The sequence below is a fragment of the Nonomuraea sp. NPDC005692 genome (genome assembly GCF_040631115.1).
In the GTDB taxonomy this organism is placed as follows: Bacteria; Actinomycetota; Actinomycetes; order Streptosporangiales; family Streptosporangiaceae; genus Nonomuraea.
In genome coordinates this window covers 1-54454 of sequence record NZ_JBEXYU010000040.1, presented here as the reverse complement: position 1 = coordinate 54454, position 54454 = coordinate 1, and the positions used below count along the sequence as shown (strand labels likewise).

Annotated in this window: 57 protein-coding genes and 1 pseudogene (1 of these 58 cut by a window edge); 40 read left to right on the top strand and 18 right to left on the bottom strand. The window is 74.3% G+C overall.

The features are described 5' to 3' along the window. Nucleotides 1-566 carry the final stretch of an FAD-dependent monooxygenase gene (locus tag ABZ459_RS46095; protein WP_357985505.1) on the top strand. The gene continues 604 nt to the left of window position 1, outside the view, so only the last 566 of its 1170 coding nucleotides appear in the window; the start codon falls outside the window, past its left edge; it ends in the stop codon at nt 564-566. Nucleotides 567-591: 25 nt separating this feature from the next. On the opposite strand, the gene ABZ459_RS46090 is transcribed toward ABZ459_RS46095, so the two are convergent. Continuing rightward, nucleotides 592-1581 (bottom strand): lytic murein transglycosylase, encoded by a 990-nt coding sequence (locus ABZ459_RS46090; protein WP_357985502.1) that lies wholly within the window; start codon nt 1579-1581, stop codon nt 592-594. 152 nt (nt 1582-1733) lie between these two features. Here ABZ459_RS46090 and ABZ459_RS46085 point away from each other — a divergent pair, with 152 nt between their 5' ends. After that, the gene (locus tag ABZ459_RS46085; RefSeq protein WP_357985499.1) at nt 1734-2204 is read left to right on the top strand and encodes an STAS domain-containing protein; all 471 of its coding nucleotides are present in this window, start codon (nt 1734-1736) and stop codon (nt 2202-2204) included. A 23-nt stretch (nt 2205-2227) separates the two neighbouring features. Here ABZ459_RS46085 and ABZ459_RS46080 read toward each other — a convergent pair whose 3' ends face one another. Genes ABZ459_RS46080 through ABZ459_RS46070 form a run of 3 tightly spaced genes read right to left on the bottom strand, consistent with a single transcriptional unit; the run spans nt 2228 to nt 5306 of the window. Next, nucleotides 2228-2596, bottom strand: a complete 369-nt coding sequence (locus ABZ459_RS46080; protein WP_357985496.1) for an STAS domain-containing protein — start codon at nt 2594-2596, stop codon at nt 2228-2230. Beyond that, nucleotides 2593-3696 (bottom strand): cobalamin B12-binding domain-containing protein, encoded by a 1104-nt coding sequence (locus ABZ459_RS46075; protein WP_357985494.1) that lies wholly within the window; start codon nt 3694-3696, stop codon nt 2593-2595. Before ABZ459_RS46075 ends, ABZ459_RS46080 begins: the two co-directional genes overlap by 4 nt. Next, nucleotides 3693-5306 (bottom strand): PP2C family protein-serine/threonine phosphatase, encoded by a 1614-nt coding sequence (locus ABZ459_RS46070; RefSeq protein WP_357985491.1) that lies wholly within the window; start codon nt 5304-5306, stop codon nt 3693-3695. The genes ABZ459_RS46075 and ABZ459_RS46070 overlap by 4 nt, the downstream gene beginning before the upstream one ends. Before the next feature lie 293 nt (nt 5307-5599). On the opposite strand from ABZ459_RS46070, the gene ABZ459_RS46065 reads away from it, so the two are divergent. The 3 genes from ABZ459_RS46065 to ABZ459_RS46055 all read left to right on the top strand — a co-directional run bounded on the left by ABZ459_RS46065 (nt 5600) and on the right by ABZ459_RS46055 (nt 8102). After that, nucleotides 5600-6385, top strand: a complete 786-nt coding sequence (locus ABZ459_RS46065) for a hypothetical protein (protein WP_357985487.1) — start codon at nt 5600-5602, stop codon at nt 6383-6385. A 147-nt stretch (nt 6386-6532) separates the two neighbouring features. Continuing rightward, on the top strand, nt 6533-6784 hold the full coding sequence (locus ABZ459_RS46060; RefSeq protein WP_357985484.1) for a hypothetical protein: 252 nt from the start codon (nt 6533-6535) through the stop codon (nt 6782-6784). A 46-nt stretch (nt 6785-6830) separates the two neighbouring features. Then, a complete protein-coding gene (locus ABZ459_RS46055; RefSeq protein WP_357985481.1) occupies nt 6831-8102 on the top strand; it encodes a hypothetical protein in 1272 nt (423 codons plus the stop codon). Between the two features lie 38 nt (nt 8103-8140). Here the strand turns inward: ABZ459_RS46055 and ABZ459_RS46050 are convergent, their stop codons facing one another. The 4 genes from ABZ459_RS46050 to ABZ459_RS46035 are packed head-to-tail and all read right to left on the bottom strand — an operon-like array spanning nt 8141 to nt 12361. Then, a complete protein-coding gene (locus ABZ459_RS46050; protein WP_357985597.1) occupies nt 8141-8884 on the bottom strand; it encodes an amino acid ABC transporter ATP-binding protein in 744 nt (247 codons plus the stop codon). A gap of 29 nt (nt 8885-8913) precedes the next feature. Beyond that, nucleotides 8914-9822, bottom strand: coding sequence for an amino acid ABC transporter permease (locus ABZ459_RS46045; RefSeq protein WP_352322116.1), 909 nt, complete (start codon nt 9820-9822; stop codon nt 8914-8916). A 2-nt stretch (nt 9823-9824) separates the two neighbouring features. After that, nucleotides 9825-10784 (bottom strand): ABC transporter substrate-binding protein, encoded by a 960-nt coding sequence (locus ABZ459_RS46040; protein ID WP_357985477.1) that lies wholly within the window; start codon nt 10782-10784, stop codon nt 9825-9827. Nucleotides 10785-10798: 14 nt separating this feature from the next. Beyond that, nucleotides 10799-12361, bottom strand: coding sequence for an amidohydrolase (locus ABZ459_RS46035; RefSeq protein ID WP_357985474.1), 1563 nt, complete (start codon nt 12359-12361; stop codon nt 10799-10801). A 117-nt stretch (nt 12362-12478) separates the two neighbouring features. On the opposite strand from ABZ459_RS46035, the gene ABZ459_RS46030 reads away from it, so the two are divergent. Continuing rightward, a complete protein-coding gene (locus tag ABZ459_RS46030; RefSeq protein WP_357985471.1) occupies nt 12479-13354 on the top strand; it encodes a LysR family transcriptional regulator in 876 nt (291 codons plus the stop codon). 112 nt (nt 13355-13466) lie between these two features. Further along, nucleotides 13467-14642, top strand: coding sequence for an amidase (locus tag ABZ459_RS46025; RefSeq protein WP_357985468.1), 1176 nt, complete (start codon nt 13467-13469; stop codon nt 14640-14642). Between the two features lie 18 nt (nt 14643-14660). Here ABZ459_RS46025 and ABZ459_RS46020 read toward each other — a convergent pair whose 3' ends face one another. Beyond that, complete coding sequence (locus ABZ459_RS46020) at nt 14661-15701, bottom strand: AsnC family transcriptional regulator (RefSeq protein ID WP_352353095.1); 1041 nt, start codon at nt 15699-15701, stop codon at nt 14661-14663. A gap of 110 nt (nt 15702-15811) precedes the next feature. Between ABZ459_RS46020 and ABZ459_RS46015 the strand changes: the two genes are divergently transcribed. The 7 genes from ABZ459_RS46015 to ABZ459_RS45985 all read left to right on the top strand — a co-directional run bounded on the left by ABZ459_RS46015 (nt 15812) and on the right by ABZ459_RS45985 (nt 20885). Further along, entirely contained in the window at nt 15812-16531 is a 720-nt protein-coding gene (locus tag ABZ459_RS46015; protein ID WP_357985465.1) for an amino acid racemase, read from the top strand. 146 nt (nt 16532-16677) lie between these two features. Beyond that, nucleotides 16678-16830: a hypothetical protein gene (locus ABZ459_RS46010; RefSeq protein WP_357985462.1), complete on the top strand. Its 153-nt coding sequence runs from the start codon at nt 16678-16680 to the stop codon at nt 16828-16830. Between the two features lie 63 nt (nt 16831-16893). Next, complete coding sequence (locus tag ABZ459_RS46005) at nt 16894-17871, top strand: MvdC/MvdD family ATP grasp protein (protein ID WP_357985459.1); 978 nt, start codon at nt 16894-16896, stop codon at nt 17869-17871. Then, nucleotides 17868-18836 carry a TIGR04500 family putative peptide maturation system protein gene (locus ABZ459_RS46000; protein ID WP_357985456.1) on the top strand — a complete coding sequence of 323 codons (969 nt, stop codon included), beginning with the start codon at nt 17868-17870 and terminating at the stop codon, nt 18834-18836. The genes ABZ459_RS46005 and ABZ459_RS46000 overlap by 4 nt, the downstream gene beginning before the upstream one ends. An 88-nt stretch (nt 18837-18924) precedes the next feature. Further along, nucleotides 18925-20106: an SMI1/KNR4 family protein gene (locus ABZ459_RS45995; protein WP_357985453.1), complete on the top strand. Its 1182-nt coding sequence runs from the start codon at nt 18925-18927 to the stop codon at nt 20104-20106. A gap of 43 nt (nt 20107-20149) precedes the next feature. After that, on the top strand, nt 20150-20644 hold the full coding sequence (locus tag ABZ459_RS45990) for a hypothetical protein (protein ID WP_357985450.1): 495 nt from the start codon (nt 20150-20152) through the stop codon (nt 20642-20644). Nucleotides 20645-20753: 109 nt separating this feature from the next. After that, a complete protein-coding gene (locus ABZ459_RS45985) occupies nt 20754-20885 on the top strand; it encodes a bacteriocin (protein WP_352353089.1) in 132 nt (43 codons plus the stop codon). Between the two features lie 59 nt (nt 20886-20944). On the opposite strand, the gene ABZ459_RS45980 is transcribed toward ABZ459_RS45985, so the two are convergent. Both ABZ459_RS45980 and ABZ459_RS45975 read right to left on the bottom strand, forming a co-directional pair. Beyond that, nucleotides 20945-21388 (bottom strand): PaaI family thioesterase, encoded by a 444-nt coding sequence (locus ABZ459_RS45980; protein WP_357985447.1) that lies wholly within the window; start codon nt 21386-21388, stop codon nt 20945-20947. Nucleotides 21389-21433: 45 nt separating this feature from the next. Further along, entirely contained in the window at nt 21434-23377 is a 1944-nt protein-coding gene (locus ABZ459_RS45975; RefSeq protein WP_357985445.1) for a BTAD domain-containing putative transcriptional regulator, read from the bottom strand. Nucleotides 23378-23455: 78 nt separating this feature from the next. On the opposite strand from ABZ459_RS45975, the gene ABZ459_RS45970 reads away from it, so the two are divergent. The 18 genes from ABZ459_RS45970 to ABZ459_RS45885 all read left to right on the top strand — a co-directional run bounded on the left by ABZ459_RS45970 (nt 23456) and on the right by ABZ459_RS45885 (nt 43037). Then, complete coding sequence (locus ABZ459_RS45970; protein WP_357985442.1) at nt 23456-24328, top strand: alpha/beta hydrolase; 873 nt, start codon at nt 23456-23458, stop codon at nt 24326-24328. Between the two features lie 157 nt (nt 24329-24485). Further along, entirely contained in the window at nt 24486-25508 is a 1023-nt protein-coding gene (locus ABZ459_RS45965) for an oxidoreductase (protein WP_357985439.1), read from the top strand. Further along, nucleotides 25489-26337: a sugar phosphate isomerase/epimerase family protein gene (locus ABZ459_RS45960; RefSeq protein WP_357985436.1), complete on the top strand. Its 849-nt coding sequence runs from the start codon at nt 25489-25491 to the stop codon at nt 26335-26337. The genes ABZ459_RS45965 and ABZ459_RS45960 overlap by 20 nt, the downstream gene beginning before the upstream one ends. Beyond that, nucleotides 26327-27613: a M20/M25/M40 family metallo-hydrolase gene (locus ABZ459_RS45955; protein WP_357985433.1), complete on the top strand. Its 1287-nt coding sequence runs from the start codon at nt 26327-26329 to the stop codon at nt 27611-27613. The genes ABZ459_RS45960 and ABZ459_RS45955 overlap by 11 nt, the downstream gene beginning before the upstream one ends. Then, entirely contained in the window at nt 27610-28788 is a 1179-nt protein-coding gene (locus ABZ459_RS45950) for an Ldh family oxidoreductase (protein WP_357985430.1), read from the top strand. Before ABZ459_RS45955 ends, ABZ459_RS45950 begins: the two co-directional genes overlap by 4 nt. After that, nucleotides 28785-29705: a Gfo/Idh/MocA family oxidoreductase gene (locus ABZ459_RS45945; protein WP_357985427.1), complete on the top strand. Its 921-nt coding sequence runs from the start codon at nt 28785-28787 to the stop codon at nt 29703-29705. The genes ABZ459_RS45950 and ABZ459_RS45945 overlap by 4 nt, the downstream gene beginning before the upstream one ends. After that, on the top strand, nt 29702-30160 hold the full coding sequence (locus ABZ459_RS45940) for a hypothetical protein (RefSeq protein ID WP_357985424.1): 459 nt from the start codon (nt 29702-29704) through the stop codon (nt 30158-30160). Before ABZ459_RS45945 ends, ABZ459_RS45940 begins: the two co-directional genes overlap by 4 nt. Before the next feature lie 183 nt (nt 30161-30343). Then, complete coding sequence (locus ABZ459_RS45935; protein WP_357985421.1) at nt 30344-30871, top strand: EF-hand domain-containing protein; 528 nt, start codon at nt 30344-30346, stop codon at nt 30869-30871. Between the two features lie 170 nt (nt 30872-31041). Next, the gene (locus ABZ459_RS45930) at nt 31042-32244 is read left to right on the top strand and encodes a DegT/DnrJ/EryC1/StrS family aminotransferase (RefSeq protein ID WP_357985417.1); all 1203 of its coding nucleotides are present in this window, start codon (nt 31042-31044) and stop codon (nt 32242-32244) included. After that, the gene (locus ABZ459_RS45925; RefSeq protein ID WP_357985414.1) at nt 32241-33380 is read left to right on the top strand and encodes a DegT/DnrJ/EryC1/StrS family aminotransferase; all 1140 of its coding nucleotides are present in this window, start codon (nt 32241-32243) and stop codon (nt 33378-33380) included. Before ABZ459_RS45930 ends, ABZ459_RS45925 begins: the two co-directional genes overlap by 4 nt. After that, complete coding sequence (locus ABZ459_RS45920; RefSeq protein WP_357985411.1) at nt 33377-34303, top strand: UbiA family prenyltransferase; 927 nt, start codon at nt 33377-33379, stop codon at nt 34301-34303. The genes ABZ459_RS45925 and ABZ459_RS45920 overlap by 4 nt, the downstream gene beginning before the upstream one ends. Beyond that, entirely contained in the window at nt 34300-35577 is a 1278-nt protein-coding gene (locus tag ABZ459_RS45915) for an FAD-dependent oxidoreductase (protein ID WP_357985409.1), read from the top strand. Before ABZ459_RS45920 ends, ABZ459_RS45915 begins: the two co-directional genes overlap by 4 nt. Before the next feature lie 31 nt (nt 35578-35608). After that, nucleotides 35609-37216 (top strand): class I adenylate-forming enzyme family protein, encoded by a 1608-nt coding sequence (locus ABZ459_RS45910; protein WP_357985406.1) that lies wholly within the window; start codon nt 35609-35611, stop codon nt 37214-37216. Beyond that, the gene (locus tag ABZ459_RS45905; protein ID WP_357985403.1) at nt 37207-38949 is read left to right on the top strand and encodes a CoA transferase; all 1743 of its coding nucleotides are present in this window, start codon (nt 37207-37209) and stop codon (nt 38947-38949) included. The genes ABZ459_RS45910 and ABZ459_RS45905 overlap by 10 nt, the downstream gene beginning before the upstream one ends. Beyond that, a complete protein-coding gene (locus ABZ459_RS45900; RefSeq protein ID WP_357985400.1) occupies nt 38950-40611 on the top strand; it encodes a fatty acid--CoA ligase family protein in 1662 nt (553 codons plus the stop codon). Then, nucleotides 40608-41405, top strand: a complete 798-nt coding sequence (locus ABZ459_RS45895) for a class I SAM-dependent methyltransferase (protein WP_357985397.1) — start codon at nt 40608-40610, stop codon at nt 41403-41405. Before ABZ459_RS45900 ends, ABZ459_RS45895 begins: the two co-directional genes overlap by 4 nt. Beyond that, nucleotides 41405-41833 (top strand): carboxymuconolactone decarboxylase family protein, encoded by a 429-nt coding sequence (locus ABZ459_RS45890; RefSeq protein ID WP_357985394.1) that lies wholly within the window; start codon nt 41405-41407, stop codon nt 41831-41833. Before ABZ459_RS45895 ends, ABZ459_RS45890 begins: the two co-directional genes overlap by 1 nt. A 25-nt stretch (nt 41834-41858) precedes the next feature. Continuing rightward, entirely contained in the window at nt 41859-43037 is a 1179-nt protein-coding gene (locus tag ABZ459_RS45885; RefSeq protein WP_357985391.1) for a hypothetical protein, read from the top strand. A 4-nt stretch (nt 43038-43041) separates the two neighbouring features. On the opposite strand, the gene ABZ459_RS45880 is transcribed toward ABZ459_RS45885, so the two are convergent. Then, the gene (locus ABZ459_RS45880) at nt 43042-43683 is read right to left on the bottom strand and encodes an SDR family NAD(P)-dependent oxidoreductase (protein WP_357985388.1); all 642 of its coding nucleotides are present in this window, start codon (nt 43681-43683) and stop codon (nt 43042-43044) included. Nucleotides 43684-43772: 89 nt separating this feature from the next. On the opposite strand from ABZ459_RS45880, the gene ABZ459_RS45875 reads away from it, so the two are divergent. Together ABZ459_RS45875 and ABZ459_RS45870 are read left to right on the top strand one after the other, a co-directional pair. Further along, nucleotides 43773-44156, top strand: coding sequence for a MerR family transcriptional regulator (locus ABZ459_RS45875; protein ID WP_357985385.1), 384 nt, complete (start codon nt 43773-43775; stop codon nt 44154-44156). 13 nt (nt 44157-44169) lie between these two features. After that, on the top strand, nt 44170-44616 hold the full coding sequence (locus tag ABZ459_RS45870) for a pyridoxamine 5'-phosphate oxidase family protein (RefSeq protein WP_357985382.1): 447 nt from the start codon (nt 44170-44172) through the stop codon (nt 44614-44616). A gap of 14 nt (nt 44617-44630) precedes the next feature. On the opposite strand, the gene ABZ459_RS45865 is transcribed toward ABZ459_RS45870, so the two are convergent. Further along, a complete protein-coding gene (locus tag ABZ459_RS45865; protein ID WP_357985379.1) occupies nt 44631-45422 on the bottom strand; it encodes a maleylpyruvate isomerase N-terminal domain-containing protein in 792 nt (263 codons plus the stop codon). 110 nt (nt 45423-45532) lie between these two features. Here ABZ459_RS45865 and ABZ459_RS45860 point away from each other — a divergent pair, with 110 nt between their 5' ends. Both ABZ459_RS45860 and ABZ459_RS45855 read left to right on the top strand, forming a co-directional pair. Further along, entirely contained in the window at nt 45533-46081 is a 549-nt protein-coding gene (locus ABZ459_RS45860; RefSeq protein WP_357985376.1) for a TetR/AcrR family transcriptional regulator, read from the top strand. After that, nucleotides 46065-46484: a DUF5360 family protein gene (locus tag ABZ459_RS45855; RefSeq protein ID WP_357985373.1), complete on the top strand. Its 420-nt coding sequence runs from the start codon at nt 46065-46067 to the stop codon at nt 46482-46484. Before ABZ459_RS45860 ends, ABZ459_RS45855 begins: the two co-directional genes overlap by 17 nt. Here the strand turns inward: ABZ459_RS45855 and ABZ459_RS45850 are convergent. Continuing rightward, nucleotides 46435-46917 carry a VOC family protein gene (locus tag ABZ459_RS45850; RefSeq protein ID WP_357985370.1) on the bottom strand — a complete coding sequence of 161 codons (483 nt, stop codon included), beginning with the start codon at nt 46915-46917 and terminating at the stop codon, nt 46435-46437. The genes ABZ459_RS45855 and ABZ459_RS45850 overlap by 50 nt on opposite strands. Before the next feature lie 87 nt (nt 46918-47004). Between ABZ459_RS45850 and ABZ459_RS45845 the strand changes: the two genes are divergently transcribed. Beyond that, the gene (locus ABZ459_RS45845; protein WP_357985367.1) at nt 47005-48012 is read left to right on the top strand and encodes a WYL domain-containing protein; all 1008 of its coding nucleotides are present in this window, start codon (nt 47005-47007) and stop codon (nt 48010-48012) included. On the opposite strand, the gene ABZ459_RS45840 is transcribed toward ABZ459_RS45845, so the two are convergent. Further along, nucleotides 47921-48706, bottom strand: a complete 786-nt coding sequence (locus tag ABZ459_RS45840; protein ID WP_357985364.1) for an alpha/beta fold hydrolase — start codon at nt 48704-48706, stop codon at nt 47921-47923. The genes ABZ459_RS45845 and ABZ459_RS45840 overlap by 92 nt on opposite strands. A gap of 69 nt (nt 48707-48775) precedes the next feature. Here ABZ459_RS45840 and ABZ459_RS45835 point away from each other — a divergent pair, with 69 nt between their 5' ends. Both ABZ459_RS45835 and ABZ459_RS45830 read left to right on the top strand, forming a co-directional pair. After that, on the top strand, nt 48776-49408 hold the full coding sequence (locus ABZ459_RS45835; RefSeq protein ID WP_357985361.1) for a TetR/AcrR family transcriptional regulator: 633 nt from the start codon (nt 48776-48778) through the stop codon (nt 49406-49408). Then, a complete protein-coding gene (locus tag ABZ459_RS45830; protein ID WP_357985358.1) occupies nt 49405-50823 on the top strand; it encodes an MFS transporter in 1419 nt (472 codons plus the stop codon). The genes ABZ459_RS45835 and ABZ459_RS45830 overlap by 4 nt, the downstream gene beginning before the upstream one ends. A 214-nt stretch (nt 50824-51037) precedes the next feature. Here the strand turns inward: ABZ459_RS45830 and ABZ459_RS45825 are convergent, their stop codons facing one another. After that, nucleotides 51038-51979, bottom strand: coding sequence for a DUF5996 family protein (locus ABZ459_RS45825; protein WP_357985355.1), 942 nt, complete (start codon nt 51977-51979; stop codon nt 51038-51040). A 91-nt stretch (nt 51980-52070) separates the two neighbouring features. On the opposite strand from ABZ459_RS45825, the gene ABZ459_RS45820 reads away from it, so the two are divergent. Then, nucleotides 52071-52469, top strand: a complete 399-nt coding sequence (locus ABZ459_RS45820) for a MerR family transcriptional regulator (protein WP_357985352.1) — start codon at nt 52071-52073, stop codon at nt 52467-52469. Here ABZ459_RS45820 and ABZ459_RS45815 read toward each other — a convergent pair. After that, nucleotides 52456-53655: a hypothetical protein gene (locus tag ABZ459_RS45815; RefSeq protein ID WP_357985349.1), complete on the bottom strand. Its 1200-nt coding sequence runs from the start codon at nt 53653-53655 to the stop codon at nt 52456-52458. The genes ABZ459_RS45820 and ABZ459_RS45815 overlap by 14 nt on opposite strands. 112 nt (nt 53656-53767) lie before the next feature. Then, nucleotides 53768-54454: pseudogene (locus ABZ459_RS45810) on the bottom strand (phospholipid carrier-dependent glycosyltransferase); the annotation flags it as partial.

The following is a 54454-nucleotide window of genomic DNA, read 5'->3' as shown; positions in this document are numbered from 1 at the left end:
GGTCGGGCAACCACGCCCAGGCCAAGGCGTACTTCATCTTCCGCTCCGCGCCGCTGGACTACGACCACCGGGACGTCGCCGAGCACAAGCGGCTGGTGAGCCGGACGTTCGGGGACGAGACGTCCTGGCGTACCCGGGAGCTGCTCGACTCGGCCCTGGCCGATCCCGACTTCTACTTCGACGCGCTGGGCCAGGTGCACATGGACTCCTGGTCCGAGGGCCGCGTCGTGCTCCTCGGCGACGCCGCCTGGTGCGCCTCGCCGGCTTCGGGGGCGGGCGCCGAGCTGGCCCTGGTGGGGGCGTACCGGCTGGCGGGGGAGCTCGCCGCCGCCGGTGGTGATCATCGTGTCGCCTTCGCGCGGTACGAGGCCGTCCATCGTCCGCTGGTGGGCAGGAAGCAGCAGATCGGCCCGAACGTCCGGCTCATGGTGCCGAGAACCGAGGGCGGGCGATGCGTCCGGGACGCCCTGATCCGGCTCCCGCTGATGAAGGCCGTGGGGGCGGTGGAACGCCGCGTCCAGAGCAGGAACGCCCGCCCCCTGCCGGAGTACAGCCCGGTCCGGTGACGCGACCGGGACCCGGCGGCCGGGGTTACTTCGGGCCGGTCAGGCGGCGTTCGCCTGCTGTGGTGAGCACGAAGACCTGCCAGTTGTAGTACGCGTAGTACGCGCGCGGGTCGCGGCGCATCTGGCGGGCGTGCAGGAGGACGGCGTCCACGTACGCCTGGGACGGGTTGTAGGCGTGCAGGGCCCGCCGGTAGTCGCGGGGCGCGCCGCTGGCGTGCAGGTAGTTGGCCGCGGCCATGACGGCGTCCCGGGGGTTCTGGACGTCGCCGCCCATCCCGTACGCCCGCCAGGTCGCCGGCATGAACTGCATGGGGCCCTGGGCTCCGGCGTGGCTGTCGGCGCGTACCCGTCCGAACTTGGTCTCGACGAACATCACCGACGCCAGCACCTCCCATTCCACCCCGAAGCGGCGCTCGGCCCGCTTGAAGTGGCCGAGCAGCTCGGCGGCCGGGCGGGCCGGCTGGACCTTGAACACGGCGGACGGCTTGATGGGCCGGGTCAGGGCGAGCAGTTCCCGCAGGGCGCTGACGTTGTCCTTGGCCTGGGCGGCGAGGGCGGCGGGCAGGCGGGCGAAGGCGCGGTCGGCCAGGGCGCGGTGGCGGGCGGCGTGGCGGTAGAGACGCTGCTGGTAGAGGGCCAGGAGCTCGACGTCCCGCGGCGGGGTGCCCGTCGAGGGGCGCCAGCGGTCGATGGCCGCGTTCAGGGCGGTGGTCGTGTCGCGGAGGGCCGTCGCCAGGCGGGCGGGGTCGGCGGGGAGCGGCGCGCCGGGGGCGGGGAGCGCCTGGCCGGCGGAGGCGCCGGCGCTCGCCGTCGCCGACGGGGAGGCGTCCGTCGCCTTCGCGGAGGCCGAGGAGGGGACGGAGGGCGAGGAGGGGGCGGCGGTCGTGGCCGTGCCGCCGCATCCGCCCGTCCCGGCGACTGCCGCGCTCACCAGCAGGAGGCAGGCGAGCGTACGGCCCCGGCCGGTGCGGGGCTTCGGCGGGCGGGCGCGGAACGGGCGTCGGAGATCGTCCATGGTCGGCCAACCTACCTGTCGCACGGCTTCATACCGGACATCTCGCCTCGTATCGCTCCGGCGGGCGGCACTCGACACCTGGGATGCGTACGCTTCTCACAAGGCGGCGGCGTGGCCGGTGATCGGCCGGGTAGGAGAGGAACCACCGGGAGGTGAGCGGCATCGACGGCGGAGAAGACGAGACGAGCTGGCGAGGGCCCCGGTTGCGGGCGGAGACGAGACAGGCGGACGGGTGCCTGGTCATGGGGTTGAGCGGGGAGCTCGACTTCATGCAGAAACCCGAGTTCCGGCAATGGGCGCTCGGCGTCGTGGCCGGCGGCGCCAACGACGGGAACAGCGCCAACGGCGGGAGCACGGCGCCGATGGTCGTGCTCGACCTTCGGGGCATCGAGTTCTTCGACTCCACCGGGCTGTCCGTCGTCATCGCGCTGTGGAAGCAGGCGCGTGACGCCGGCGGCGATCTGGCGGTGGCCGGTCCGCCGCCGATCTGCACCAACATGATGCGGCGTACGGGGCTGGCCGACCACATCGCCATGGGCGACACGGTGGCCGCCGCGATCGCCGGGGCGGCGATCCTGCGCCGCACGAGGGCCGACACGGCCGACCAGGCCGCGGCCGGCTGAATCCCGCGGGCGGACGTGCCCGGTCAGTCGTGGGTGAAGGAGTGCTGGGTGACGCCGGCCGGGGCGCCGGTGAGGTGCTCGTACGTGCCGCTGACGTCCAGCAGCCGCTCCAGCACCCGCGGGCGCTGCTCCAGATGCAGCCGGGTGCCGGCCGTCACGGCGTGCTGGTGGATCATCAGCAGCGCCGACAGGCCGCTGGAGTCGCAGAAGTGCAGGCCGTCGAAGTCGAGGTGCAGGTCGGTCAGGCCGCCGTCGGCGAGCGCGGCGAGCGCGGTGGTCAGGAGCTCTCGCGCCGTGTTGTAGTCCAGGTCGCCGATGACGGCGACGTGCAGCACCCCCGGGCGGGGCGTGGCCTGGACGAGGGTCAGCGGGTCGGGGGCGAAGGCGGTCATGCGATCTTTCCGTGGACGGGGAGCGGGGTGTGGTCGGTCGGGGAGGCCGCGGCGCTCAGGGCGTCGCGCCCGTGCGCGATCAGGGCCGAGGCGCGCGGGAAGTCCTCCAGCCGCCTGCCCAGCAGGTCGAGAGCCGGCAGTAGCGTGCCCGCCGGGACGCCGCGAGCGGTCAGGACGCCGGCCGTCCAGGTGAGGAATCGGGTGAACAGCCCGGGGTCGTCCACGTAGAGCGCGGTGGCCAGGAAGTCGACGATGTGCAGGATGTCCTCGGCGGTGTGCCTGCGCTGCTGCGGCGTGTAGTGCGCCATCGCCGGGATGCGTTCCTCCAGGCCGCCCATGACGTCCCTGACCAGGCTCCGGGCCGACCGGCTGACCATGGTGTACTCCTGGTCGTCCAGGTGCGGCAGGTCGTCCACGGCCTGGCGGGGGGCGACGGGGCGGGGCAGCGGACCGGCGGCGAGCCGGTCGGCGGCGGTGGCGCCGTCGGCGGCCCAGGCGTCGGCGCCGAGGAGGCGGGCGTAGCGGCCGTCCGGTCCGAACGCGGCGCCGCCGGCCATCACCGGCGTGCCGGTCGCCTGGCAGGCGGTGATGGCGGCGTGGGCGCCGGGCAGCCGGGTGGGGATGGAGCTGGACAGCGCCACCACGTCGCAGGCCGTGCGGTGGAGGTGGGTGATGAGGTGGGGTGTCGGCACCTGCGCGCCCAGGTAGTCGACCCGCCAGCCGCGCAGCCGCAGCACCTCGGCCAGGATGCGGGCGGGCATGGCGTGCCACTCGCCGTCGATGCAGGCGACGGCGATGCGCCCGAGTGCGGGGCCGTTCGCGGCGGCGGCGCGGGCGGCGGGGTGGTGGGCGAGCGCGGCCAGCACCCGCTCGTTGACGGCGGTGGCGGTGTGCTCCTGCGCCACGGTGATCTGGTTGCCCTCCCACTCCAGGCCGACGCGGGCCTGTACGGGGGCCACCACGCCCAGCAGCAGGGTTTCCAGCGAGATGTCCTGGTCGAGCGCGGCGAGCGCGGCGTCCGTGGCGGCGTACTCGTCGCCGGCGACGGCGGCGTTCCAGAGTTTTTCGCGCCAGGCGGAGAGTCCGTCTGCGTGCGTCATGCGGTGAACCTTCCCCGTCCGTGTCCTCCCACCGCGCTCAGATGTGCCCCGCGCGGCGCGGTGATGGCGATGACGGCCATGTCATCGTGATCGCCACCTCCTACCCACTGGGAGGACAACATCTCCACACGTTCGGTGATCGCCTCGGGCGGCATGCCGCCGCACTGCCGCAACTCCTCCTGCAGCCGCTCGTCGCCGAACATCTCGGCGCCCAGCGGGCCGCCCATGGCCTCGGTGATGCCGTCGGTGTAGAGCAGGCACGTCTCGCCGGGTTCGAGGACCACGGTGTCGGTGACGCTCGTGACGCGGTCGAGCATGCCGATGAGGGTGCCTTTGGTGCTGGCCACGTCGACGCGCCCGTCGCCGCGTACGACGAGCGGCGGCGCGTGCCCGGCGCTGGTGACCCGGAGCAGGACGCGGTTGCCGGCCCGCTGGATCGAGGCCAGGACGAGCGTGACGAAGCGGGAACGGTCGCCGCCCTTGATGAGAACGCCGTTGAGCAGTTCGAGCACGCGCTGATGGTCGCCGGCCATCGGCAGCAGGGCCTGCAGGGTGTGCCGGATCTTGCCGGTGAGCACGGCGGCCTCCAGGCCCTTGCCGGCCACGTCGCCGAGCACCACCAGCGACTCCTGGCCGGACTCGGCGGGCGGGTGGAGGTCGTAGAAGTCGCCGCCGACCCGGGCGGTCTGCTCCGAGGGACGGTAACGGGCGGCGATCTCGACGCCGTGCAGGCTCCGCACGCGGGGCGGCAGGAGCTCGCGCATGAGGGTCTCGGTGATGTCGGCCTGCTCGGCGTACAGGCGGGCGGCGGACATCGCGGCCCCCGCGCGGGCCGCGAACAGCCGCGCGAAGACCTCCTCGCCGTCGGAGAAGCACGCCTGGCCGCTGCCGCGCAGCAGCACGAGCGCCCCGGCCGGGACGCCGTGGCCGGGCAGTGCGGTCACCACCATCGAGCCGATCTCGCCGAGCCCGTCGCGGACCAGCCAGCCGGGGGCGGCGGCGGGGTCGATCCAGCGGGAGGGCAGGGGCGGGTAGCCCTGCAGCGCCTCGGCGAGACCCGGCACGGCCTCGGGATCGACGGCCAGCTCCTCCCGGACGACCACGCCGTCCGGCCCGCAGTACGCGATGGGGTGCCTGCGCCGGTAGGGCGGCAGGATGACCAGCGCGGCGTCGGCCAGGTGGCGGGCGGCCAGCCGGGCGGTCACCTCCAGGCAGCGGTCGAGGTTGAGCGAGGACAGCAGCTCGCTGGAGGCATTGTCGAGGAACGACGTCCGCTCGCGTTCGAGGTGCAGGGCCTGGGTGGCGCGTTCGAGGTCGGTGGTGTCGGCCAGCCACCAGGCGATCACGTCGCCGTCGCGGACCGGACGCGCCTCGAAGGTGGCCGCCCCGATGGGACCGCGCACACCGTCGGGAAGAGCGGCGTCCGGAAGAGCGGCGTCCAGAAGAGCAGCGTCGGAGGGAGCGACGTCAGGGAGCGGGGTCGCGGAGTCGTGGGCGTGGGAGAGCCAGTCGGGAGCGCTGTCCGCCAATGCCGCGCCGGGGACCGCCCCGGGCAGCAGCCGCAGCGCCGCGTCGTTGGCCTGGGCGATGACGCCTGCGGTGTCCACCACCAGAACCGGGTAGGGGGCGCCGCGCCACACGGCCCCGGTTTCGTCCTGCCCCAGACTGCTCGTCAGACCTCTCAAAACAACGAGCCCGCCGCGACGGGCCCTGCCTCCCTGAATCATGGTTGCTTATGCACCTTCTTCTCTCCACTGTAGCCGAGGCTCGCCCACCGCCCCAGCCGTCGACGGCCCGGTCGACGGCCCTCGACCGGCCGTCTCCAGTGGTTTCCAGTCGTTTCCAAGGGGCCGCGGCCAGGGTCTGACCGGTCAGCAGAACGCACTCGGCGGACGGGGAGAAGATGGGCGAGACGAGGACCCGGTCGGTTCTGGGCAGGACGGGGGCGACGCTCGTCCTGAGCGCGGTGCTCGGTTGCGCGGCGGGCCCCGCCGACGCGGCCGACGCGACCGTCGGCGCGGCGGCCTATGTCGTGCGGGGCAAGGTGGTGAACTCGGCAGGCCGGCCGGTCCAGGGAGCCAAGGTCGTGGTGAAGGACCGGCGCTACTACAACAGCGACATCGTGCTGCACAGCGACGGCAACGGCCTCTATCGCGCGCAACTGCCGCGCGAGCCGTCGTCCTGGCTGGTCAGCGCCTCGGTGACGCGGCAGTTCCACGGCCGGCAGTACACCTTCGACCTTGAGCCCTCCTCGACCGGTTCCGTCCGGGCGAGCGCCGGCGGCGTGCGGAACTTCACCTGGCGCGTCACCGGCAGGCGGCCGGGCGCCGACGGCCGCTTCTACGGCGGCCTGGTCGCCACGAACCTCTGGTTCGACAACCTTCCTGAAGACGTCGACCAGGAGAACGTACGGCTGACGATGACCCCGGTCGGCCCGCTGATCGACGGCAGCAGGGGCAAGGTCGTCTCCGGGCGCGCACCGGTCTACACGGACAGCGGCTGGGCCGTGGTCGACGTGCCCCTGGGCCGGTACCGGATCGCCGCGACCTACCGCTCGGCCACCAGCGGCAAGGTCTACCCGCTCCAGGTGAAGCTGACCGGCTCCGCCTCCTTCGGCTCGCAGGTCACCGCCGACTTCGAGCAGAGCGGGACCAACCAGCGGATCAGGCTGGAGGTCAGGTTCGGCTGAACCGGCCGAGCCGCGGAGAACCTCGATGGAGGCTGAACCGGCCGACTCGACCGGCCGCTCCTGCTGGGGACGCCGGCGGCGAGCCTGGTCGTCGTCTCGGGGGCGCTCGCCTTCGGCGGCGGTCCGCGCGGGCCCGTCGTCGCGCTCGTGATGATCTGGGCGGTGGCCGGAGCGGCCGGGCTCGTGACCGGCATGCGGATGCATTCCAGCATCCCCGGCCCGGACGGCAGCGGGCTGGAGGTGCGGGTGCTGTCCGACGACTGGATCGTCCCCGACTGGAGGCTCGTGGTCCACAGGAGCGACGGCCTGCTGACGCGCGAATGGCCCCTGACGGAGCGCTTCGTCTCAAGGGCGGCTGAGACGGGAAGGGCAGACAGGGCGGGCGGTGTACCGGTATAATGATCATGCATCCCGGCGGGCAGGCGCTCCCGGGATCTTGCGTTTCATGCCTTCCTCACCTCATCGCGCGCTGCTCGCCGCGGCCGTCCCGCTCTTCCTGTCCATGAGCGCCGGGATCGTCGCCCAGCTCATCACCACCTCCCTTCTCGGCCGCCAGGCCACGGCCCAACTGGCGGCCTTCGCGCTGGTCAACGCGGTGCTCACCCCCGTGACGGCCGCGGTGTCGGGTGGTCTGCGGGGGATGGTGCCGTTCGTCGCCGCCTGCCGGGACCGTCCGGCCGAGGCGCTGCTCGTCCTGAAGGACGCGCGGTGGCTCACCGTCGGCCTCGGCACGGCCGGTGCGGGCGTCATGCTCGGCGTCCCGGTGATCGCGCGGATCGGCGGGGCGCCCGGCGAGGTGGTGGCCGAGTTCGGGGCGTTGCCGCCGCTGCTGGCGCTCCAGGTGTTGCTGTACTCGGCGGGCAGCGGCGCCGGCGGCGTGCTGGTCGCGCTCGGACGCGGCCGCCTGGTGCTCTGGGCCGGCCTGTCGAGCACGGCCACGGGGGTGGTGCTGCATCTCGTCCTGGTGCCGCGGATGGGCGTCCAGGGCAGCGGCGTGGCGCTGGTGGCGTCCACCGCCGTGGCCGTCGCCGTGTCCAACACGCTGCTGCTGCGCCTGCCCGAGCTGGGCGGGCGGTCGTCGTGGCCGGGGCGCCCGCGGTGGCGGGAGATGCTGCGGATGGCGAGGGTGGGCGTCCCGATGTCGGCCACGCTCGTCGTGAAGTTCGCGGTCATGGGCGGCGTGACGTACGCCGCCGCGCGGACCGGGGCGCAGGGGGCGGCCGCCCACGCCATCCTGCTGTCGCTGCACGGATTCCTCGGGCTGGCCGCCGTCGCGGTCGCGCAGGCCGCGACGCCGGAGATCGCCAGGGCGGTCCTGCCGGGCGAGGCGCGCCGGCTCAACCGGGCGGCGCTGACGATCGCCGCCGCCGGTGTGCTGGCCGGCGGGCTGGTGCTGGTCCTCCTGGGGGAGGCGGTGCTCGGGCTGTTCACCTCGGACGCCGCCGTGCTCGCCGTCGCCGTCGGTCTGGTGCCGTTGTCGGTGGTGCACGCCCTGGCCGACCACTGCGCGATCGTGATGTCGGCCGGGCTGACGGCGCTCAGGCGGTCGTCCTGGACGCTGGGGTCGGCCGTTCTCGGGAACGGCCTGGTGGCGTCCGTGGCGGGGCCGGCGGCGGGGGCGTGGGGGCTGCCCGGCCTGTGGCTGGCGTTGATCGCCGGTTCGCTGCTCGTCGTCGTGACGCAGACGGCCGGTTTCCTGCGGTTCAGCGCGCGCTAGAAGGGGAAGGGGGCTCCGGCGGGCGGAGCCCCCTTGCCTCAGGTGCGGTCCTGGGTCAGGACGCTGGACAGGAACGCCCTGGTCCGCTCGTGCCCCGGGTTGGCCAGCAGCTCGGCCGGCGGGCCGCTCTCGACCACGACCCCGTCGGCGAAGAAGGCCAGCCGGTCGCCGACCTCCCTGGCGAAGGCGATCTCGTGGGTGACCACGACCATCGTCATGCCGTCGGCGGCCAGGCCGCGCATGACCTCCAGCACCTCGTCCACCAGCTCGGGGTCGAGCGCGGACGTGGGCTCGTCGAACAGCATCAGCTCCGGGCTCATCGCCAGCGCCCTGGCGATGGCGACCCGCTGCTGCTGGCCGCCGGAGAGCTGGTGGGGCCGCTTGTGCGCGTGCGCGGCCAGGCCGACGCGCTCCAGGTGCTCCATCGCGGTCGCCCGTGCCCGCTCCGCCGGGACGCCGAGGACGTGGACGGGGGCGCAGGCCACGTTCTCCAGGGCGCTCTGGTGTGCGAACAGGTTGAACCGCTGGAACACCATGCCGATCCGGCGGCGGAAGACGGCGAACTCCTTGGGCGTCCACGGCCGGTAGCGGCCCTCGCGCAGGCTGTGCCCGACCTCCTCGCCGAGCACCCGCAGGCTGCCGCCGAGCACCGGCTCCAGCCCGTTGACGCAGCGCAGGAAGGTCGACTTGCCCGATCCGGACGGCCCGATCACGCAGCTCACCTCGCCCGGCGCGACGGTGAAGTCGACGCCGTTGAGCACCTGCGTGTCGCCGAAGCCCATGCGCACGCCCGTGGCGTGCACGACGGGGTTCACGCCGCCGCCTTCGGCAGGATCCGGGCCGCCAGCCCGCCGCCGCGGACCAGCCGTACGGCCTCGGAGCCGAACCGGCGTTCCAGGCGGCCCTGGAGGAAGGTCGCGACGGCGGTCATCAGCATGTACCACAGGCTCGCCACGATGAGCAGCTCCATGATCAGGTTGTTGGCCTTGTAGATCTGGCTGGCGTTGGTCATCAGGTCGTGCCCGGCCACCACGTAGACCAGCGAGGTGGTCTTCAGCATGGAGATGAACTCGTTGCCGGTGGGCGGGATGATGATCCGCAGCGCCTGCGGCAGCACGATCACGCGCATCCGCTTGGCCGGGGTCATGCCCAGCGCGTACGCGGCCTCGGTCTGGCCGTGGTCGACGGCCTGGATCCCGGCCCGTACGGTCTCGGCGAAGTACGCCGCCAGGTTCAGCCCGAGCCCCAGCATGGCCGAGGTGAAACCGGTCATCACCTCGTTGGTGTCCCACTTGACGCCGATCATGGTGAACGGCACCTTGAGCACCAGCTCGGGGAACAGGAAGGCCAGGTTGTACCAGAAGATGAGCTGCACCAGCACCGGCGTGCCGCGGAAGAACCAGATGTAGAGCGTGGCCAGTCCGCTGAGCACCGGGTTGTGCGACAGCCGCATGATCGCCACGGCGACGCCGAGCACCAGCCCCAGCACGGTCGCCAGCACCGAGATCTCGATGGTGACCCAGACCCCGGCGAGGATGCGGTCGTTGAACAGGTATTCGGCGACCTTGCCCCAGTCGAGGCGCGGGTTCACCACGACCAGGTAGACCAGCCAGCCGGCGATCGCCGTCACGACGGCCGCGGCCAGCAGGCGGCCCCAGTGGCGTGTCCTGGCGACCGGGACGTGCTCCCCGGACGGCCCGGTGAAGGGCTCCGTGCGCATGGTCACTTACCGCCGTTGACGACAGCGGACTGGACGGCCAGCTTGTCCAGGTTCCACGCCTTCAGCAGCTTGGCGTACTCGCCACCGGCGATGAGGGAGTCGAGCGCGCCCTTCACCGAGTCGACGAGCTCCTTGTCGTCCGGCTTCATGCCGATGCCCCACGGGCTCTCGGTGCCCTCCAGGGCCATCGCCTCGACGTCCAGCTTGGGGTCGGCGGCCTTGCTGGCGGCCACCACGTAGTCGGTGATGGTGGCCTGCGCCCGCCCGCCGGTGACCTGGATCAGGGCCTCCTGGTCGCCGGGGAACTTCAGGATGTTCACGGCCGTCTTTCCGGCCTTCTTGCAGTCGGCGTCGTACCCCTCGGCCAGCTCCATGGACGAGCCGTTGTCGACGACGGACACCGTCTTGCCGCACAGGTCGGCCGGGCCGCCGATCTTGGCCGGGTTGCCCTTCTTGACCAGCAGGCCGGCGCCGGCCTGCACGTAGTCCACGAACGTGACCTGCTTCTGCCGCTCCGGCGTGTCGCTCATCGAGGAGATGACGAAGTCGTAGCGGCCGGTGAGCACGCCGGGGATCTGGGAGTTGAACTCCTCGTCGGAGATGGTCACCTTGGCGCCGAGCTTCCTGGCGATGGCCCTGGCCAGCGCCGGGTCGAAGCCGATCGCCGTCTTGCCGTCGCTCGCGTACAGCTCCATGGGCGGGTAGCCGACGGACGTGACGACCTTCAGGCCCTGCGTCTTCAGGCGGGCGGGCGCCTTGGCGGCGAGAGCCTGGTCCGGGGTGATGGCGTTGATCACGTCGGCCGCCTTCTCCTCGGTGGGGGCCTGGTCGAGCGTGACCGCCGCCGCGCCGCCGTCCGCCGGGGCGGCGTCGCCGCCGCCGTCCAGGGACTGGGCGCCGCAGGCGGTGGTGGCGGCCAGCAGCGCGCCGGCGGCGAGGGCGGAGAGAGTGCGGATGTTCACGAGGGGGTGCTCCTTCAGGATCGCTGCCAGCGGACTTCGCCGCCGACGACGGTGGTGAGGACCTGGGTGCGCAGCACCGCCTCCGGCGGCTCCAGGTACGGGTCGGTGTCCACGGCGATGAAGTCGGCGAGCATGCCGGGCGCGAGCACGCCCTTGCGGTCCTGCTCGCCGGCCGCGTACGCGGCGCCGAGGGTGTGCGCGGTGATCGCCTCGGCCATGCTCAGCCGCTGCTCGGGCTGCCAGCCGCCGGCCGGCGTGCCGTCCTGCCGGGTACGGGTGACCGCGGCGTACAGTGCGGCCCACGGGTCGGGGCTCTCCACCGGCGCGTCGGAGCCGAAGGCCAGCGCGACCCCGGCGTTGAGCATGCCTCGCCAGGCGTAGGAGGCCAGGTCGTGGCCGGCGAGCAGCGAGTCCACCAGGGCGATGTCGGTGGTGCAGTGCACCGGCTGCATCGAGGCGACGACACCCAGCCTGGCCATCCTGGTCAGGTCCTGAGGGCGCAGGTGCTGGGCGTGCTCGATGCGGTGCCGCAGGCCGGCGGTGGTCCCGATCGCCTCGTAGGCGTCGAGGACCAGCCGGTTGGCGCGGTCGCCGATGGCGTGCGTGGCGACCGCGATGCCGGCCGCCGCCGCCTTGCTGAAGATCCGTACGAGGTCTTCGTACGGGGTGACCGCGATGCCGGTGTTGTCGTGCTCACCGGCGAACGCCTCGTGCATGTGGCAGGTGTGCGAGCCGAGCGCGCCGTCGCTGAACACCTTGACCGGCCCGGTGCGGACCCAGTCGTCGCCCTGGCCGGTGCGGCGGCCCTCGGCGATGGCGGCCTCCAGGGCGACCGTCGGGATCGCCTTGTGCACGCGGATCTTCAGCTCGCCGGCGTCGCGCAGCTCCAGGTAGGCGGCCCGGCAGTCCTCGCCGTCGATGTCGTGCACGCTGGTCAGCCCGAACGACAGCAGCTCCTCCTGGCCGGCGCGCAGCCGGTCGCGCAGGTCGCCGGAGACCATGAGGGCGCGCAGCGGGTAGGAGGCGGACTCGCGCAGGATGCCGGTGGGCTCTCCGTACGCGTCCCTGACGATCTCGCCGCCGACCGGGTCGGGGGTGGAGGCGTCGATCCCGGCCATCCGCAGGGCGGCGGAGTTGGCCCAGACGGTGTGGCCGTCGACGTTGGGCAGCGCCACCGGCAGGTCGGGGCAGACCGAGTCGAGGGCCTTGCGGTCGGGCTGGACCGGCGGGTTCCAGATGTTGCTGTTCCACCGGCCGCCGAACAGCCAGGCGCCCGGCCGCAGGGTCGCCGCGTGCTCGGCCACCTTGGCCAGGGCCTCGTCCAGGGAGCGCACGTCGCGCAGGTCGACCGCGCCGAGGCTCTGGGCGTACTGGGCCGTGTGGATGTGCGCGTCGTACAGGCCGGGCAGGACGGCGGCGCCGTCGAGGTCCACCAGCTCGGCTCCCGGGCCCGCCGCCGCGCGCACGTCGGCCTCGGTTCCGACGGCGACGATCAGCTCGCCGTCCACGGCCATGGCCTGGGCGGCGGGGGCGCCGTTGGTGCCGGTGCGAATGGTGGCGTTGCGGTATACGCGCATGTCATGGATCTCTCAGGGGTTTCGGGTGGGGTGGTGCGGCTCACTGTAGAAGTGGCGGAAAGAAGTAGGAAGCGATATAAACACGACATTTAGCAGCGCTGAGAGCAAGGAACGCTTATGCTCAAGCCAGAACATCTGCGCACACTGCGTGAGGTCGTGCGTCTGGGGTCGTTCGCGGCGGCGGCGAACCGGCTCGGTTACACCTCCTCGGCCGTCTCCCAGCAGATGGCCGCGCTGGAGCGGGAGACCGGCGTGCGGCTGTTCGACCGCTTCGCCCACAGCGTGCTGCCGACCAGCGCGGCGGAGGTGCTGGCCAGGCAGGCCGAGACCGTGCTGGCCGACATCGAGCGCATGGTGGCCACCGTCCAGGCGGTCCACCGCAACAGCGAGCCGCAGATCCGGCTCGGGCTGTTCCCCAGTTTCACCGACGTGCTGGCCGGCGTCATGCGGGAGATGGAACCGGAGGACCGGGCCGGGATCCGGCTGTCGGTCGCCGAGTCCTCGCAGCTCATCGCCCGTCTGGGCAGCGGCGGCGAGATGGACGCCGCGGTGGTCTACCAGGTCGGCAACAGCGGGCTGTCGTGGCCGTCGGTGCTGACCAGGCGGTGGATCGCCGAGGACCGGTACCGGCTCGTCCTGCCCAGGCTCTGGCCGGATCTGTCGCCGTACCGGGCCGAGCAGCTGGTGGACCTGCCGTGGATCATGCACCATCCGGCCAGCAGCGACGCCAGCCTCTTCGAGGCCCTGTTCGCCCACTGGAGCCTGCACCCACGGGTGGTCTGCCACTCCGACGACTTCAAGATCACCCTGTCGCTGATCGGCGCCGGCGTGGGCGCGGCCCTCATCCCCGACCTCGCGCTGCGCGGCCACGGCGAGGACGTCGTGGTGGTCGACGTGCCGTGGCTCAACATCAGCCGCAGCATCTTCACGCTGGTCCACCCCGACCGCGAGACCGCCCGCCTGCAGTGGCTGCTGGACGAGCTGACCGTCTGAACCGCCCCTCGACGCGGCCGGGGCCCATCTGCCAGCATGTGCCGGATCATCCCCCCGGGCCGCGGCCACCTGGCGTCGCCGTGCCCGCGCAAGGCTAAGGAGATCTTTCACCGTGGAACGCGAGGCGGCGATCGCCCAGTCCGCCGAGGCAATCCGCCTCCACAGCGGGCACCACATCCTCATCGAGGCCGGCCCCGAGCCCGTGCTCGACCGCCTCGGGCGCGACGACCGCCGCACGCCGGACGGCCCCCTGCGGAACTGGACGTACGTCGTCAAGGACATGATCGACGTGGCCGGCCTGCCCACCACCCGTGGCTCCGCCCTGTACGGCGCCGAACCCGCCCTGGCCGACGCCCACTGCGTCGAACTGCTGGACGAGGCCGGCGCGCTGCTGGTCGGCAAGGCCAACCAGCACGAGTTCGCCTGGGGCGTGACCAGCGAGAACCCGCACTGGGGCGACGTGGGGAACCCGCGCCACCCGCACCTGACCCCCGGCGGTTCGAGCGGCGGCACCGCCGCGGCGCTCGCGGCCGGGATCGCCCGGTTCGGGCTCGGCACCGACACCGGCGGCTCGGTGCGCATGCCCGCAGCCTGCTGCGGCGTGGTGGGTCTGCGCCCCCGCTCGGGGGCCGTGCCCGCCGACGGGGTGGCGCCGCTCGCCCCGGCCTTCGACGTGGTCGGCCCGATGACCACCTCGGTCGCCGACTGCGCCCGCGTCTGGCAGGCGCTGACCGGCGAGGCCGTCGAGCCGCCCGACTCGCTGGCCGGGCTGGTCGTGGGCGTCGCGGAAGGCTGCGACCAGGCCGGCGACTTCGCCGAGCTGGGCGCGCGGCTGCGCGAGGTGGCCCTGCCCGCCGAGGTGCTGGAACCGTACTGGACGATCGTGGGGGCGCAGGCGCGCCGGACGCACGAGGGCACCTTCCCCGAGTGCGCCGCCCGCTACAGCCCCGGGGTGCGGGCCAAGCTGGCGGCGGCCGGCGGCGTCGGCCACGAGGAGTACCGGCGGGCCGTCGAGCGGCTGGCGGCGCTGCGGGCCGCGTTCGCGGCCGCCGTCGAGGGCATCGACCTGCTGGTCATGCCGACGCTCGGCGCGCCCGCGCCCCGGGTCGGCTGCGACGAGGCCCGGGTGCGCGGCGAGGTCGGCCGGATCACCGCGACGGTGTCGGCGCTCGGCCTGCCCGCCCTGGCCGTCGGCGACCTGCAGCTCGTCGCCACGAGCGAGGCCGCCGTGCTGCGGGCGGGGATGTGCAGGGAGATCCGCGGCGGGACGATCCCCGAGCCGCGCTGATCCTCAAGGATCCGCTGGTCAGGCCGCCCGGGGCAGGCTCCACGGATCCACCGGCACCACCTCGGCGCACCGGCCGTACGGGTCGAGCAGCCGCCCGTACAGCTTCGACTGGCGCAGCACGATCTGCCGGTCGGCCACGGTCACGTGCGGGAAGCGCTCCTCCAGCCGTACCACCAGCGGATGCAGGTCGGCCACGCCGTGCAGGCCCACCGTCAGCAGCATGTTGCGCGGCCCGGCGAGCGCCGCGCACGTACGCGTCTCCGGCCAGCCGAGCAGCGCCCGGCCGGTCTCCTCCAGCAGCGCGTCGGGCATCCGCAGCCACAGCAGCGCGGCCGAGTGCCAGCCCGCGTGCGAACGTGCCAGGTCGCAGCGGAAGTCGAGGTCGCCGGTGGCCACCAGCCTGGTCAGCCGGCGCTGCACCGTGCGCTCGGACGTGCCCACCGCCCTGGCCAGCTCGGCGTAGGGCGCCCGGCCGTCGGGGAGCAGGGCGGTGAACAGCCGCCGGTCGATCTCGTCCATCTCCCTGGTCGACTCCGGCGCGGCCGGCCGCCTGGCCAGGGCGGCGGCGGTGCGCGGCGGCAGCACCCGCAACCGCCAGCGGCACGACGCCTCGAACACCCGCGTGGCGACGTGCGTGCGGACCTTGGCCACGCCCGGCACCCGGGGCAGCGCGGTGAGCACGTGGTCAGCCAGGGCCGGCATCGACGGGGCCACGGCGATCACGAACAGGTCGTGCCCGGCGGCGACGTGCTGGACGGTGATCAGATGCCGCTCCCGCGCCAGCGCAGCCGCGACCTCGGCCGCCGCGCCGGCCGCGCAGTCGATCTCCAGGAACGCCATGCTCAGCGCGTGCATCTGGCGGGGGCCGAGGGCGACCGTGGTCCACGCCTCGCCGGTGCTCGTGAGCCGCTGCCAGCGCCGCGCCGCCGTCACCGGGTCGGCCCCGACGGCGGCCCCCACCTCCACCCAGCTCGCCCGCGGACTGATCTGCAGGGCGTCGATGAGCTCAAGGTCGGACTCGGCCAGCAACGACGGCGGCTGCACGCCGGAATCCTGCACTGATTCTCCCTCGATGTCTGATTGCTGCGTTCCAGCGGTCGGGACACCCTATACCGGGATCCTGGGCCCGACCGCCGTCAGGCGGAGCCATCGGAAAGGGAGACCCGCGGATGACCTCGCTCGGCCGGGCCAGGATGGTCGGCGTGCTGGGCGGCATGGGCCCGGCCGCCACCGTCGACTTCTACGGCAAGCTCGTGGAGGAGACCTCCGCGACCGGCGCGGCCGGCGACCAGGAGCACGTGCCGGTCGTCATCTGGGGCGACCCCCGCGTCCCCGACCGGTCGACGAGCCTGCTCGGGCAGGGGGAGGACCCCACCCCGCAGCTGCGGCGCGGCGTCGGGGCGCTCAGGCGGGCCGGGTGCGAGGTGCTGGCGGTGCCGTGCAACACCGCGCACGCGTTCGTGCCGCGCCTGGCCGAGGAGGCCGGGCTGGAGCTGGTCAGCATCGTCGAGGTCACCGCCGCCGCCCTCACCGCCGACGGCGTCCCCGCCGCCGGGCTGCTGGCCACCACCGGCACGCTCCGCGCCGACCTGTACGGCCCCGCGCTGCGACGGCACGGCGTGACCCCGGTCGAGCCGGACGAGCCCGGCCAGCGCGAGGTCATGGCCGCCATCGCCGCCGTCAAGGCCGGCCGCGCCGGCCGGGAGCACGCCGACGCGCTGGCGGCCCAGGCCCGCTCGATGGCCGCGCGCGGCGCGCGGCGCGTGGTGGCCGCGTGCACGGAGGTGCTGCTCGCCCTGGACCCCGCCACGGTCCCGGTCCCCGTCGTGGACCCGGCCCGCCTGCTGGCCCGCGAGGTCGTCCGCGTGGCGCTGGCCACGCGCGCCTGAGCCGGCGTCGTTTCACTTCCGCCTCTCAAGTCACATCCAAGCCACTTCCAAACTCCGGATGGTGGGCTTGGCGCACGAGCTGAGACGTGTCCGCACGTCCGCGAGCCGGGGGGGCTCGCAGCTCGATGTGAAGGGAGGTATCGACCATGAGCAAGAAGATCGTGAGTCTGGACGATCTGGGTGAGGAACTGGCGGTGATCGAGGAGGCCGATCTCGGCCTCGTCGCGGGCGGCATGCGGATGCAGCGCTGCTACGGCACCAACGGCAACCCGCCCACCGACTGGGTCTCCGACTACTGATAGAGACGATTCGCGGTCGCGTGGGAGGGAGCGTGCCTTCCTCCCACGCGGCTGGGGGGACACGTGCTACTGATTCTGAGCGAGCCCGGCGACGCGACCGTGGACCTGGTCCTGCCCAAGCTGAAGGCCCGGGGCGCGGACGTCCTGTGGTGGGATCCGGGCGAGTACCCGTCCGCCGCCCGGCTGACCGCGCGCTTCGGTGCGGACGGTGAGGAACTGGTCCTGACCAGGGACGGGCAGGTCTTCGACCTCTCCGGCACGACGGCCGTCTGGACCCGGCGCCCCGGACGCCCGCGCGCCGCGGACGACGTCACCGCGGACGACCTCCGCGCGCGGGTGGACGAGCTGTCGGAGTGGTTCACGGACGGCTTCTGGGACCTGCTGGACGCGCGCTGGCTGCCGGCCCGCCAACCGGTGCTGCGCAGGGCGCACAACAAACTGGTCCACCTGGCCCTGGCCCGGCGGCTGGGCTTCGCCGTGCCGCGGACCGTGATCACCAACGACCCGTCCGAGCTGGTGCCCGCCTACGAACACGCGGACGGGCGGCTGATCGCCAAGGCGATGGAGCACACCCTGTTCGAGATCGACGGCGGCGCGCACGCCGTCTACACGACCGTGGTCACCCGGCGGTCACTCGGCGGCCGGGGGCGGATCGGCCACGAGCCGGTCATCCTCCAGCCGTACGTGCCCAAGGCGGTGGAGCTGCGGGTCACCGTGGTCGGACGGCAGGTGTTCACCGCCGAGATCGCCTCCCAGGACTCGCCGCGCACCCGCGACGACTGGCGTCACTACGACTTCGCCCGCGCCCGCCACAGCGTGCACCACCTGCCGGACGACGTCGCCCGCCGCTGCGTCGACCTGGTCGCCGCGCTCGGCGTGTCCTTCGGGGCGATCGACCTCATCCTCACCCCCGACGGGGAGTACGTCTTCCTGGAGATCAACCCCAACGGCCAGTGGGCCTGGATCGAAGACCTGACCGGCCTGCCCATCAGCGACGCCATCGCCGACTGGCTCACCGCCGGAGAAACGGACGCGCAATGACTCAGCTCTCCCTCGGGCCGGCCCTCGAAAGCGGCGTGAACCTGCTGCGCGGGCTGACCCGCCGGCGTTCGGCCGTGGAGGAGGCCCGCCGCACCGCCGCCGCCTGGGCCCAGGCGCACCCGCGGCTCGGCGCCCAGCTCGTGACCAGCCCGCGTCCCGGCTCGCCGGTCGTCGACTACGACCTGCTGCTCGACCACCCGTCGGGCGGCACCATCATGCTCGGCGTGCAGGCCGAGGACGGCACGTCCTGGCTGGTCGACCACTCGACCCACTGGGCCGCCGGTTACGTGCTGACCGTGGACGGGACCCACGTGTCGGTGTCCGAGGCGATGCTCATGCTGCGTTCGCTGGCGCGTCCCGGGATGTCGCCGCAGGAGGAGCTGGTCCGGTTCTGCGTGCTGCGCAACGCCGCCGAGCAGGAGGAGGTCGGCCTGGCCGACGTCCAGGCCGCCGCGGACGGGTTCCGCAGGCGGCGCGGCCTGCTCGGCCACGACACGATGGCGGCGTGGCTGGACCGGATGGGCATGAGCGCCGAGGCGTTCCACGACCACATGACCATGACCGCCAAGGACCAGCGGTTCCGCGCCCGGAAGCGGGCCGAGCTGGCTCCCGCGTACCTCGACCGCCATCGTGACCGGTTCGCGCGGGTACGGGCGGCCTGGGTGCTGTCGGACGACCCGGTCGAGGCCGCCGAGCTCGACGGACCTCTCGCCGGCCGCTGGGACGTGCGGCTGACCAGGGCCAGGACGTGGGCGGGCGAGCTGCCCGCACCGCTGCGGGAGGTGCCGGCCGGTGGCGCCGCCGGCCCGGTCCCCTTCGAGGGGGGCTTCCTGACCGGCCAGGTCGTCGAACGGCAGGAGACCGTGGCGGACGCGGCCACGCTGAAGGCCGCCGGCGAGGCCGCCTTCGAGGAGTGGCTGACCGGCGCCGCCCGGGAGGCCCGGATCACCTGGCACTGGCTCTGACGCGGCCGGCGCCCTCAGCGCCGGACCATTTGAAGTGATTTCTCCGGGCATGTCGGTGCCTTCGAGTACTGTGCCGCACGTGCGGCGGATGATCACCTCTCGGGGCTTATGGTGGGCGCTCGCGGCGGCGGCCGTGGCGGTGGCGGCGGTCGGGTTCCTCCGCCGCTCGCGAACGCCGGACCCCGCCCCGCCCGACGAGCGTCCGGCTCTGCAAGGACCGCCTCCCGAGCGGGACGCCCCGCCGCCGTGGCCGCCCGTCCCGATCCTCGGCACGCCGACGAAGGCGGACGTCGAGCGCTACGCCACCCGACCGGCCGGCTTCTTCGACCACCCCGCCGTCGCCGCCTTCCTCGCGGAGCGGCAGCCCCTCGACGGCCCCACCCGGCGGCGGCTGAACCGCTGGGCCGCGGTGGCACTGGCGGTCGTCCTGCTGGCCGGGAGCGCGCAGGTCCTGGAGTGGGCGGTGTTCTCCAAGGGCGGCCACCCGACCGAGGAACACTTCGGCGGCTGCGCCCCGGCCTACGCGGACGCCGGCGTCCGCTGCGTGGTGGACACGGACATCGAACGGGAACCGGCCGCGGAGCCGGTCATGGGCGAGCAGCAGCACGCCGAGTCGCAGGAGCCCCCTGTCGCCCGGCAGTCGGCCGCCGACGCCGACTGCACCCCCGGCACGGCCCGGCCGCACGTACGCGCGATCGACGCGAAGGTGACCCGCGCGGTGAACCGGCAGTGGCGGCGGATCGAGACATGGCTGAAGGCCAACGCGCCCAAGAGCTACCGCACGCTCGGCGCGCCGGGAAGGGCGCGGACCATCGCGGTCGCCGAGGCGCAGACGGGCCTGTCCTTCCCCGACGACCTGCGGGCCTCGCTGCTGCGCCACAACGGTTCCGTCAACACCGAGGGCACCTGGCCCTTCGGCTTCCTGGGCAACGTGAACGCCACCATCCGCCAGATCCGCGACCACTGGCGCACCCTGTGCGAGATCGACGACACCGACGACTCGGACGACCCCCGCACCGAATGGTGGGACGGACGCATGATCCCCGTCGGCTACGACGGCATGGGCAACAGCCTGGTGATCGACTCCGTACGCCGCGACGTCGGCGAGACCGACCACGAGGACAGCATGAGCTTCACGCCCGGCGGCATCCGCATCCGCTCCTACCACGCCCTGCTGAAGGCGACCGCCGACGCCCTGGAGACCGGCGGCACGATCGGCTACTGGAAGCCCGAGGCGGTCGCCGGCCGACTGGAGTGGACCATCCCCTGACCCACCCATCGACATCGCCGGCCGTGGGTGCCACGATGCGTGGATGATCGCTCCGCGGGTGATCGCGCCGTCCGGGCGGCGCGTGGCCATGAGGCTGGTCCTGGCCGCCGTGGTGGGAGCCGCGCTCACCGTCGCTCTCCTCACCTGGGCCATCGTGATGCCGGTCCTCATCCCCTCGTCGCAGGCGCGCTACTGCGGCGAGTACACCGGCTGCCTCGGATACGTCTTCCTGACCTGGGAGTACGGCCGGTGGGTGGCGCTGGTCGCCGCCTGGCCGCTGCTGCGCCTGCTGCGGGTGCGCCCGGCGTGGCGGGCCGCCCTGATGGCCGCGCTGTTCCTGGTGGCCCTCTGGCAGGTGGCGCTGGTACTCCTCTCGGACGGCTCCGGCAGCGGCTTCGCCCTCATCATCCTCAGCGGCCTGATCGCCTACCCGGCGGCGGCCTGGACGACCATGCCGCACGTCCCCCGCGCCGTCCCGATCGTCGCCGCGGTCGTCGCCCTCGCGGTCTGCGCCGTCACCTGGCCGCTCGTTCAGTGAGGCGCAAGCGGGCACGCGGCCCGCTCCTAGTGATCGCCAAGACGTCCCCAAGTGCCTCCTGCGACCGTGAGTGCGCGACATTCACCACGACAGAGGGGGACGTTCCCAGATGAACGACTTCGAGACCGGCGCCCGCGAGCTCGACGACAACGAGCTCGCCGCCGTCACCGGCGGCATGTGGGCCAACTACGACTGGATGAACTACGACTGGCGCGACGCCGTCATCGACGCCCTGCCGTAACCACGCGGCACGCCGCCGGGGCCGCCCCACACAGGGGGTGGCCCCGGCCTCGCGCCGGATCAGGGGCGGCTCATCGTCCGGACCATGACGGTCGCGGTCGCCGTGGCCACGAGGTCGCCGCCCGGATCGAGGAGCTCGCCGGCGAGGAAGCACACGTCTCTGCCGCGCCTGACCACGCGCCCCCGCCCGAGCAGCCGCCCGGGCCGCGCGGGACGCAGGAACTGCACATGGAGATCGAGGGTCGGCGCGAACTGGCCTTCAGGCAGCGTCGCCACCAGCGCGGGCCCCAGCGTGTCGTCGAGCATCGCGGCCAGGAAGCCGCCCTGGACCACGCCGACCGGATTGGCGAACTGCTCGCCCGCCCGGAACGCCACCTCGATCGTGCCCGCCTCCGGATCGACCTCGACGAGCTCCCAGCCGAGCAGCGCCGCCGCCGGCGGTGGCGGAACCCGCCCGGCAACCATGTCCCAGAACATTCCGCGCCTGTCCGCGTGCGTGGTCATGCCCGCCATTGAACAGGCCGCCACCGACAGTCCGGCGGCCATGGGCTAGGCCCCGAGCTCGGCGAGGAAACTGGCGACCGGGCCCAGCGTGATCAGGCCGCTGCCGGCTCCGGCCAGCTCGGCCGCGGCGGGGGTGAGCGCCTGGCGGGCGCGGGCCGCCGCCCGCCGGTCGCCGACCGCGACGGCGGCTCTCGCGACCAGGCACCACATGGCCTCCAGCAGCAGGTCAGGGGGCGGCTCCGGGATCCGGCCGACCGCCTCGGCGGCCTCCGCTCCCCGCCCTTCCGCCAGCAGGACGAGCGGCCGCACCCACGGCTCGTACGGCCCCCACTCCACGGCGTCCCGATCGGCCTCGCCCAGGACCGGCAGGCCGTGCCGCACCCGTACGGACAGCAGCGCGAGCGGCAGCAGCCCCCGCCGCAACCCGGGCATGCCGACGTCGTCCAGCCGGGCCGCGACCGCCCGGTAGGCCGCCTCCTCCTCGGCCGCCGGCACCCGCCCGCCGGCCGCCTTCCGCAACACCCGGTACCAGTCGGTGAACACGCCGACCAGCGGCAGCTCGTTCCGTTCGGCCAGCCGGTCGGCGGCGGCCGCGTGCCGGTCGGCGGCGCCGAAGTCGCCGAGCGCCCCCAGCGCCTGGACGCGCACGAGGTGCCCCAGCACCTCGAACGTGACCAGCCCGTGCCGCGACGACAAGGCGACCAGCTCGGCCCCGATCCCGTCCCGGTAGGAGGCCAGCCCCGCCCGCTCGAACGCCTGCATGAACACCCCGTTGAGCGCGAAAGCCAGCAGCGCCGGATCGTCGAGGCGGCGGGCGATGCGCTCGGCCTCGGCGGCGGCCAGCGGGCCGCGGGCCGACCGGGCACCGCGCGACTCGACGGCGATCGTGGCCAGCAGCCGCGCCCGCGCCGCCTCGGGCGCGCCGGGCGGAAGCCCGGCCAGGGCCCGTTCCGCCGCGGCGACGACCTGGGCCGCCTGCTCGGGGTCGTCCGACCGGGTCCAGATCGCCGGGACGTCGTACGCGCCGATCACCCGGGCGGTCAGCTCCGGATCGCCCAGCTCCTCGGCCGCCGCGATGGCCGCCGTACGGTGCCCGCGTGCCGCCTCCAGGCCGCCGCCCCCGGTCACCGCGAGGTTGCGCAGCAGGCCGACCGTCGACTCCAGCCGCGCCCGGGCCCCGGCCCCCACCGTGCGGTCGTACGCCTCGGCCGCCTGCGCCCACACCCGGGCCGTGGCGTCGGCGGGGGCGGCCAGGCCGCGGTCCTGGTGCAGGATGTCCGACTCCAGGCGGCGCAGCCGGGGCCCGGGGTCCACGCCGAGGTGCTCGGCCAGGAGCGTCCGCGCCCGGCGCAGCACCGCCAGGGCGTCCCCCTGGCGTCCGGTGCGGTAGAGGGCGAGGGCGAGCAGCCGCCAGGCGTCCTCCCGCCAGGGGTGCTCGGCGACGTGCGAGTCCAGGTCGGCGACGGCTTCGGCGGCCCGGCCGAGCGCCAGTTGCGCCTCGGCCCGAAGTTCGACGGCGTGCAGCCGCAGCTCGGTCAGGCGGGCACGTTCGGCGCGCGCCCAGTGCTCGTCGGCGAACTCGGCGTAGGCCGGGCCGCGCCACCAGCCGAGCGCCTCCGCCAGCCGGGCCGGTTCCGGCGGGCCGGCGGTCACGGCACGTTCGAAGCGCCAGGCGTCGACGGCGTCGGGATCGGCGCGCAGGGCGTACCCGGGGCCCTCGGTGACCAGCAGCCGGGCGGGGGCGCGCGGCGGGCGTGCGGGCTCCAGCGCCCGGCGCAGGGCGGCCACGAACGTGCGCACCGCCCCCACCGCGTCCGGCGGCGGATCGTCCCACAGGTCCGCCACCAGGCGCGTCACCGGGACGACGCGGCGCCGGGCGACGATCAGACGGGCCAGCACGGCGCGATGCCGCGGCCCCTTCAGCGGGATCGGCTCGCCCTCGTCGTCCCAGGCCGCCACCGGCCCCAGCACCCCGAACACGCCCCCCATCCTTCCTGCTCACCGGATGCTCATCCGCCCCCGGCACGCTGGGAACCGACCCGGTCACCCATCGAAGGAGGGCACCTCATGACCATCCCCGGATTCGACCACCGCCGCGTCCCCGTCGCCGACGGCGTCACGCTGCACGCGGCCGTCGGGGGCTCGGGCAGCCCGATCGTGCTGCTGCACGGCTTCCCGCAGACCCACCTGATGTGGCGGCACGTCGCCGCCGACCTGGCCGCCGACCACACCGTCATCTGCCCCGACCTGCGCGGTTACGGCGCCAGCGACAAACCGGCCGAGACCGGCCCGGACGTCTACTCCAAGCGGACCATGGCCGCCGACGTGGTGGCCCTGGCCGGGGCTCTCGGCCACGAGCGCTTCGCCCTGGCCGGGCACGACCGCGGCGCGCTGGTCGCCTTCCGCGCCGGCCTCGACCACCCGGCGGCGGTCACCCACCTGGCCTGCCTGGACGTGCTGCCGACCCTCGACATGTGGGACGTCATGCGCGGCGTCACCGCCGCCGTCGGCTTCCACCTCTACCTCATGGCCCAGCCGCCCGGCCTGCCCGAGCAGCTCATCGGCGCGAGCCCGGACGCCTTCTTCGCCCACTTCCTCGACCTGTGGACCAACGACCCGGCGGCGATCCCGGCCGAGGTACGGGCCGCGTACCTGGACGCCTGCCGGGCCGCCGTGCCGTCGATCGTGGCGGACTACCGCGCCTCGGCCGGGATCGACGTCGAGCACGACCGCGCCGACCTGGCCGCGGGCAACCGGCTGGGCATGCCGGTGACCGTGCTGCAGCAGGACTGGGGCGCCGCCCTCGGCTACGACGCCGCGGAGGTGTGGCGGGCCTGGGCGCCCGACCTGCGGCACGACACGGTCACATGCGGACATTTCATGGCCGAGGAGTCTCCCGCCGAGATCGCCAGGGCGCTCCGCGAGCTCGTGTCCCGGTAGCCGGCCCTCCTGGTCAGAGGCGGTCTCGTAACTTAAAGTAATTGACATGTCACGGTAAGTTATTCGACAATGACAGCGCCAAATGAGGTCGTCCTTCCGGCGGGAAAAGTACGGGCCGGAAAGCCGAGTACGCGACGGAGTAGAGGCGCTCGCCAGCATGTTGCACGCATTCATCGTCGGGATGGGCAGATCCGGCGCAGGGCTGCATCTGCCGTCCCTGGCCAAGGTGCGCGAGGCGGCCCCCGGGCTGCTGGCGCCCGACCCGGTCGTCGTCCTCGACCCCCTCCTGCCGCCCGGGGGCGTGCGGGGAGCGGTGACGGCCGGGTCGCCCGAGGAGGCCGCCGCGCTGGCGCCGCCCGACCGGACCGTCGTACACCTGTGCACCCCGCCGCACGTCAGGGCCGGGATGCTGGCCCGGCTTGCGCCGCTCGGCTACCGCAAGTTCATCGTGGAGAAGCCGCTCGCGCTCGACCTGGTCGGGCTGGCCGCCGTGGCCCGGGTGCGCCGGCGCTGGGGCCTCGACCTCACGGTCGCCACCCACTGGCTCGACAGCACGCTCACCGGCCGGCTCCGGGCGGCGATGCGCGCCGAGGAGTTCGGCCCCCTGCGGCAGATCCGGGTCGTGCAGAACAAGCCCCGGTTCACCCGCAGCGCGGCGCGTCCCGACGCCACCACGGCCTTCGACATCGAGATGCCGCACGCGCTCGCCGTGGTGCTCAGCCTGGCCGGCGGCGCCCGGATCTCGGCGGCGTCCTGGGAGGACATGGTCACCGAACGCCTCCGGCTGCCCCGGCTCGGACGGGCCAGGCTGCGGCTCGACCACTACTCGGGCGTGCGCACGGAGATCGACTCCGACCTGACCTCGCCCGTCCGGGAGCGGCGCATCTCCCTGCACTTCGAGCACGGCACGCTCACCGGCCACTACCCGTGCAGCGACGCCGACCACACCGCCCAGCTCAGGGTGGCCACGGCCGAGGGCGAACGGCGTACGGTGTTCACCGACGACGCCCTGCCCGCCTTCCTGCTGGCCGCCTACCGCCGCTACGCCCGCGCCCGCCGCTCGCCCGGCGCGCTGCCCGTCCAGGTCGACGCCGTGCGACTGCTCACCGAGGCCAAGCACCTGTGCGCGGCGCACGAGCCGGGGCGTGAGGAGGCGCCGCGTGCAGGCACCACCTCCTGAGCTGGCCGGCATCGGCGACGAGGCCGCCCCCGACCTCGACGGCCAGCTCGCCGCCGTGGGGGAGCTGGGCTGGAACCGGCTGGAGCTGCGCACGGTCGACGGCGTGCCGGTCGCCGCGCTCGGCGAGCAGGCGTTCCGGCGCGCGGCGCGGCGGCTGCGCGAGGCGCGGGCCGAGGTCGTCGCGGTCGCCTCGAAGATCGGCGACTGGTCGCGGCCGGTGACCGGCGACTTCGCGCTCGACCTCGCCGAGCTCGACGTGCTGGCGCGCCGCTGCCCCGTGCTGGGGACGCGGCTGGTGCGGATCATGTCCTTCCCCTCGGGCGGCCTGCCCGAGCCCGAGTGGGGGCGAAGGGTCCGCGACCGGCTGCGCGAGCTGGCCCGCCGGGCCGAGGACGCCGGCCTGCTGCTGGTCCACGAGAACTGCGCCGGCTGGGCGGGCGACCGCGCCGACCGCATGCTGGACCTGGTCACCGGGATCGGCAGCCCGGCGCTGCGGCTGCTCTTCGACATCGGCAACGGCGTCGCCCACGGCTATCCGGCGGCCCCGATGCTGCGCGAGGTCGTCCCGTACGTCGCGCACGTCCACGTCAAGGACGCCGTCACCGGCCCCGGCGGCGAGGTCGTCTACGTGCTGCCCGGCGAGGGGCGGGCGGGCGTCGCCGAGTGCCTGCGCCTGCTGTCCGCCCACGGTTACGCCGGCGCCCTGTCCATCGAGCCGCACCTGCGGCTGCGCCCCCACCTCGACGACCCGGGCGCCGGCGACCGGGCCGCGTTCGTCCGGTACGGGCGGGCGCTGGAACGGCTGGTGGGGCAGGTCGATGGACGTTGACGCCGTGCCTCTCGACGCGGCGGAGCGCGACCTGCTGCTGAGGCTGCTGCGGCTGCCCACGGCGGGCCCGCTGGAGACCGGACCGGCCGGGCCGCCGCCGCGGCTGCGCGAGGCCCAGGAGCAGTACGCGCGGGCCGCCGCGCCGCTCGGCTTCCGCACCGTGCGGCACACCTCGGTGCGCCCGGCCGAGCTGGACCGCGCCGGCGTCCCCGCGCCCGTGCGCGAGGCCCTTGACCTGCCCGGCTTCCTGGACGGCCAGCCCAGCCTGGTGCTGCGGCTGGGCCCCGGCCTCCCGGCGTCCCGCACGGTGATGTTCAACGTGCATCTCGACACGGTCGCCGGCGGCGGACCGGCCGGCTTCGACGGCGAACGGTTCCACGGCCGCGGCGCGATCGACGCCAAGGGCCCGGCCGTCGCGCTGCTGGCCGGGCTGCGGGCGGCGCGCGTGTGCCGTCCGGCCATCGGGCGCGAGGTCGGGGTGCTGATCCAGGCCGTGGCGGGCGAGGAGGGCGGGGCCATGGGCGTGCTCGGCACCCGCCCGCTCGTCGAACGCGGTTACGTCGGGCGGCTCAACGTCTTCTGCGAGCCCACCGGCGTACGGTTCCTGCCGCGCAGCACGGCCGCCGCGACCGCGCGGATCGTGGTGGACGGCGACCACGCCGTGGACGACCGCCCGGCCGCCGGGCACAACGCCACGGTCCTGCTCGGCTTCCTGGCCCAGCACCTGGCCAGGGCGCTCGACCCGGACACCGTGTGCGTGGCGGGCCTGCACACCGGCACCCGCCACAACCAGGTGTACGGCCGCGGCTCCCTCCTGCTCAACCTGCCCTACGCCACCCCCGCCACCGGACGGCGCCTGGAACGGGACCTCGCACGGGCCCTGGACGACGGGCTCGCGGCCTTCGCGGCGGCCTTCGGCGGCACCGCCCTGTTCGCCAGGACCGCCCGCGACGCCAGGGCCGTCACCCGGCTGGAGTGGCGCAAGCGCGGCCTGCCCGTGCTCGACGACCGCGACGCGTGGGGGCACGCGCTCCTGCGCGACCGGGCCGGGATCCCGCCCTGGCCCGCCGGAGAGCCGGCGTTCACCTGCGACGCCATCTGGATGGCGGGCGTCGAGGGCGCCTGCACGGTCGTCCTGGGGCCGGGCGACCTGGCCGGCAACAACGCCCATGCCGAAGGGGAGTTCGCGCGGGCCGCCGAACTCGCCGGGTTCGCCGCCGCCGTGGCCCGGCTGATGATCGCCTTCACCGACGACAGGATTGGACGAGGAGCATGAACCCCACCGCCTCACCCGCGACGGACGCACCGCCCGCGCAGCCGTACCCGCCGGTCCCGAGGGTCGCCCGGCAGCCGGCGCGGGCCGCCGTACGGGTGCGCCACGACGACCTGCTGGACTTCGTCGCCGCTGTGTTCACCACCCGCGGCCTGGCCCCGGAACGAGCCCGCGAGGCCGCCGCCGCGCTGTGCTACGGCGACCTCGTCGGCATGACCTCGCACGGCCTGGCCAACCTGACCCGGCTCTACCTGCCGCTGTTCGACGAGGGGCGGGTCGATCCGCTGGCCGAGCCGTCCGTGCTGGCCGACCGGGGCGCGGCCGTGCTGCTCGACGCCGATCGCGCGCTGGGCCTGTGGGCCGCCGGCCTGGCCATGGAGATCGCCGCCGGCCGCGCCTCGACGTACGGCGTCGGCCTGGTCTCCGTACGCGGGGGCACCCATCTCGGCTGCGCCGGACACCACGCGCTGCGCGCGGTCGAGTACGGCATGGTCGGCGTCATCGCGAGCAACTGCGGCCGGCAGCGCATCGCCAGACCGCCCGGCGGCGCGGTGGCGATGCTGGGCACCAACCCGATCAGCGTCGCGGCCCCTGCGGGCGGGCATCCGCCGTTCGTGCTGGACATGAGCACGACGGCCATGCCCACCGGGCGGGTCAGGCAGGCCGCGCGGCACGGCGACGTGCTGCCCGAAGGGGTGCTGGCCGGCGACGACGGCGCTCCCGTGACCGACGCGGCGGCGTTCGACGAGGGGCGGGCGCACCTGCTCTGGCTGGGCGGCCAGGCGGGGCAGTACAAGGGCTTCGGGCTGGGGGTGGCGGTCGAGGTGCTGGCCGCGCTGGTGTCCGGCGCGGGTCTCGGCGCCCACCCCGACGCCCACGACGGCGACGGCGGCCCGAGCGGGCGCGACGACGACATCGGCTTCCTCGCCCTGGCCGTCGCGCCGGGCGCGTTGCGCGAGGGCATGGAGGGCGACGCGGCCACGATGTTCGGCGCGCTGCTCGGCTGCCCGCCCGCCGATCCCGGCTCGCCGGTGAGCTATCCCGGCTGGCACGAGCATCGCCGGGCCGAGCAGCACCGGCGCTCGGGCGTCCCGCTCGCCACGGACCTGTACGACGAGCTGGCCGCCCTCGCCGCCGCCACCGGACTCGACGCCCCCGCCCTGGTGGTGGAGCGGTGAGCGCCCGGCTGCGCGTCGCGGTCATCGGGCTCGGCGTGATCTCGCGGTTCTACCTGGCGGCCCTGCACAGCTCGTCCGGGCTGCGGCTGGCCGCGGTGTGCGACACCGATCCGCGCGTCCTGGAGGGGCACCGCGTCCCCGGCTACCGCGACCACGTCCGGCTGCTGGAGGAGGAACGGCCCGACGCCGTCGTGGTCACCGTCCCCAACGACCTGCACGCCCGGGTCTGCGCCGACGCGCTGGAGCGGCGCATCCCGGTCTGCGTGGAGAAGCCGCTGGCCCTCGACGCCGCGCAGGGCAGGCGGCTCACGGACCTGGCCGCGAGCTCGGGCGTGCCGCTGTTCACCGCCTTCCACCGGCGCTACAATTCCGCCGTCGGACGGCTGCGCGCGGCGTGCGCGGGCGCCCGCGTCGAGGAGCTGACCGTGCGCTACCTGGAACGCATCGAGGACCACGCGGGCGACGACTCCTGGTACCTGGACGTACGGCGCTGCGGCGGCGGCTGCGTCGCCGACAACGGGCCCAACGCCTACGACCTGGTGGAGCTGCTGCTCGGCCCGGCGCACGTCGTCTCCGCACACGTCGACCGGGACGCCGCGGGAGCCGACCGGCAGGCGGACGTCGAGCTGCGCGCCGGCGCGACCCGCGCGCGGATCCTGCTCGACTGGTCCTACCCGGGCGAACGCAAGGACCTGCAGGTACGCCTGGCCGACGGCCGCACCCTGTACGCCGACATGCTGGCCGGCCACTCCGGCTTCAAGAACTCCCTGTGGCACGAGTACGAGGGCGTGCTGGCCGCGTTCGAACGCTCGGTGCGCTACGGCACCCCCGACGGCGAGGGCGGCCTGCCCGCCCTGCGCTTCGTCGAGGACGTCTACCGCCTGGAGAAGGCCGGCGCGGGACGGGGGGCCGCGTGAACCCCGACGAGGACGGCCCCAAGACCGCGGTCACCGGGACGCTGCTCAAGGTGCTGGTGCACCGCAGGCAGGACCGCGGCATGCGGCTCGAACCGCACGCCAGCCGGTGCGTGCGCGCCGGCGAGGTGCACGAGCTGGTCGCCACCGACCACACCGAGACCGACGCGGGCGCCCGGATCGACCGGGTCGCCTTCCTGGGCTTCGCCGAGATCGTCGCGGCCGGCGTGCTGGACCGGGGCGACGAGGTGTGGATCGGCGGGCGCCGGGTCGGGGTGCTGCTCGGCTTCGACGCCTGCCACCTGCCCAACCACTACAACGTGCTGATCCACAGCGATCCCGCCGTCACCGGCCGGGAGCTGGGACTCATGCCGGGCGAGCCGCTGGTGTTCAGCCAGGCGCTCCCGGAGGACCCCGACGAGGGCGGCGCCCGCGTCCTCCGCTGGCCCCTGCTGTAGAGCCGTTCCAGAGACTTCCGATTACTTTCCGTGACCTCTGGTTTACCTTCAGTCACTCAGGGTAATCTGTTGATTGCGCACAGTAGTGGGAACCACTCGTTTTCGAGCCCCACTAGAGGTCGCGTCCCTCCCCCCGATGATCCCCACGACGGCGGGCGGGCGCGTGTCACGAAAGGACAGACAATGGCTGCGGGCACCAAGACGACCAGCCGGCTGGAAGAGCGCTTCCGCCTCTGGGACAACGACGGCTCCGGCGCGATCGAGCGCTCCGACTTCGAGAACGAGGCCGACGGCATCATCGAGGGCCTGGGCGTGCAGGGGACGCCGCAGGCGCAGCAGCTGAAGCAGGCGTACCTGGCGATGTTCGACCACCTCGCGGGAGCGGTGGGCGCGTCGCGGCTCGACCAGGCGCAGTTCCTCCAGGCCGCCGAGCGCGAGATCATCAGCAGGGGCGACGACGGGTTCGCCCAGGTCGTGGGCCCGACCATCCAGGCCATCGTCAACGTCCTCGACCGTGACAACGACGGCGAGGTCGACTCCTCCGAGATGGCCAAGTGGTTCGCGGCCATCGGGCTCGACGGCGCGGTCGCCGCCGAGGCCTTCCGGCAGATGGACACCGACGGCACCGGCAGACTCTCCGTCTCCGAGCTGGTCGCCGCCGTCCGCGACTACCACCTCGGCAAGAACGACATCCCTCTGCTCGGCAGGTGACCTAGGCCCGAGCAGGCCGAAGGGTCGCCCAGAGCCGCTGTCTCCGGGGCGGCTCCGCCGAGGGAGCCGTCCGGGGGCCTTGTCCCCGGGCGGCTCCGCCCGAAGAAGGGGCCGTCCGGGCCGCATCCCCGGGCGGCCCCGCCGCCACCATCGCACCCAGGACGGGAACCTTGGAGAAAACACTCTCTCCGCCCGGAGGATCGCCGCCCCGCGCCGCCGCTCCCATCCCCTTCTTCTCCCAGGCGGCGACGTTCGACCGGCTGTGGAAGGAGATCCGCGCCGGGTGCGTCGACGTGCTGGACCGCGGCAAGTTCTCCCACGGCGCGAAGGTCGCCGAGCTCGAACGCCGGCTCGCCCTGTGGACCGGCGCCGCGCACGTAGTCGGCGTCAACTCCGGCACCGACGCGCTGGTGCTGCTGCTGCGCGCGGCCGGCCTGCGACCCGGCGACCAGGTCGTGGTGCCCGCCTACAGCTTCATCGCGACGGCCAGCTCCGTCGTGCTGGCCGGCGGCGTGCCGGTCTTCGCCGACATCGAGGAGCACGGCCACGGCATCGACCCGGCCTCCGTCGACGCCGTGGCCGGGCCGCGCACCACGATGGTCATGCCGGCGCACCTGTTCGACCGCCTGGCCGACCTGCGGGGCGTGTGCGAGGTCGCCCGGCGGCGCGACCTGACCGTGCTGGAGGACAGCGCCGAGGCCATCGGCATGCGCCTCGACGGCACCCACGCCGGGCTCGTCGGCGCGGGCGGCGTGTTGTCGTTCTTCCCGTCCAAGACCCTCGGGGCCATCGGCGACGCCGGCGCGCTGCTCACCGACGACGACGGCATCGCCGAGACCGCGCGGGCGCTGCGCCACCACGGCCGCGGCGGCCGCACCCTCGACCACTTCCCCGGCATCGCCAACCCCACGATCCTGCCCGGCTGCAACAGCAAGATGGACGACCTCCAGGCCGCCGTCCTGCTGGCCAAGCTCGCCCGGCTCGACGCCGACATCGCCCGCAGGTCCGAGCTGGCCACCCGTTACGACGCGCGGCTGCGCGACGTGCCCGGCGTGCTGGCCGTGCCGGGCGCGGCGCCGCCGCACCCGGGCGGCAACCGGGTCAGCTACGTCTACCTCGTCGAGGTCGAGTCCCGCGACGCGCTGGCGGCGCACCTGGCCGCGGCGGGCATCGGCACCGAGGTCTACTACCCGGTCCCGCTGCACCTCCAGCCCTGCTTCGCCCACCTCGGCCACGTCCGGGGCGACTTCCCGAGGGCGGAGGCGGCCTGCGAGCGGGCGCTCGCCCTGCCGCTCTACCCCGACCTGTCCGACGCCGCGGCCGATCGGGTGTGCGACGAGATCGAGGGCTTCTACCGAGGGCGGCGCGGATGAGCCGGGTGCCGTTCTTCGCCGCCGACCTGTTCGAGGCCGACCGGGCGACGCTGCTGCGCACGGTCTACGCCGTCGGCACCGGCGAGGCCCAGAAGTTCATCCTGGGCGAGCACACCGCCCGGTTCGAACGCGAGCTGCGCCACCGGCTCGGCGCGGCCGACGTCGTGGCCTGCTCCAGCGGCACGTCCGCGCTCACCCTGGTGCTGGCCGCCATGGACGTGGGGCCCGGCGACGAGGTCGTGGTGCCCGCCTTCGGCTGCGCCCCGCTGGCCGCCACCGTCGTCGGCGCCGGGGCGCGGCCGGTCTTCGCCGACGTCGACCCCGTGCGGCTCACCGCCGACCCCGCCGCCGCCGAGTCGCTGGTCACCGGGCGGACCAAGGCGGTGATGCCCGCCCACATGTTCTCCGTGATGGCTGACATGCCGCGCTTCCGCGAGCTGGCCGACCGGCACGGCCTGCGGCTGGTCGAGGACTCCGCGCTGGCCCAGGGCGGCACGCTGGGCGGACGGCCCGCCGGTCGGTGGGGTGACGCGGGCGTCTACTCGTTCGTGCAGGTCAAGACGTTCGGCATGCCGGGGGAGGGCGGTGTGGTGATCACCGACGACCCGGCACTGGGGGCGCGCGTACGGATGCTGCGCAACCACGGCCAGGACGGCGCCCGGCGCTTCCACCACCACCGCGTCGGCCACAACAGCCGCTTCGACGAGGTGATGGCGGCCTTCCAGCTCCACCGGCTGGCCGGCCTCGACGACCGCCTGTCGCGCCGGGCCGAGATCGCCTCCTACTACTCCCGGCGGTTCGAGCCCCTCGCGGAACGCGGGCTCGTGGCACCGCCCGTCGGCGGGGACGGGCGGTTCCCCTACGTCTACACCGTGCTCACCGAGCACCGGGACGCGCTGGCGGCCCACCTGGCCGCCCGCGACATCGCCACCCACGTCTACTACCCGCGCACGCTGCCCGCCCAGCCGGCCTTCGCCTCCTTCGCGCCGCCCGGCGCGTCCTGGCCGGTGGCCGAGTCGGCCGCCCGGCGCAATCTGTCGCTGCCGCTGCACCCGCGGCTCGCCGACGCCGAGGTCGAACGCATCGCCGACGCGGTCTGCGCGTTCGCCCACGGCTCCCCGCAGGAGAACCCATGACCGACCAGGTGGTCACCCGCGGCCTCGGCCCCTACGCGCGGCTGGCCAAGCTCGACATCTACGACTACTACCTGGGCCTGCCGCTGGTGTGGTCGCTGCTGCCGCCGGCCGGGCGCTGGCAGCCGTACGCCGTCGGCCTGCTGCTGTCCGTGCTGCTCGCCGAGGCGGCCGTGGTGGCCGCGATGGTCGGGTTCGACGACATCACCGGCCACCGCGACGGCAGCGACGCGGCCAACTACTCCTCCGACGCCGCCCGGCGCAGACTGGCCCGCAAACCGCTGGTCGCCGGCACGCTCACCGAACGGCAGGCGCTGCGCTTCGCCTGGACGGCCACCGCGATCAGCGCCGTGCTCTGGGCCGCGGTCGTGGCCGCCGCCCCCCACCGGCCCGCGTGGGTGGTCGTGACGGCGGCGGCGTGCGTGGTCGCGGCCGTGCAGTACTCGTGGGGGCTCAAGCTCAGCTACCGGGGGTTCCAGGAGCTGTTCCTCGTCGGGCTCGGCGTGGGGTGGGTGCTGGTGCCGTACGGGCTGCTGACCGGGCAGGCGGGCGGGTTCGTGGCGGTGCAGGCGGTGCTCTTCGGGCTCGGGCCGATGATCTTCGGTCTGTACTCCAACACCAACGACGCGCGCGGTGACCGGGCGGCCGGGCGGTTCACCGTCGCGGCGCGGACGTCCCCTCGGGTCAACGCCGCCTTCGTCACCGCGGTGAGCGCGGCCGAGAGCCTGGTCGTCGCGTGGGCCGTGGCCGCCGGGGTCGCGCCCTGGTGGTTCCTGGGCGTGCTCGTGCCGCTGCTCTCCCTCCGCGTCACCCAGCTCGTGATCGGGTTCGTACGGGGAGACGTGCTGCGGGCCCGGCGGGTGGCGATCCGCACCCACCGCGTCACCGTCGGCGTGCTGATCCTGGCCAACCTGGTCCTGGCATGAACGTGGACGTCGCGGTGGTGGGGGCCGGGCCGGCGGGCCTGGCGGCCGCGTACGCGCTGGACCGGGCCGGGCTCGCGGTCCGCGTCCTGGAGGCGGCCGAGGCGGTGGGCGGGCGGATGCGCACCCTGCGGGCGCGGGGCTGCCTGATCGACACCGGCGCCGAGATGTTGCCCTCCGCGGACGGCTACCCGGCCACCTGGCGGCTGATCAGGGCGGTCGGCCTCGACGCGGCGGCCGTGCCGAGGGTGCCCGACGCCGTCGGCGTGTGGCGCGACGGGCGGGTCCATCCGCACGTCGGCCGCCCGCTCGGGCTGCTCACCGGCGCGGGCCTGCCGCCGCGCGCCCGGCTCGACCTGGTACGCCTCCGGCTCCGCCTGGCCCGCAGCCGTCCTGGCCCGGAGGCCACCGTCGCCGACCTGGTCGGGAAGTACCATCCCGACCTGCGCGCGTTCCTCGTCGAGCCGCTGGTCGCCGGGTTCTTCGGCTGGGACGCCGGGCGTTCGTCCGCCGCGGTGTTCGCCGAGCACCTGACGAGCACCGGGAGCACGAACACCTGGCACACCTACCGAGACGGCATGGACACCCTGGCCAGGGTGCTCGCCGCCGGGCTCGACGTGGTCACCGGGCACGAAGTGACAGGGGTGGTCCCGTGCCCGGGAGGGGTGCGGCTGGAGTCGCCGCGGGGGAGCGTGAGCGCGCGGGCGGCGGTCCTGGCCGTGCCCGCGCCCGTGGCGGCCCGGCTGCACCCCGGCGCCCCGCCGGCGGAGCGGGCGTACCTGGAGGCGTGCACGTACGCGCCCATGCTGCGGCTCAGCCTCGTCCTCTCCCGGCCGGCGGCGCCAGGCTGGCGCGGGTTCGCCACGCTCGTGCCCGCGGCCGAGGACCCCGTGCTCAACGTGATCACCGTCGACCACCACAAGCACCCGGGCCGGGCCCCCGCCGGTACCGGGCTCATCTCGCTCATCACCTCGCCGCAGGGCACGGCCGCGCTCATCGGGGAGAGCGACGACAAGGTCGCCGACCAGCTCGTCGGACGCGCCGAGCGGTTCGTGCCCGGCCTGGCCGGCCGGGTGGCCCGCTTCCACGTGCACCGGTTCCCGCACGGGCTGCCGGAGGCGACGCCGCGGGCGCTGGCGCTGCGGGCGGCGTTCGAGGGGCGTCCCGGGGCGGCGGTCGACTACGCGGGCGACTGGGTCGCCCTGCGGCCGTGCAGCGAAGGCGCGGTCGCGGCGGGGGAGCAGGCCGCCGCGCGGGTGCTCGCCCGCCTGTCGTAGCCGCCCGCCCGCCTGTCAACGACGTACGCGCATGGAGAGAAAGCAGATGGCCTTCTTCACCCGGCCCATGGAGTTGGGCACCCTTTTCGACGACCTCGCCGAACGCGGCCGCAGGACCGGCGTGCACGTGAGCCGCCCTCTGGACATCGCCCCCCACCTCGGCACCGACCTCGACCTGCCGGACCTGGCAGAGCTGGTCAGGGAGGCGGCCGGCTGGCTGGCAGCCGCCGGCGCGCGCCGCGGTGACCGGGTCGCCGTCGTCAAGCGCAACCACTGGGACTACGTGCTGCTGTCCTGCGCGGCCGCGCGCATCGGTGCGGTGCCCGCCACACTGTCCGCCGACCTGCCGCCCGACGTGCTGGAGATCCTGCTCAAACGGCTGGAGCCCGCGCTCCTCGTCACCGACTCCGCCCTCGCCGCCCGGCCCGGCCTGGCCTTCCACGCGCCGCGCACCCTGGTCGTCGACGGCACGGCCGACGGGCTGCTGTCGCTGGACGACGTGCGCGGCTGGGCCGTGCCGCCGGTGCACCGGCCCGCGCTGGACGATCCGCTGGCCGTCATGCACACCTCGGGGACGACCGGGGTGCCCAAACTCGTCGTGCACTCCACCCGTACGCTGCTGCGCCGCCTGGCCGGGTTCGAGGCCCATCGGTGGCCGGTGCTGGGCAGCCGTCCGGACGACGTCGTGGCGAGCGCCATCTCCTTCGCCCACGGGCGGGCCCTGGCCTGGACCGCGAGCGTGTTGTGGCTCGGCCCCGCCAAGGTGCTGGCCGTCTCCGCACCCGGCTGGGAGGAGGCCGGCCCGTTCCTGGCCCGGCACCGGCCCACGACGCTGGAGGCGCTGCCGGCCACGTACGTGCGGTGGCAGCGGCGCACGCTGGGCGAGGCCGGCCCGTTCGCGCGGGTACGCCTGTACATCAGCACGTTCGACGCCGTGCACCCGCCCACCGTGCGCGCCTTCTTGAACGCCACCCGGCGCCGGCGGCCGGTGTGGATGCAGGGCTGGGGGCAGAGCGAGACCGGGCCGCTGACCTTCCGCCTGCTCACCCGCAGGTCCATGGCGGACGGCGACGGCCGGCACCCGACCACGCGCGACCTCGGGCGTCCGGTGCCCACGCGGACCCGGCTGCGGGTGGTGGACCGCGAGACGTTGCGTCCGCTGCCGCGCGGCGCGAGCGGGCTCGTGGTCTGCCGCACCAAGGCCCTGTGCCTCGGGTACGTCGGCGAGCAGGACCGGTGGCTGGGCAAACGGCTCGGAGGGTGGTGGCACACCGGGGACGTCGGGGCGCTCAGCCGTACCGGCCGGGTGCGGTTCGTGGACCGGGAGACCGACACGATCCCGGGCGCGAGCTGCGTGGAGCTGGAGGACGTGATCGACGACCGGCTGCCCGGGGTGCTGGAGTGCGTGATCCTGGGCGTTCCCGGACGGCCCTCCGTGCCGGTCGTGGTCACCGAGGACGGCGGCCTCGACCGCGACGCGTGGCGGCGGGCCGTCGCGGACCTGCCCGAGCTGGCCGACCCCGTGGTGATCACCTGGGACCAGGTCCCCCGCACCGGCACGGGCAAGGTCCGCAGAACGGCGCTGCGCGAGCTGCTGGGCGAGACCCCGGACACCTACGGCACCGGGCGGTGGACGTGAGGCCGGGATCGCGGGCCGCCGGCCGGTCCGTCGCCGAGCGGGAGATTGTCGCCTGGCCGCTGGCGGGCGTGGTGGTGCGGGCGCGCGGCGAGTCGGTCGCGTTGCGGGTGGCCGTCCAGCGGTTGTGCGCGCTGGGCTGCGAGGTCCGGTTCGACGGCGCGCCGCCGCCGGACGGGGCGCCCGCCGGGTGGCTGGGGGTCGCGTCCGCGCCGTTCGGCAGGCCGGGGGAGGCGCTGCCGGAGTGCGGGATCGGCTGGTCGGGGCCGGTCGGGGTGCCGATGGCGGACGAGCGCGACGTGCAGGCGGCCTGCGGGATCGCCCACGTGCACGGGCGGGCCACCGGCGGGCCGAGGACGCTGCGCCTGGACTACGCGTCGGTGTGCGCGGGGGTGCTCACCGCCCAGGCGCTCACGGCGGTGCTGCTCGCGCTGCTGCGGGGCGGGCCCGCCCTGGCGGCGCGCACGTCCGTCGCGCAGGCGGCGCTGCTCGCGCTCACCCAGTACATCGCGGTCGCCACCTGTGAACGCTCCGACCCGCCCCTCTCCGCGGGCGGCATGCCGTCCCGGGGAGAGGGGCGGGTGCCGCCGTTCCGGTCGGCGGACGGCGTGCGGTTCGAGATAGAGACGTTCGACGCCGAGTGCTGGCGGCGGTTCTGGGACCTGCTCGGCGCCGAGCCGCGGGCCGCGGCGGCGGGCTGGCCGCCGTTCCAGCAGCGGTTCGCGACGGCGACCTGCACGCTGCCGTCCGGCCTGGGCAGGACGGCCGCCGTCGCCGGTTACCGGGACGTCGTGGCGGCCGCCGCGGACGCCGGTGTCAGCGTGCTCCCCGTGCGGGACGCGGACGCGCCGCTGGCGCCCCCGCCCACCTCGCCGTGGCGGCTGCGCGCGCTGACCGAGGCCGCCGCCGGGGAGCCGGCCGGCCTGCCGCCGCTCGCCCGGGACGCCCTGAGCCCGCTGTTCGGGCTGCTCGTCGTGGAGTCCACCAACCGGGTGCAGGGGCCGCTGGCCGGGCACGTGCTCGGCCTGCTCGGCGCGGACGTCATACGGCTGGAGCCGCCCGGCGGGGACCCGCTGCGCGGCGTGCCGCCGATGGCGGGGCCCACCTCGGCCCGGTTCCTCGCGCTCAACCGGGGCAAACGCGCCCTCGAAGCCGACCTCAAGTCCGGCGCCGGACGCCGGGCCGCCCTGCGCCTGATCGCCTGCGCCCACGTTTTCCTGCACAACTGGCCGCCCGGCCGGGCCTGCTCGTACGGGCTGGACCACGACGACCTCGCGCCCATGCGGCCGTCCCTGGTGTACGCGCAGGCCGGGGGATGGGCCGAGGCGCTGCCCCCGCCGCAGCCCATGGGCACCGACTACCTGGTGCAGGCCTACAGCGGGGTGGCGGCGCGGCTGGCCGGACCCGGCGAGCAGCCCGCGCCGTCCCTGATGACGCTCACCGACGTGCTGGGCGCGCTGATCAGCGCCGAAGCCGTCGTCGCGGCCCTGGTGGCCCGCGCCCGCACCGGCGCCGGCGTACGTGCCGGGACGGCGCTCATGGACGCGGCCCGCCTGCTGCGCGCCGGCCCGCCCGGAATGGCCCCGGCGAGCCGGGAGACCGCCCCCGTGACGGATCTGGCCGCCATGGCCGACGACCCCGCCTTCGACCGGGTGCTCGACCGTACCCCGCAAGCCGCCTACAGCCGTGCCCCCTGGACGTTCGTGCCAGCCCCCCGCCACGAGGAGGCCCTCTGAATGCGTACCGACCCCCTGCCCTGGACGTCGGCCAACGGGATCGTCCTGGCCGACCGCGTGCCCGCAGGCGTGCGCGCGGCATGGACCGCCCGCGGCCTGTGCCCCGACCTGGACCTGTACAGCCTGTTCAGCCGGCACGTGCGGCGCACGCCGGAGCGTGAGGCGGTCGCCGACGAGACCGGCTCGCACGACTTCGCCGCGCTGGACGCCCGCGTGCGCCGGGCCGCCGCCGCACTGGCCGCCGCCGGGCGCGGACCGGCCGACATCGTCGCCGTCCTGCTGCCCAACGGGCGCGACGCGGTGGTGGCCGAGCTGGCGGTGGCCGCCGTCGGCGCGGTGGTCCTGCCCATCCCGCACACGCGGGGGCGGCGCGACATCGCGGGCCTGCTGAACCGGTCGCGGGCGGCCGCGCTCATCACCGTGCCCGAGCTGGCCGTGGGGCTGCGGGCCGGGCTGCCGTACCTGGCGCAGACGTGGACGTTCGGCCCGCCCATGCCGGGCACCCGATCGCTCGACGAGGTGGCCGAGCGGGACGTCCGCGGGTGGCGGCCCGCGTGCCCGGCCGCCGAGTGGCCCGCCCGCATCCTGCTCTCCTCCGGCACCGAGTCCGAGCCGAAGATGGTCGCCTACTCCCACAACGCCATGGCCGGCGGCCGGGGCGCCTACCTGCGGGCCGTGCTGGGCGAGGACGGGCCCACGCGCAACCTGCTGCTGGTCTCGCTGGCCTCCTCGTACGGCTCCTGCGGCACCTCCGTCCTGCTGGCCCGGCACGGCGGCACGCTGATCCTGCGCGCCCGCTTCGACGCCGCCGACGCGTTGCGCGCCGTCGAGCGGCACCGCCCCACCCACCTGTACGGCGTCCCGACGATGTTGCGCCGCATGGCCGACTCGGCGGCCGAGGCCGACCTGTCGTCGCTGCGCCGCGTCGTCACCAGCGCCCAGCCCCTGCACGGCGAGGCCAGGCAGGCGTGCGCCCGCCGCTTCGGCGTGCCGCTCGTCAACGTGTACGGCTCCACCGACGGCGTCAACTGCCACACCGGCCGCACCCCGGACCGGTGGGCCCCCGGCCTGGCCGGAACCCCGGACCCGGCCGTCGCCGAGATCACGATCCGGGACGCCGAGGGCGAGCCGGTGCCGCCGGGCGAGCCGGGCGAGATCTGGGCACTCGGCCCGATGACCCCCCTGTGCTACGTCGCCGCCCCCGACCTGGACGACCGCTACCGCGCCCCCGGCGGCTGGGTCCGCACCGGCGACCTGGGCCGCCTCGACCCCGACGGCACGCTGTGGGTCCTCGACCGGATCAAGCGCGTCGTGATGCGCGGCGGCCTCAGCATCTCCCCGGCCGAGGTCGAACGCGAGCTCAGCGCCCATCCCGACGTCGCCGACGCCTTCTGCGTCCCGGTGCCGGACGACGACCTGGGGGAGCGCATGTGCGCCTGCGTGTCGCCGCGGCCCGGCGCGAGACCGCCGTCCCCGGCCGAGCTGATCGTCTACCTGCGTGAGGAACGCGGCCTGGACCGGCGCAAACTCCCCGAACGGTTCCTCTGGCTGCCCGAACTGCCGCTCGGCCCGACCGGCAAGGTCTGCGCCGCCACCCTCACCCGGCTGGCCGCGCGGTCGGCGGTGCCCGTCCCGCGCAGCCCGATGAGGAGCGGCCGATGAGCCGGGCCGCCTACGTGTTCGGCGAGCGCCGCGACCACGTCGCCGAGCAGCACCGCTGCCTGGAGCTGGCCTACGACCCGATGACCATCGAACGCCTGGCCGAGGCGGGCGTCGGTCCCGGCATGCGGTGCCTGGAGGTGGGCGCGGGCGGCGGCAGCGTGGCGGAGTGGCTGGCCCGCCGGGTCGGATCGGCCGGGAGCGTGCTGGCCACCGACATCGAGCCCGCCTTCGAGCCCGTGGCCCCCCGGCTGGAGGTGGTCAGGCACGACATCGTCCGCGACCCGCTGCCGGAGGCCGCGTTCGACGTGGTGCACGCGCGGCTGGTGCTGCTGCTCCTGCCGGAGCGGCTGGCCGTGCTGGACCGGCTCGTCCGGGCGCTGCGGCCGGGCGGCGTGCTGCAGCTCGACGAGTTCGACATCACCTACGGCCCCGGGCTGCTGATGCCCGACCCGGCTTCGGCCGAGCTCTACGAGACGTTCATGCGTGCCAAGATCCGCGTGATGACGCGCGCCGGGGTGGACGTGGCCTGGGGACGTCACGCGGCGGCGGCGATGCGGCGGGCCGGGCTGACCGGCGTCGACCCCAGGCCCCGGGTGGAGTTGTGGGACGCGCGCTCGCCGGGGGCGCGGCTGGTCGCCCACCACACCAGGCACCTGCGCGACCGGTTCGCCGAGGAGGGCCTGACCGACCGGCAGCTCGCCGGCGTGCGCGCGCTGCTGGCCCATCCGGACTTCCGCGCCACCTCGTGCGTGACCTACTCCGTGCAGGGCCGCCGTCCCCTGGAGGTGGCGTGATGCGCATCGACCTGCACGGCGCCGCGCCCGGCGTGCACTCCGCGATGGCCCGCTTCGACGCCGCCGCGAGCCGGGAGCTCGATCCCGCGCTCGCCGAGCTCGTCCGGGTGCGGGCCTCGCAGCTCAACGGCTGCGCGGTCTGCCTCGGCATGCACACCCGCGCCGCCCTGGAGGCGGGCGAGGACGAGGAACGCCTGCGCACCCTCGCCCTCTGGCGCGACAGCACCCTGTTCACCGGGCCCGAACGCGCGGCGCTGGCGCTCACCGAGTCGATGACCAGGATCGCCGAGGCCGGGGTGCCGGAGGAGGTGTTCGACGCGGCCCGCGAGCACTTCGACGAGACCGGCCTGGCCCACCTGCTGTGGACGATCGCCGCCATCAACGTCTGGAACCGGATGGCGATCGCCGCCGGTCCGCCCGCCGGGTAGGCGGTCGCTGTGGCACGATCGAGGCATGCGATCCCGTACGGAGGTGGCTTTAGCGGGCCTGATCGTGCTCACGCTGACCGGCGGTTGCGCCGACCCGGCGACCCAGCGGGTGTCCCTGATGAACGACCCGTCCGCGCCGCCGTCGTCCAGCCTGGCGCCGGCCATGCCCCACGTCGCCACGGACGCCCCGGCGGTCGGGCCGACGCCGGTCCCGGCCCGGCCCACTCCGAGCGCGACCGGGCCGGTCACGCCGACGGGGGTTCCGGTCGCCGCGCTGACCGAGCCCATGGCGACGGGCGCGCCCCTGAAGGCGGCCGGCCCGCCGCGCTTCTTCGTCACCGTGGGGGCGCCTGGTGTTTCGTCCGGCCCTTCCCCGAGCGGGGAGCCCGCGCAGGTGCCGCCCGTCGTCAACGACGCCGCCACCGGTTCGTTCGTGGCAGCCGTGCCGCGGCCCAAGGCGGGCCCCTCCGGCTGGGAACTGGTTGCCGCCGCGCCGGACAACCGTACGTTCGCGCTGGCCGGGGGGGCCATCGGCAAGCCGTTCCGGTTTTTCCTCGTCCGGCTGGACGAGAACGGGCGGCCGAGTGAGCCGCGGCTCGTGCCAGAGGCCGAGCCCGAGCTCGATCGGGTCGTGGCGCTGGCGCTGAGCCACGATGGCACCAGACTTGCCTACGCCTGTGACCTCGCCGGAGGCGGCACCAAAGTGGCCGTCCTCGACGTCGCCACCGGCCGGCGCCACGAATGGACCACCTACGGCAAACTCATGGGCCTGGCCTGGGCGCCGGATGGGCGCCACGTGGCAACAGTGGGGCTCGGATGGGGGATCGGCCTGCTCGACCTGGCCGCTGGCGGGTCCGACCTGCGGAAGGCGTCGCGGCTGCTCCGGTCGTCCATGGAGGTGCCGCTGCCGCAGTCGATCGCCTTCACGCCCGACGGCGGCGCGCTGCTCTACACGGCCGGGCACAACGTCGACCGGCTGTCTCTGGACGGTGGGGAGCCGCAGCTCGTGGCACGGCTGGCGGTGCCCCAGGGCGCGCCGCCGGGTCTGCGGCTCAGCATCGACGGCAGCGGTCGGCACCTGATCTACACGCACGACTGGCGCGCCTACCGGGTCACTCTCGCTGACGGATCGGCGTCTTCGATGCCGATCGATCCGGGCAGCACGCAGCCGAGAGAGGGGCGATCGGCGGTCGCCGCCTGGTGAGGGGTCAGGTGCCGAGGTGCTGGGCCTCGTGTTCCCACTGGTCGCGGGGCTGGGTGTGCAGGCGCCAGTAGTGCTCGGCGATGTCGTCGGGGTCGAAGGCGGTGCCGGGGGCGACCACGCCGGCCACCGTGACGCTGGCCACGTGCACGCCGTCCGCGCCGTACTCCTGGTCGAGCAGCGTCACCAGGGTCCGGACGCCGGCCTTGCCCAGTGACAGGCTCACGTAGTCCGGCTTGGGGTACGGCATGCCGCCCGTGACGATGAACGTGCCGCCGCCGCGCCCGGCCATCCCCGGCGCCACGTGGGCGGCGGCGGTGAGCGCCCCGACGACGTTGACCGCGTACGCGTCGAGCAGGGCCCGTGCCGGCAGCTCCCCGGGCCGGTCGGCCTGGACGATCGCGGCGTTGTAGACCACGACGTCGGGCGGGCCCAGCTCGGCGGCCGTCTTGTCGAGCGCGGCGCGCAACGCGTCCTCGTCGGTGCTGTCGGCGACCGCCGTGGCGACCGGCACCCCGTACGCGGTGAGGGACGCCGCCGCCGACTCCACCGTCCGCGCGCTGCGCGCGATCAGGCCGACCGGCAGCCCCTCGGCGGCGAACCGGCGCGCCACCGCCTGCCCGATCCCCGGCCCCGCTGCGATGATCACTGCTCCGGACACCTTCATCTCCCATCTGTATTGGCGACAATGGGCACGATAAAGGGTCACATCCATGTGAAGGTCAACCCGGAGGTTCCATGCGAATCGGCGATCTCGCCCGGCAGACCGGAGTGAGCCGCAGGCTGCTGCGCTACTACGAGGACCAGGGCCTGCTCAAACCGCTGCGCCTGCCGAACGGCTACCGCGAGTACGCCGAGACCGACGTCGCGGAGGTGCGCCACATCCGCGCGCTGCTCGACGCCGGCCTGCCCACGTCGGTCATCACCAGGGTGCTGCACTGCGTCCATGACGACGGCGCCGACATGGTGCCCTCCTCCTGCCCCGAGATGATGGACAACCTCAACCGCGAGCGCGCCCGCATCAGCGGCGAGATCAGCCGCCTGGCGGCCTCGCGGGAGGCGCTCGACTCCATGCTCGCCACCGCCCGCGAGCCTGCCGCGAGGAAGCGTCCGCCCAGGTGAGAGGATGGACGGCATGGATCTGGGGGGCATCCGGACGATGAGTCGCGAGGAGTGCCTGACGCTGCTGTCCACGGTCCCCGTGGGCCGGGTGGCGTGGGCGCGGCCGGGCGGCACGATCATCGTGCTGCCGGTGAACTTCACGCTCGACGCCGACACCGTCGTGTTCCGGATCCCGCCCGGCCGCATCCTGGAGGCGATCGAGCACCGTGTGCCGATGGCGTTCGAGATCGACGACATGGAGCCGGCCATGCGCACCGGGTGGAGCGTGCTGGTGACCGGCGTCGCGGAGGTCGTCCGGGATCGGGAGGAGGCCGGGCGGCTGGAACGGCTGACCGGCGCGCCCTGGCCGGAGCTGACCGATCCGGTGCTCGTCCGGCTGCCGTTGCACCGCATGTCCGGGCGCCGCCTGCCGCTGCATCCGGGTGGGGTGGTGGTCGAGCGCCTCGGCGGGGAGGCGTGAGGCCGAGAGCAGGCTCACACGGGTGGGACGAGCGTGAAGTAGCGGTCGAGCAGGGCCCGGTCGCCGCGTACGTCGAGCCGGTCGGCGGGCAGCCGGTGCCACAGGTGCAGTAGCAGGTCGGAGGCCGTTCCGGCGAGCTCGACCGCGCCCTTTGAGTCGCCGGTGAGCCGGACGTCGTCGCCGTCGAAGCACACCGCCCACCTCCCTGGCCCGTCGCTCTGGCGGAACAGGTAGCGCTCGCCCTCGCCGGGCGGGGCCTGCGTCCAGGAGCGGCGGGCCGGGGCCATCACCTCGAAGACCTGGGTGACGGCGTCGGCGGCGAACGCGGCGTCGATCGGGGCGGCCGGGCCGAGCGCGTTCTCGGCGTCCCAGCGGTGGACGGCCGCCTCGATGGCCTGCATACGCTGCCAGAACCCGACGGTCTGCGCCGCGGACCACGTCCAGGCGGGGTCGTCGGGGGAGGCGGCGGAGAAGCGCGCTCCGAGACGCGCGGCGCCCTCGGCGAACCAGTCGAGCACGGCCGGGGGCACCGGCCCGGTGTTGGGCGCGCGGTCGGGGTGGGGCCAGTCGCCGAAGTCCGCCGGCAGGCCGAGCACGGCGACGTCGGCGGGGTCGGGCAGTCCGGGAAGACGGTCGTCGATGACCGCGTGCACGTGCCGGTGCACCGCGCCCAGGTGGATGACCAGGTCGGCGACCGACCACCCGGGACAGGACGGCACGAGGGGCGCGCCGCCCGCCGAGGTCGCCCGCCGCGCGGCCGCCTCGAACGCCCGCACCTCCCGGTGGAAGTGCGCGACATGATCCATGAGCTCGCTCCGATCGGCCGGGTGCGGATGTCGGATCTCGGGGTCGGACGAGGTTATGCGCGGGACGGATCGGCTCGAAACTATACCGGTCAGCCGGTACAGTAACGGCCATGCCACGACCCAGTTCCAAGGACCGGCTGCTCGACGCCGCCGCCGACGTGCTGCTGACGGAAGGCGCGGAGTCGCTGACGCTGGAGGCGGTCGCCCGGCGGGCGGGCGTCTCCAAGGGCGGCCTGTTCTACCACTTCCCGACCAAGCAGGCCCTGGTCGCCGCCATGGTCGCGCGGCTGACCGACGCCTTCGACCAGGCGCTGGCGGCGGCCGGCGGCCGGCCGGGCGACTTCCTGCGGGCGTACGTGCGGGCCACGATCCCCGAGCGGCACAGCGCCTGCGTCCCGGCCGACCGGGTCACCGTCGCGCTCCTGGCGGGCGTGCTGGTCGACCCGGCCGGGCTGGAGCCGCTGCGCGAGCGGTTCGCGGCCTGGCAGGCCCGGCTGGCCGACGACGGCATCGACCCGGCCGCCGCGACAGCCGTCCGGCTGGCGGTGGACGGCTGGTGGGCCGCCCGCCTGCTCGGCCTCGGCGAACCCGGCCCCGGCCTGCACGAACCCGCCCGCCGCTACCTGATGGAGGCCATCGACCGTGCTGCGCGCGACTAAGGCGTTGATGGTGCTGACGGATCTCGGCTTCGTGGCCTACTTCACGGTCACCGGCCTCGGCCTGATCCCGCCCGAATGGGCCTTCGCCGACTATGCCGATCCGCTGATGGCCGACTGGAACTGGTCGTTCCTCTGGATCGACCTCCTGGCCAGCGCCACCGGCCTGACCAGCCTGTGGCTGCTGCGCCGGCGCTCGCCCGCGGGCGAGACGCTGATGCTGGTCTCGCTGGTGCTGACGGCGGCCTCGGGGCTGATGGCGATCGCGTTCTGGACGCTGCGCGGCGACTTCTCGCCCGCCTGGTGGATCCCCAACCTCTACCTGCTGCTCTTCCCGCTGCCGGCGATCGCCGCGCTCACCGCCCGGGGAAGAATTCCGCGCTCTGGACGTATTCCATCGCCCTGACGAACCCGGGGTCGGCCAGCCGGCGCTCCGCCTCCTCGGCGGAGACGTCCTCGACGTGGGTCTGGATCCACCACAGGTTGCCCCAGAGGTCGCGCACCCGGCCGACGAGGTCGCCGAAGAACAGGTGCGTGACGTCGGTGACGGACGTGCCGCCCGCCTCGACCGCGCGGCGGTGGACGGCCTCGGCGTCGGGCACGTACAGGCGGAGCAGGCCGGGTGTCGAGGGCCATTCGGGCCGGGCGTCGAACAGCATCACCACGGCGTTCCCGATCCGCACCTCGGCGTGCTGGACCTCGCCGTCCGGGCCGGTCATCCGGCCCAGCTCGACGGCGTCGAAGGCGGCTTCGAGCCAGTCGATCAGCCCGGCGGTGTCCCGCGAGACGATCCACGGCGTCACGCTGGTGTAGCCCTCGGGGATGGGGTTGACGGTCATGATGTGCCTCCTCGATCGGTGCGTCGAGACGACGTTATGAGGCCAGTAGGTCAATTCCTGTCCTACATGGGCGGCATTCTTGGGCGCATGACGTCCTTGCGGTTGCTGAGCCTGCTGTCCCTGCTCCAGACCCCGCGCGAATGGCCGGGCGGCGAGCTGGCCGAACGGCTCGGGGTCAGCCGCCGCACGGTCCGGCGCGACGTCGAGCGGCTGCGCGACCTCGGCTACCCGGTGGTGGCCGCCATGGGCGCGGACGGCGGCTACCGGCTGGTCGCGGGCGCGGCCATGCCGCCGCTGCTGCTGGACGACGAGGAGGCCGTCGCCATCGCCGTGGGCCTGGTCACCGCGGCCCGGCATCCCGTGCAGGGCATCGAGGAGGCGTCGGTGCGCGCGCTGGCCAAGCTGGAGCAGGTGCTGCCGTCCCGGCTGCGCCACCGGGTGGCCTCGCTCGGCGCCGCGACCGTCCCGCTGCCCGGCGCCGAGGGGTTCGACGTCGATCCGGGCCGGCTCACGACGCTGGCCATGGCCGTCGCCAACCGTGAACGGGTGCGGTTCCGGTACCTGGCGGCCGACGGCGCGCGGAGTGCCCGGCTGGTGGACCCGTACCGGCTGGTGGCCGCCGGGCGGCGGTGGTACCTGCTGGCCCACGACCACGACCGGGACGACCGGCGGCTCTTCCGCGTCGACCGCATCGACGACGTACGGGCCACGGGCGCCCGGATCACCACGATCGAGCCGGCGGACCCCGCCGCGTACGTCGCCGCCAAGCTCTACTCGGGCGCGCCCACGTACGAGGCGGTCGTGACCCTGCACGCGCCCGCCGAGGCCGTGGCCCGCGTGATCCCCGGCGAGGTCACCCCGCTGGACGCGGACACCTGCCTCCTGCGCGCCTCCGCCGACACCCTGGACTGGCTGGCCTTCCGGCTGATCACGCTCGGCTGCGAGTTCGAGGCGCACGAGCCGCCCGAGCTCGTCGCACACCTGCAAGGGCTGGCCGCCCGCCTCACCCGCGCGAGCGCGCCAGGAACTCCAGCACCAGCGGGCTCGCCACCTCCCGGAACTCCTCGAAGTAGGCGTGCCGCGCCCCCTCGATGAGCCGCAGCTCCGCCCCCGGGATCCGCCCGGCCAGCAGCGGGGCGTTGGCGGCCGGGTTGAACACGTCGTCGGTGCCGTGCACGACCAGCGTCGGCGCGGTGATGCCGGGCAGCACGGCCCAGGCGTCGTGCCCGGCGCTGGCGGCCAGGTGGCGGCGGCGGGCGTGGGCGGGCATGCCCGGATCGCCCACCGTCCGGTACGGCCCCGGATGCGTGGCCAGCCAGCCCGGCGTGTACATCAGCTCCAGCAGCGCCCGCCCGGCGGCGGCCCGGTCGGGTTGCGCGAGCGCCCTGCGCACGTCGGCGCCGCGTTCGAGGCCGTGGACGCCGCCGGGTGAGGTGCAGCCGAGCACCAGCGCCCCCACCCGGCCGGGATGGTCGGCGGCCAGCCACTGGGCCACCCGGCCGCCCATCGACGTGCCGTAGACGTCGGCGCGGGCGACACCCAGCTCGTCGAGCACGGTCAGCACGTCTTCGGCGAACCCGCGGGTGGTGCAGGGCTCGTCGGGCTTGTCGCTGTCGCCGGTGCCGCGGTAGTCGAAGGTGATCGTGCGGTGGGCGCGGTCGAAGTCGTCGCGGACCGGGTCCCACCAGCGGTGGTCGTTGGCCTGGCCCTGGAGCAGCACGAGCGCGGGGCCGCTGCCGCGGACCTGGTAGGACAGCTTGACGCCGCCCGTCGTCATGGCGAAAGGCACGCCTTCGATGGTGCCACGGCGACACTCGTGCCCTTGACGGAGTGAGTACTCACTCCGTACTGTGAAGGCATGACGAACGAGACGAGCCGGCGGAGAGCGCCGGCGATGAGCCCGGAACGACGCCGCGAGATGATCGTGAAGGCCGCCCTCCCCCTGGTGGTGGAGTACGGCACCTCCGTGACCACCGCCCAGGTCGCCCGCGCGGCCGGCATCGGCGAGGGCACGATCTTCCGCGCCTTCGGCGACAAGGAGGCGCTGCTCGCCGCCTGCATGGCCGAGGCGCTGCGCCCCGACGACACCCTCGCCCACGTGTCCGCGATCTCCCTCGACCTGCCGCTGGGCGACCGGCTGGTGGAGGCCGCCGAGGCGCTGCGCGGCTACCTGGCCAGGATGGGCGCGGTCGCGGGCGCCCTGGCCACCACCGGCGGCCTGCACCGCCCCGACCCCGGAGGCGAGGCCCGAGCCGCCGAGGGCGGCGGGCGGCCCGTGTCCGGGCGGGAGCAGTCGATGGCGGCCTCCCGCGAGGCCCTGGCCGGGCTGTTCGAGCCCGAGCGCGACCGGCTCAGGCTGGCCCCCGAGCGCCTGGCCGAGGCGTTCCAGTTCATGGTGATGGCGGCCGGCCGCGGCCCGTCCCCGCTGAGCTCGGAAGAGCTGGTGGACCTGTTCCTGAACGGCGCGCTCGGGGCGGGCGAACGCCCTTGACCGACCTCTACGAGGACCTCGCGCCCCGCCGCCGCACGGCGGTCACCTTCGCCTTACTCGGCTGCGCCTTCCTGGGCATGCTCGACGGCACCGTCGTCGGCACCGCGCTCCCGCGCATCGTCGCGCAGGTCGGCGGCACCACCTCCTGGTACGTCTGGCTGATCACCGCCTACCTGCTCACCTCGTCGGTGAGCGTCCCCATCTACGGCCGCTTCTCCGACCTGTACGGCCGCCGCCGCCTCCTCCTCTCCGGCATCGCGATCTTCCTGACCGGCTCCCTGGCCTGCGGGCTCGCCGGCTCGATGGAGGTCCTGATCGTCAGCAGGGCCGTCCAGGGGGTCGGCGCGGGCGCGCTGCTCACCCTGGGCATGGCCCTGATCCGCGACCTGCATCCGCCGCACCGGACGGAGGGCCTGATCCGCATGCAGACCCTGCTGGCCGCCATGATGATCGTCGGCATGGTCGGCGGGCCGCTGCTCGGGGGCCTGCTCGCCGACCACGCGGGCTGGCGCTGGGCGTTCCTGGTCAACCTGCCCGCCGGGGCGCTCGCGGCCACGCTGATCGCGCTGCTCCTGCCCGACCGGCGCCCGCCGCGCAGCTCGGGCAGGCTCGACGCGGCCGGGATCGCGCTGCTCACCGCGGGCCTGTCGCTGGTGCTGGTCGGCCTGAGCCTCAAGGGCAACACCGGCCGCGGCTGGAGCGACCCGGCCGTGCTCGGCTCGCTGCTCGGCGGGGTGGCGCTGCTGGTCGCGCTCGTCCCCGTCGAGCGGCGGGCGGACACGCCGGTGCTGCCGCCGCGGCTGATGCGCCGCCGCACGTACGCGGCGCTGCTCGCGGGCGGGTTCTTCTTCCAGGTGGCGGGGCTGCCCGCGGGCGTGCTGCTGCCGCTGTACCTCCAGCACGTACGCGCCTACTCGGCCACGGTCTCCGGCCTGCTGCTGCTCCCGATGCTGGTGGGCATGATCGCGGGGAACCGGCTGACGGCCGTCCTCGTGCTGCGTTCCGGCCGGACCAGGCCGGTGTTGCTGACCGGGGCCGCGCTGGTCACCGCCGGCACCATCGCCTTCGCCGCGCTCGGCCCGCGCACCTCGCCGTACCTGGTCGGGGTCTGGCTGCTGCTCGTGGGTCTCGGCACGGGCCCGGCCATGGGCGGGCTCACCATCGCCACGCAGAGCAGCGTCCCGCACGCCGACATGGGCACGGCCACCGCGGGCTCGGCGTTGTCGAAGCAGCTCGGCGGCTCCTTCGGCCTGGCCTGCGCCCAGTCGCTCATCGGCGCGCAGGTCGGTGCGGCGGCCGTGGGCTCCACCGTCGCCTGGACCGGCGGTGTCGCGGGCCTGCTGGCCTTCGCCGTCCTGTTGCTGGTCCGCGAGAACGGGCTCCCGTCCCGGCAGCCGGCCGCCGTCCGGGCCTGAGCGGAATCGGGGGAAACGCGGGGAATGTTCCTGGGGGAGCCCCCGTTACATAGACCGTGGCCGGTGTGTCCAGTGTCCCCGGGCCTCACCTATTGCCTTCGCGGACTACCGTTCGGCTGGAGCCGCGTTGTGCCTTTCGCCGAGAGGCGACCTGCACACCGGTACACGCACACGTGGAAGCCCGCCCTCTCCGGAGGGCGGGCTTTCGCGTCGTTCACGCCGGGCGGTTCTTCACGTAGTACGGGTCGGTGATGCCGCCGGGGCAGGCCAGCTCCTCGGCGTCCAGGTGGGTCAGCTTGGCCCCGGCCTGGTAGGCGCTCTGCAGGAACTCCAGCACGCCGGCCACGGGATCACCCATGGCCCGCACGTCGTCGTAGCGCAGCACGGCCAGATGGCTGCCGCGCGCGGGCAGCCACTCGGCCTGCTCGGGCAGCAGCGGCTCCAGCTCCAGCCCCTTCGGCTCCGGCGCGGTGTAGGAGTAGAACGCCGGCCAGGGCCGCTCCTTGTCGCCGAACCAGAACCCCGCGCTGATCACCTCCCGGCTGTACGCCTCGCGCGTGACCGGGTCGGCCTCCTCCGGCACCTCGGCCGGGCGTCCGGTGAAGCGGGTGACCGCGATGTCGAAGGTGTGCCAGAAGTGGTGCACCGGGCTGACCTTGCCGCCGAAGTCCGCGGCGAACCGGTCGAGCAGCTGCGCCACCTGCGACAGGATCCGCCAGTAGCGGTTGATCAGGATCGGGTCGTAGTGCGCGTGGCGGGTGTCCTCGGCGAACGGCGTCTCGTCGTCCAGGTCGTACGGCACCGCCCAGATCTCCGGCCGGATCCCCAGGTCGGCCAGCGTCTGGAAGAGCCGGGACTGGAAGGCGGCCACCGACAGCCCGATCATGCTGAACTCCGCGCTGCGGCCGTCCAGCACGTCGATCACCAGGCGGTGGCGGACGAGGTCGAAGTCCACGCAGAACAGCGGCTGCTCGGCGAGACCGCCCATGGGACGTGTCGTCAGGCCGCGCCCGGTCAGATGGAACGGCACCTGCCACCAATGGTTACGCCGGTTACTCACCGTCAGCCGGATTTTCCCGACGATCTGCGCGAAGCGGTGAAAGGTCTCCTTGGTGTCGGCCCACTCTTCGAATGGCATGGCCGGAAAGAGCTCCATGTGTCCATCGTAACTACGCTGCGTAACCATTCTTCGGGGGGTCTCCGCTAATATCCGGCTTGAAGGGTGGTTCAAGTCGAGGAGCCGGGGCATGCGGGACACGTTGATCGACATTGGCGAGGTGGCCAGGCGTACCGGGCTGGCCGCGTCCGCGCTGCGCTTCTACGAGCGCAAGGGGCTCATCGAGGCCGAGGGCCGCAACGGCCTGCGCCGCGTCTACCTGCCCGAGACGCTCGACCGGCTGGCGCTGATCACCTGCGCCCGCGACGCCGGGTTCACGCTGTCGGAGATCGCCGAGTTCCTGCGCGCCCGGCCGGCGGACACGCGGTTGCGCGAGCGCATGGCCGCCAAGGAACGCGAGGTCGACCAGCGGGTGCGGCAGCTCACCCGGCTGCGCGACAGCCTGCGCCACGCGGCCGTGTGCGAGCACGACCCGCTGGTCGAGTGCCCCGAGTTCAAGCGCGCCGTGAAGGCCGTCAGCCAGAGCTGACGTACTTGCGCGGGCGCAGGGCGTGGGCGCGCAGCGCGGCCAGGGCCGCGTACTGGCCGGGCCGGTCCATCCGGACGACCAGGTCGTCGCTGTAGGCCAGGCCCAGCGCGGTGAGCTGGGAGACCAGGTCGGCGACCGGCGCGGTGACGTCTTCGAGGCTCGTGGCCGGGTGCCAGCCCTCGCCGCCCACCACCTCGGCCACCCGTTCGCGCAGCTCGGCGGGGGACATCAGGACGCCGTCGGCCAGCAGCATGAGCGTGGCCTCGCGGGCCGAGACCTCGAACTCGTGCTCACCCCTGGCCAGCAGCAGCCGGGTGACCGCCTCCCACATGGCCTCCGGCGAGCCCAGCAGGTGCCGGCCGTAGTCGGTGATGGCCAGCCGGGCGCCGTCGCGGCTGATCGCGCCGAGCTCGCGCTCGGCCAGCTCGCGCAGCCGCAGCGCCGCGGGCGAGGGGGCCAGCCGGAGCGGCAGGCTGCCCTCGGAGGCGGCCAGGGACAACAGCTTGCGCAGGGCGGGCAGGGGCTGCGGGGTGACCGGCGCGTACAGGCGCACCTCGAACGGCTGCGCCAGCTCCCGCCTGGCCGGGCCGCGACCGAGCACCCAGCGGTTGAGCCGTTCGCCGTGCACGCGGTTGAGCCAGCTGTCGCCGCCCAGCTCGGCGCGGGGCTCGGTGAGCCAGCGGCGGGTGAGCGCGGTGCGGTCGATGTCGTCGCCGGCGACGATCGCCAGTTCGAGCGCCGCCGAGCAGGCCACGTGCGCGCCCAGCTCCTCCGGGCCCATGATCATGCTCCACTGCAGCTCGGGCACGTCGGGCGGGAGCACGCCCGTGGCCTCCAGGGCCTTCTGGTAGGCGCTGGTGCCGGCGTCCTCGCCCTCCTGGGCGTAGGTGCGCAGGATCTGCGCGGTGGTGGGGGACACGCACAGGGCGGCGTAACGTTCCATGCCGCCCAGTTGCAGCAGCCGTGCGAGCGAGCGGGACAGGCGTTCGTGGTCGCCTCCGGGCCGGAGCGGGCCGACCTTGATCGGAAGCGTGTACCAGAGGAACTCGCAGACGTCGAGCTGGGTCACCGTCTCCAGCGGTTCCCCACCCGTCAACCATTCGACGGCGGTCCTGGCCTCCTCGGCCAGGTCCGGCTGAGATCGCTCCAACTCGGCGAGAAGGGCGGTGACATCCGGTGCACTCATGCCTCGAAGTTTGCCGTATCGAACCCAGCTATGACGATGACCGAATGCGGTGCGTATTGGGTCTTGCACAGCGACTACCCTACGAAACCGATGTTTACCTACAGTGAGCGGGTCAGATCCATCGTTTGTCGAACAGCATCCGGGCCTTCCACTCGGTGTACGGGATCACCTCGGCGGACAGGATCGGGTGCAACCACCAGAAATTGATCAGAGCCAGCAGCGCGTACGCGCCGACCACCGCGGCCCCCAGCGTGCGGCGCATCGGCATGGCCCCGGTCTCCGTCGGCGTGGCGGGCCCGATGAGCAACCCGGCGCACAACGTCAGCGCCAGGATCATGAACGGCACCATGGGGATCGCGTAGAACAGGAACATCGTGCGGTTCTCGGAGATGGCGAAGTAGAACCAGGGCAGCCACCCCATCGCGTACGCCAGCAGCACCGCCCCCGCCCGCCAGTCGCGCGAGGAGACGTACCAGGCGATCAGGGCCACCAGCGCGGCCAGCGCGCCGAACCAGATCACCGGCGTGCCCACGCCGAGCACCGCCTCCGAGCAGTCCTTGGCCCCGCACACGTTCTGCTTGCCCTCGTAGAAGAAGGCCACCGGACGCAGCAGCAGCGGCCACTGCCACGGCTCCGACATGTACGGATGGGACGTCTCCAGCCCGTTGTGGAAGGTGAAGACCTGCCACTGGTACTGGACCCAGGAGCGCATGGAGTCGAACAGGAAGAAGAAGGGGCCGGAGGAGGTGGCCTGGTCCCAGTTGCGGCCGTAGCCGCCCGCGGAGGCGAACCAGCCGGT

Excerpts from the sequence above, each read along its gene's own strand:
- ABZ459_RS46045 (WP_352322116.1), bottom strand. The coding sequence starts at position 9,822 with ATGCGCACGGAGCCCTTCACCGGGCCGTCCGGGGAGCACGTCCCGGTC.
- ABZ459_RS45860 (WP_357985376.1), top strand. The coding sequence starts at position 45,533 with ATGCCACGACCCAGTTCCAAGGACCGGCTGCTCGACGCCGCCGCCGAC.
- ABZ459_RS45980 (WP_357985447.1), bottom strand. The coding sequence starts at position 21,388 with ATGACCACGCACGCGGACAGGCGCGGAATGTTCTGGGACATGGTTGCC.
- ABZ459_RS45865 (WP_357985379.1), bottom strand. The coding sequence starts at position 45,422 with ATGGATCATGTCGCGCACTTCCACCGGGAGGTGCGGGCGTTCGAGGCG.
- ABZ459_RS46010 (WP_357985462.1), top strand. The coding sequence starts at position 16,678 with ATGAGCAAGAAGATCGTGAGTCTGGACGATCTGGGTGAGGAACTGGCG.
- ABZ459_RS46075 (WP_357985494.1), bottom strand. The coding sequence starts at position 3,696 with ATGACGCACGCAGACGGACTCTCCGCCTGGCGCGAAAAACTCTGGAAC.
- ABZ459_RS45955 (WP_357985433.1), top strand. The coding sequence starts at position 26,327 with ATGGACGTTGACGCCGTGCCTCTCGACGCGGCGGAGCGCGACCTGCTG.
- ABZ459_RS45845 (WP_357985367.1), top strand. The coding sequence starts at position 47,005 with ATGACGTCCTTGCGGTTGCTGAGCCTGCTGTCCCTGCTCCAGACCCCG.
- ABZ459_RS46000 (WP_357985456.1), top strand. The coding sequence starts at position 17,868 with ATGACTCAGCTCTCCCTCGGGCCGGCCCTCGAAAGCGGCGTGAACCTG.
- ABZ459_RS45835 (WP_357985361.1), top strand. The coding sequence starts at position 48,776 with ATGACGAACGAGACGAGCCGGCGGAGAGCGCCGGCGATGAGCCCGGAA.
- ABZ459_RS45895 (WP_357985397.1), top strand. The coding sequence starts at position 40,608 with ATGAGCCGGGCCGCCTACGTGTTCGGCGAGCGCCGCGACCACGTCGCC.
- ABZ459_RS45995 (WP_357985453.1), top strand. The coding sequence starts at position 18,925 with ATGATCACCTCTCGGGGCTTATGGTGGGCGCTCGCGGCGGCGGCCGTG.
- ABZ459_RS45920 (WP_357985411.1), top strand. The coding sequence starts at position 33,377 with ATGACCGACCAGGTGGTCACCCGCGGCCTCGGCCCCTACGCGCGGCTG.
- ABZ459_RS45850 (WP_357985370.1), bottom strand. The coding sequence starts at position 46,917 with ATGACCGTCAACCCCATCCCCGAGGGCTACACCAGCGTGACGCCGTGG.
- ABZ459_RS45985 (WP_352353089.1), top strand. The coding sequence starts at position 20,754 with ATGAACGACTTCGAGACCGGCGCCCGCGAGCTCGACGACAACGAGCTC.
- ABZ459_RS45885 (WP_357985391.1), top strand. The coding sequence starts at position 41,859 with ATGCGATCCCGTACGGAGGTGGCTTTAGCGGGCCTGATCGTGCTCACG.
- ABZ459_RS46065 (WP_357985487.1), top strand. The coding sequence starts at position 5,600 with ATGGGCGAGACGAGGACCCGGTCGGTTCTGGGCAGGACGGGGGCGACG.
- ABZ459_RS45890 (WP_357985394.1), top strand. The coding sequence starts at position 41,405 with ATGCGCATCGACCTGCACGGCGCCGCGCCCGGCGTGCACTCCGCGATG.
- ABZ459_RS45970 (WP_357985442.1), top strand. The coding sequence starts at position 23,456 with ATGACCATCCCCGGATTCGACCACCGCCGCGTCCCCGTCGCCGACGGC.
- ABZ459_RS45925 (WP_357985414.1), top strand. The coding sequence starts at position 32,241 with ATGAGCCGGGTGCCGTTCTTCGCCGCCGACCTGTTCGAGGCCGACCGG.
- ABZ459_RS45965 (WP_357985439.1), top strand. The coding sequence starts at position 24,486 with ATGTTGCACGCATTCATCGTCGGGATGGGCAGATCCGGCGCAGGGCTG.
- ABZ459_RS46035 (WP_357985474.1), bottom strand. The coding sequence starts at position 12,361 with ATGCGCGTATACCGCAACGCCACCATTCGCACCGGCACCAACGGCGCC.
- ABZ459_RS46055 (WP_357985481.1), top strand. The coding sequence starts at position 6,831 with ATGCCTTCCTCACCTCATCGCGCGCTGCTCGCCGCGGCCGTCCCGCTC.
- ABZ459_RS45815 (WP_357985349.1), bottom strand. The coding sequence starts at position 53,655 with ATGAGTGCACCGGATGTCACCGCCCTTCTCGCCGAGTTGGAGCGATCT.
- ABZ459_RS46015 (WP_357985465.1), top strand. The coding sequence starts at position 15,812 with ATGACCTCGCTCGGCCGGGCCAGGATGGTCGGCGTGCTGGGCGGCATG.
- ABZ459_RS46090 (WP_357985502.1), bottom strand. The coding sequence starts at position 1,581 with ATGGACGATCTCCGACGCCCGTTCCGCGCCCGCCCGCCGAAGCCCCGC.
- ABZ459_RS45900 (WP_357985400.1), top strand. The coding sequence starts at position 38,950 with ATGCGTACCGACCCCCTGCCCTGGACGTCGGCCAACGGGATCGTCCTG.
- ABZ459_RS45915 (WP_357985409.1), top strand. The coding sequence starts at position 34,300 with ATGAACGTGGACGTCGCGGTGGTGGGGGCCGGGCCGGCGGGCCTGGCG.
- ABZ459_RS45950 (WP_357985430.1), top strand. The coding sequence starts at position 27,610 with ATGAACCCCACCGCCTCACCCGCGACGGACGCACCGCCCGCGCAGCCG.
- ABZ459_RS46080 (WP_357985496.1), bottom strand. The coding sequence starts at position 2,596 with ATGACCGCCTTCGCCCCCGACCCGCTGACCCTCGTCCAGGCCACGCCC.
- ABZ459_RS45870 (WP_357985382.1), top strand. The coding sequence starts at position 44,170 with ATGGATCTGGGGGGCATCCGGACGATGAGTCGCGAGGAGTGCCTGACG.
- ABZ459_RS45875 (WP_357985385.1), top strand. The coding sequence starts at position 43,773 with ATGCGAATCGGCGATCTCGCCCGGCAGACCGGAGTGAGCCGCAGGCTG.
- ABZ459_RS45825 (WP_357985355.1), bottom strand. The coding sequence starts at position 51,979 with ATGGAGCTCTTTCCGGCCATGCCATTCGAAGAGTGGGCCGACACCAAG.
- ABZ459_RS45935 (WP_357985421.1), top strand. The coding sequence starts at position 30,344 with ATGGCTGCGGGCACCAAGACGACCAGCCGGCTGGAAGAGCGCTTCCGC.
- ABZ459_RS46030 (WP_357985471.1), top strand. The coding sequence starts at position 12,479 with ATGCTCAAGCCAGAACATCTGCGCACACTGCGTGAGGTCGTGCGTCTG.
- ABZ459_RS45910 (WP_357985406.1), top strand. The coding sequence starts at position 35,609 with ATGGAGAGAAAGCAGATGGCCTTCTTCACCCGGCCCATGGAGTTGGGC.
- ABZ459_RS45990 (WP_357985450.1), top strand. The coding sequence starts at position 20,150 with ATGATCGCTCCGCGGGTGATCGCGCCGTCCGGGCGGCGCGTGGCCATG.
- ABZ459_RS45975 (WP_357985445.1), bottom strand. The coding sequence starts at position 23,377 with ATGGGGGGCGTGTTCGGGGTGCTGGGGCCGGTGGCGGCCTGGGACGAC.
- ABZ459_RS46050 (WP_357985597.1), bottom strand. The coding sequence starts at position 8,884 with ATGGGCTTCGGCGACACGCAGGTGCTCAACGGCGTCGACTTCACCGTC.
- ABZ459_RS45820 (WP_357985352.1), top strand. The coding sequence starts at position 52,071 with ATGCGGGACACGTTGATCGACATTGGCGAGGTGGCCAGGCGTACCGGG.